We start from the raw sequence: 57,671 nt of genomic DNA, 5'->3' as shown, positions 1-57,671 counted from the left end.
CAGCCTTCCATCACCGAGACAAAGGCGCTCGGTCCCTCGGCGCGCGGCGCGGGCAGACAGTCGAACTTTTCGATCTCGGGGAAGGAGACGTCGACCTGGGGCCGGCGGTTGGTCTCCAGATCCTTGAGCATCTGCGGCAGCCGGTGCAGGGTCTGGGGACCGAACACCAGATCCACATAAGGGGCGCGAGTGCGGATCGCTTCGCCCTCCTGGCTGGCGACACAGCCGCCAACGCCGATCACCAGATCGGGCCGCGCCTGCTTCCAGGGCTTCCAGCGCCCGAGTTGCGAGAAGACCTTCTCCTGCGCCTTCTCGCGGATCGAGCAGGTGTTGAGCAGCAGGACATCGGCCTCTTCGGGCTGATCGGTCAGCTCCAGACCCGCCGCGACACGCAGCGCATCGGCCAGACGCGCCGAGTCGTACTCGTTCATCTGGCAGCCATAGGTTTGAATGAAAAGCTTACGCGACATGGAGATCCGGTGGACGGGGAGCGGCGTCGATCAAGTGGATCGGGATGGTGAGTGGACGCGATTTCGCGGCTGGGCGTCGATACCAACATGGGACCGGAACGCCGGGATGACTAAGGTGATCCATAGTCCTGAATCGACTGCGGGCTGTCAAGATTGGCCAAGACTCAGTCCCTCACGAAGATCGCTGACTCACCCCGAAAGCAGCGCCTTGAGATCCTTCAGCACCAGGAAGAGATGGAACGGATCCGATGTTCCATCCCGGAAATCAAACGTCCGATACCATTGCCGAGCCTCCTCGTCCTTGGCATGAACCAGCACGGCACGTATGCCAGCAATGTCGGCGGCACGCAAGGTGCGCTGCAATGCATCTTTTAGTAGCGCCGATCCCAGCCCCCTTCCCTGAAAGGCTCGATCGACGGCCAGGCGTGCCAATAGCATCACAGGGACAGGATGTCGAGCCAGTCCCTTCGTCACGCGCTCCGGGGCGGTGGGGTGGTCGACACTGCCGACCGTCAGGCTGTAGAACCCGACGACGGTGCCCTCACTGCAACAGACATAGGTTTGCGCACTGTTGGCGCGCTGATTGTTCCAGGCGTGTCGCTGCAAAAATTGGTTCAAGGCGGCTTGGCCGCAATCGAAGGATTCGACGTCGTCAGTTGCCTTGAGTTTGCGTATGGGTTCAAGCTTGGACACGCATCATTCCAGAATGCTGGGTTCGGTCATCAGCCGCTTGAGTCGAGGCATCGGTTGCGTGGGCGCATCCAGGGCGTGCTGAAAGGCTTCCCACTGTTCTTCTGTGAGAACAAAATGACGACGATCAGCCAGGGCCTGATTAGCGGCCACGATGCCCGCATCGAGCAGGAACTCGCTCACGTTCTTGTGGCATGAACGCGCCGCCTCCTGAAGCAATTGCTTCACCGTAGCACTCGCGCGAACATCGATACGCTCGGTTTTTGCAGCACTCAGGGTCGACATGGACGGCTCCTCGAAAGACTGACTGATTTCATCATAGCGTCCGGATGCCATCCGGACAAGACAAACCGATGACGACCGAAGAAATCCAGGAAAGCGTCAGCGCCGCTCGGCCGGCGGAGCGAGCTGCTCGCCCGTAAAGCCGGCCAAGTGCCTCACCTCACCCCCGACTCGCCCGCTTGCGATCGCTCTCCTTGAGATGACGCTTGCGCACGCGGATGGCGCTCGGGGTGATCTCGACCAGCTCGTCATCCTCGATGAACTCCAGCGCCTGTTCCAGGGTGAACTTGACCGGCGGGGTGAGCAGGATGTTCTCGTCCGAGCCGGCGGCGCGGATGTTGGTCAACTGCTTGGCCTTGAGCGGATTGACGGTCAGATCGTTGTCGCGCGAATGGATGCCGACCACCTGCCCTTCGTAAACCTCCTCGCCCGGCGAGACCATCATCCGCCCGCGTTCCTGGAGGTTGAACAGCGCATAGCCGAGCGCCTTGCCGGTGGCGTTCGCGATCATGGCGCCATTGCGACGCGGGGCGATGCCGCCCATGTGTGCCGGACGATAGCGCTCGAAGACGTGGTACTTGAGTCCGGTGCCCGAGGTCAGGGACATGAACTCGGTCTGGAAGCCGATCAGACCGCGCGAGGGGATCTCGTAGTCGAGACGCACCCGCCCCTTACCGTCCGGCACCATGTCCTTCAATTCACCGCGACGCTCGCCGAGCGCCTGCATGATCGATCCCTGTGAGGTCTCGTCGATGTCGACCGTGAGCTGCTCGTAAGGCTCGCAGATCTGGCCGTCGATCTCGCGGAAGATGACCTCGGGACGCGACACCGCCATCTCGAAGCCTTCGCGACGCATGTTTTCAAGCAGGATCGACAGATGCAGCTCACCGCGCCCGGAGACGCGGAACTTCTCGGGATCGTTGCCCTCCTCGACGCGCAGCGCGACATTGTGGATCAGCTCGCGTTCGAGCCGGTCCTTGAGCTGGCGCGAGGTCAGATACTTGCCGTCCTTGCCGGCGAAGGGCGAGGTGTTGACCTGGAAGGTCATGGTCACGGTCGGCTCGTCGACGGTGAGCGTCGGCAAAGCATGGACGTGCTCGGGATCGCACAGCGTATCGGAGACGCCGGGCGCGTCGATGCCGGTCAGGGCCACGATGTCGCCGGCCGTGGCCTGGGGCACCTCATGGCGGTCCAGACCCAGATAGCCGTAGACCAGACCGATCTTGGCCTTGTGGCGCGTGCCGTCGGGCTTGACCACGATGACCTGCTGATTGGGCTTGACGCGCCCGTGCCGGATGCGTCCGACGGCGATCGCCCCGACATAGGCGTTGTAGTCGAGGGTCGAGACCTGCATCTGGAACGGCGAGTCAGGATCGACCTCGGGCGCCGGGCAGTGCTGGACGATGGCCTCGAACAGCGGCGTCATGTCGCCCTCGCGCACCTCGTCGGTGAGGCCCGCGTAGCCGTTCAGACCCGAGGCATAGACGATGGGGAAGTCGAGCTGCTCGTCGCTGGCCCCGAGCCGGTCGAACAGATCGAACACCTGATCGATGACCCAGTCCGGACGCGCGCCCGGGCGGTCGACCTTGTTGACGACCACGATCGGGCGCAGGCCATGGGCGAATGCCTTGCTGGTCACGAAGCGGGTCTGGGGCATCGGGCCTTCCTGGGCGTCGACCAGGAGCAGCACCGAGTCGACCATCGACAGCACGCGCTCGACCTCGCCGCCGAAGTCGGCGTGTCCGGGCGTGTCGACGATATTGATGCGGTAGTCGTTCCAGCGCAGCGCGGTGTTCTTCGACAGAATGGTGATGCCGCGTTCCTTCTCCAGTGCGTTGGAGTCCATCACCCGTTCGACCGGCCCGAAGCGGTCGCCGAGCGTGCCGGACTGCTGCAACAGCTTGTCCACCAACGTGGTTTTGCCATGATCGACGTGGGCGATGATGGCGATGTTACGAAGCGTTTCGATCACAGGACTGGACTCCGGGCGCGGCGGCTAAGGATTGACGATGGATTCGGGGTTGGGGGTCGGGATGTCTGGCGGGAAACGGGGTCGCGGCCGGGATGGACGTGACTGGATTCGGCCTCAGTGCCGATTATATACGCTTGATGGGTAAATCGCGTGCTGTGTCTTGCGCGTCGGCGATTGGGGGATGTCGGGGCGGCGGATGGTGAGGCGCGGCCAGGGCCGATCTAGCGGCGATTGTTCGGGTAGCGTCTCGTCATGATTCCGCAACACTTGGCCCGGCTTGGATTTTTCCAAGATACCAACAGTTCCTGTGGATAAGTCTGTGCATAACTTTTAATCATGGGCCATCAGAGCGCGTGGTTGCTGGACGCGGAACAGATCGGTCGCATTTTGACCGCTTAAAAAAGTTTTTTACTGTCAACAAGTTGCGTAAGTCATTGACAAATTGGCTTGAGCCGATCGGGGCTGGGATCGTGGTTGTGGGCGGCGGGTGCGGCCTGTGAACAAATCGTCGGGACGGCGGACTTGCACCGGCTCTGGAAAAGACTCAGCATAGGGCGCAAGAGGACAAGACAGACCCTGGATCGACCGGGGCACGCGGCCCGCTCCGATCCAGGGTGTACCATCCAGCCACCATCGGACCCGAGAATAAAGCGCATGTCGCCAAGCGATCTCCAAGCCGTTCGCGATCACATCGCCTCACGCATCATCGGCCAGCAGGCGTTCATCGACAGCATGCTGGTCTGTCTGCTGAGCGATGGTCATCTGTTGGTTGAGGGTATGCCGGGGCTGGCCAAGACCACGGCGGTCAAGGCGCTGGCCGAGTCGATCGAGGGCGATTTCCACCGTATTCAGTTCACGCCGGATCTGTTGCCTTCGGATCTGATCGGCACCGACATCTATCGCCACGAGAAGGGCGAGTTCGAGTTTCGTCAGGGGCCGCTGTTCCACAATCTGCTGCTGGCCGATGAGGTCAACCGGGCGCCGGCCAAGGTGCAGTCGGCGTTGCTGGAGGCGATGGCCGAGCATCAGATCACGGTCGGTCAGAAGACCTATCCCCTGCCTCAGCTCTTCATGGTGCTCGCGACCCAGAATCCGGTCGAGCAGGAGGGCACCTATCATCTGCCCGAGGCGCAGCTCGATCGCTTTTTGATGCAGGCGGTCGTGACCTATCCGAGCCGTGACGAGGAGTTACGGATTCTGGAACTCGACGGTGAGCAGCAAAAACATAGTCCGGCGCCACCGATCAAGCGGTTGAGTCAGGCTGAGCTGTTTGCGATGCGGCGCGATGTGGCCGAGCTCTATCTCGATCCCAAGCTGCATCACTATATCGTCGATCTGGTGCAGGCGACGCGCAATCCGAAACTCTATGACCGGGATCTGGGGCGCTGGTGTCGTTTCGGGGCCTCGCCGCGCGCGAGTATTGCGTTGGCGCGTTGTGCGCGGGCGCGGGCCTGGATGGATGGTGAGAGTTTCGTGGCGCCGCATCATATCCAGTCGGTCGCGCCGGAGATTCTGCGTCATCGCATTCTGCTGACCTTCGAGGCCGAGGCTGAAGGGGTGACAACGGATGCGTTTATCAAACGGTTGTTGAGTTTGGTGGCGATTCCGTGAGGATTTGGATTAACCAACTTAGATACACTGCTAGTCGCGAATAAATCTGAGGGCAATATTACACTCTGAGAGGAAAATAAACCATGAAGATGAGCTTAGAAGAGCAAAATCGGCTAAACGAACTCATCGAAATTTGCAGAAAATATCGAGGAGAATATATTCCTGGCCATCACGGACCTGGAAGCTGGGCAACAACGTACTCAAATGAGTTTATCTCAGCAGCCGCCGAAATGTATTCAATATTTCACAATAAATACAATTCGGATCTTTTCCATTCTGATTATATAAACGAAATGTCCAAGCTATTCATCAAGTCCAGAATTAGGTCTTGCCGTGGATCAACAATGAGTGCAGAGCGCGTCGAGTACCTATATGAAACGCACCTAAAAGCAATCGTTAATAAATACCTTGGCTCATAGTGCGTTTTGAGGAGGCACCCCATGAACAGAAATTTTCTTCTCGCGCCCCCTATAAAATATTTCGTAACACATTGATTTATATAGCTTTTAAGAGAGTGGATTGAGGTCGTCAACTGGTACCTCCTCAAAACGCACTATGAGCCAATACCTTTAGCCGAGACCTTAAGGAAATGTTAAGTCCCCGGACGCACCTCCGGGGGAAAATTCTTGAGAGTCATCTACGTGCCTGATCCAGAACCAAACAGCGTCTTTATGAAAGAAAATACATTTCCTCCAGGCTGGGATTCAAAGCGTGTGAGCAAGGTTCTAGCACACTATGAGACCCAGACGGAAGACGACGCGCTTGCCGAAGACGAAGCTGCATTCGAAATAGATGGTCAAACAATGATAGAGGTTCCAACCGAGCTTGTTCCGGCAATAAGAAAGTTACTTGCAAGACACAAAGCAGCTTAACGGCTCACGAGCGCATACAGCCGACCGTAAAAGGCGCCGCTCATTCCTCGTTCTGCTTTTTGCGGCGGCTGATGCTTGTCGTTGCGATTCAAATAAGTAAGGGGTTCCCAGTGAAGGAAACCGTTTACGTTGAAACATCCGCCATAAGCTATTTAACTGCTCGACGGAGCAGCGATTTGCGTGCAATGGCAAATCAGAACACGACGGCAGAATGGTGGGAAACTCATAGGCTGAACTACAGCGTCTTCGTGTCTGATTTCGTGATATCGCTGGAACTGTACGCATATTGCGAATGCGCACACTCGGCCTAAGATTGAGAACACCTGCCGGACACTTGGCTACGAACCGCCAGTCATCTGCACGCCTCTTGAACTCATGGAGCCTTGACTATGTGGCAAGATCCCATTGTCGCAGAAACACGAGCCCTCAGAGATGAGTACGCTCGCCAGTTCAATTACGACATTAATGACATTTTTAAAGATTTGATGGTAAAGCAAGCCGCGCACCCTGAGCGCGTCGTCGCCTTCCCGCCACGTAAATTAACGGTTAGCGCTGTTGTGACCCAAAAAAGCGCTTCAGCCGACGCTCCCACCTCGCGCGACTGAGCGCAAGCGAGATGCTTGAAGCGGCCTAGATGACACAACAGACCAAACCACCGAAATGGATACTCTGGCTTTTCGCCGTCAGCCTGATCCTCTGGCCGACGCTGATGTACTGGCTCGCCAATGGCTATTCCGGTTGGTCGGATCTGAAAAGCGACCATGACGCCGGCTCAAGAGAACTGCGCCACTCCCAAGGCCCGACCAACGTAACCCTGGTCCAGTCCTCCGGGCGCAAATACGACTTCGCCTCGAATCAGTCAGGCCGCGCGAGCTACGCCAGAACCGATGTCGGCTTCGATGACGAAGGCTTCTGGGTCCGGGGACGTCATGGCGGCTGGACCGGAGGTCCGCGTGGCGCTATCTTCATCCCATGGACAGCCGTCGAACGCTGCGATGGACTGCGCATCCACCTCAGCAATCCAAACATGGCCTTGATCATTCACGATCAACCACTGCTCAATGCCTGTGAACGTCGGATTTCCAGATAGTGGATACATCAGGGATGGACCACGTTAATCGCGCGCTTGACCTCGCCACCAAAGTCGGCGTGTCCGGGGACTTGACACACCACTCAACCCAGGAGTTTCCAGCCATGCGCACGATTGACGTTTACCCGCGATTGCGGCTACTGGCGGCAACCCTGGCGTTGACCTTCATCATTTCAGGCGAGTCGCTCCAGGCACAGCCCGAATTCAAGGCGCTAGGCCAACCCGGCATGCCCAACCTGGGCCAGCAGGATCTGCCCAACCTGGGTCAGCAGATTACACCGCTCGCGCCCCGTGGTTCGCGATTCGTCCCGCTGAACCCTGAGCTGCCCGAGGATTCCGCCTGGCTGGCCGGACAGGCGGTCAGTACCGTCGTGAGCCCGGACCAAAAGACCCTGCTGGTTCTGACGAGCGGATACAACCGCGTCTATGACACCGACAGCCCGGCGCCCAATCCCGCCGAGTCGAATGAGTACGTCTTCATCTATGACATTTCGACAGCGACGCCGGTCAAGAAACAGGTCGTGCAGATCGCCAATACCTACAACGGGATTGTCTTCGATCCATCCGGCTGGGCCTTCTATGTCTCCGGCTGCATGGATGACAGGATCCAGATCATCACCCGCAGCGCCAGCGGAACCTGGGGTCAGCAGGACGGAAACTTCCTGGATTTAGGCCACGAAGGACGCGGGCTTGGTCTGAACATCGATCCAAACGGCGCCAAGCAGGTCAACCAAATGGTTGGCGTGGCGCCCTGTGCCGCCGGGGTGGCGATTTCAGGCGATGGACAGACGCTGGTGGTCGCCAATTACTATAACGACTCGATCACGGTGTTCAGCGGCGGCTATGGCAACTGGTCGAGCGGAACGGAACTCGACCTGCGTCCCGGCAAGAATGACTCCGCGCAGCGTGGCGTCGCAGGGGGCGAATATCCGTTCTGGGTAGCGGTGAAGGGGCGTGGAGCGAACACGACCGCCTATGTCTCCAGCCTGCGAGACCGCGAGATCGTCGTGGTGGATCTGAGCGGGGCACCGCAGATCATGGCGCGTATCCCGGTCAAGGGCCAGCCGAACAAGATGACGCTGAACGCGGCGCAGACGCGGCTCTATGTCGTCGAGGATCAGTCGGACACAATCGATGTCATCGACACCGCAAGCAACAGCCTCATCGCCACCATTCCACTCGTTCCCGTGTCGCTCCTGCCGCCATCGCTGGCGGAGGCGATAGACGCCGCCGAAGCGAATCCCGACCAGCAGACGCTCTATACCGGCGCCAATCCCAATAGCGTGGCGCTCTCGCCGGATGAAACACAGCTCTATGTGAGCAATGGCAATCTGAACTTCATCTCTGTGGTGAACCTGGATGAAGCCAGTGGCGGCGGCGAGGTGGTGGGGTTCATTCCGACCGGCTGGTATCCCAACTCGGTGAGCTTCGGTGCCGTTGGCCGCTCGCCGGATGGTCAGTCGCCGATGGTCTATGTGGTCAATGGCAAGTCGCCGACCGGCCCCAATCCGGGCTGGTGTTATGGCTCCGGTTCGCCGACCTATGACGGTTGCTGGGCGGCGAATGAGTACAACCCGCAGCTGACGAAGGCCGGTCTGCAGAGCTTCCCGCTCCCCGACCTGGAACAGCTCACGACACTGACGGCGCAGGTCGCCATCAACAACCGCTTTTCCAGCGAGGTCAGTGCCGAGGCGGCGGCCGTCATGGCCGCGGTGCGCGAAGGCGTCAAGCATGTGATCTACATCATCAAGGAAAATCGCACCTACGACCAGATTCTGGGCGATCTGGAAGTCGGCAACGGCGACCCCTTCCTGGCTCAGTTCGGCGAGGCGATCACGCCCAACCAGCATCAGCTGGCACGCACCTTCGTGACGCTCGACAACTTCTATGCCAGCTCCGAAACCAGCTATGACGGCTGGCCCTGGACGACCTCAGCGCGCGCGCCCGATGTGATCGAACGCCAATATCCGGTGGTCTATGCCGGGCGCGGACTCAGCCTGGAGAGCGAGGGTTTGAATCGCAATGTGAACGTCGCGCTTCCAACCGTTGCCCCAGGCCAGCCCGCCCATCTGCTTACACGTCAGCAGGCCAATCCACTGACACCGGACGATCCTGATCTCCTGGCGGGCCAAACCAGTGTGGCGGCGCCGGATGGACCGGACAATGAAGTCAATACCGGCTATCTGTGGGATGCTGCGCTGCGCGCGGGACTGACGGTCCGCAACTACGGCTTTTTCGTGGATGTCACCCGCTACAACTTTCCCCAGGACTCGGCCTACAGCCTGCCGCTGCTGAAAAACCCGGCGGCCACCCGCACGACCGTCGCCTATCCCTCCAGCGTTTCCCTGGCGCCCCATACCGACCCATACTTCCGCGGTTTCGACAACGCCTTTCCCGATTACTATCGCTACAAGGAGTGGGAGCGCGAATTCGATACGAAATACGCCCGAGGTGGTTTGCCGGCCCTGAGCCTGGTGCGCTTCATGCACAATCACACCGGCAACTTCGACACCGCGATCGATGGAGTGAACACGCCGGAACTCCAGGTGGCCGATAACGATTATGCCGTGGGGCTGCTGGTCGAGAAGATCGCCAACAGCCGCTACGCGAACGACACCCTGATCTTCATCATCGAAGACGACGCACAGGATGGCGCCGATCATGTCGATTCGCACCGCACGGTCGCCTTCGTCGCGGGCGCGTACGTCAAGCAGGGCGCGGTGGTGTCCTCGCAATACAACACCGTCGATTTTCTGCGCACCATTGAAGAGGTGCTCGGCCTGCCGCCGCTGAATCTCAACGATGCGCTCGCCATTCCGATGGCCGACATCTTCAACCCGACGCCGACGCCATGGAGCTTCAGGGCCAGGCCTTCGACCTATCTGTATGGGACGGATCTGCCGCTGCCTCCCCGACAGATGAGGCAGCCCGTTCCCCGCTCGACGCGCGACGCGGACTACTGGGCGCGGGCCACCAGAGGCATGGACTTCTCGGTCGAGGATCGCTTTGATTTCGCCACCTACAACCGCATTCTCTGGCGGGGTCTGATGGGCGACCGGCCCTATCCGGATGCGCCGACCGGCCTGGATCTGCGCGCGAACCGCGACGAACTCCTCGGGCGTTACCGTCAGTCCTTGAGAGGGCGCTGATCATCCACGATCAGCCTCCTGGGTAACACTCGATTCGGCGATCTGGCGCCTGAGACTGGAGTTTTGGAGCGCAACACAATAAGCGCCGAACCAACGCCGTGCAATCCAGTCCACCTCCTTACAAGGTTGCGCCCAACACCGCATGAGCCTCTACCCCAGACTCGACGATCTGCTGGAACTGCGCCATCAGGCCCATTCGCTAGGTCTGCCGTCGCATCATCTGGTCAACTCGGCCTTTGCCGGACTCTATGCCTCGGTGTTCCGGGGCGCGGGAGTCAACTTCGAGGAGGTGCGCGAGTATCGCGAAGGCGACGACATCCGCTACATGGACTGGAAGGTGACGGCCCGCACCAACGAGCCGCACCTGAAGATCTTCCGCGAGGAACGCGAACGCTCGGTGGTGCTCTGCGTCGACAAGGGACCGCACATGTACTTCGGCACGCGCGGCACCTTCAAGTCGGTGCAGGCGGCGCGCGCGGCGGCGCTGATCGGCTGGGCGGCGAGCCGGCTCAACGACCGCGTCGGCGGGTTGGTGTTCGGCGATCCTCTGACCGGTCTGCAACACTTCCGCCCCTCGCGTGGACGCCGCGCGCTGTGGCAGGTGCTGCGCACCCTGACCGAACCCGGCGCCGAGATGGACCCCTCGATCGACTGTCTGAGCGGCGCACTGCGGCGCGCCACCTCGGGCCTGCCGACCGGCTCGCTGGTGTTCGTGATCGCCGATCTCAATCGCGAGGTCGCGGGTCTGGAACAGGTGCTGGGTGATCTCTGTCAGCGCAACACCGTGGTGCTGATCCCGGTCGACGATCCGGCCGACTGGGAGATCCCGGCCATGGGCGTGGCGACCTTCACCGGCACCGACGGCGAGCTGGTCGAGATCGACACCGACGATCCCGAGGCCGCGCGCGTCTATCGGCGACTGTGGGAGGAACGGCGCGCACGGCTCCAGGCAATGGCGCATCAACTGCACATCCTGCTGCTGCCGGTGCGCACCGACGCCGAGATCCATCTCACCCTCATCCACAACCTCGAACAGCGTGCGCGCTCGCGGGCGGTCTGACATGGATACGGATACGCTCTTCACACCCATCGAACCGCCCTTACAGGCGTTGCGCGACATCCGCGACATCCCGCCGATCCCCTGGTGGCCGCCGGCGCCGGGCTGGTGGCTGCTGGCGCTAGCACTCGGCGCGCTCGGTTATGCGCTCTGGCGCTGGCGCGCTCCGCTCAGTCTGCGCGTACCCATTCCCGGCGTCACGCTCGGCACCTGGCGCTGGGACGCGGCCAAGGCGTTGCGCGATCTGAGCCGACGGGCGCGCACGGGTCAGGACGTCAAGACCCTGGCCGGCGAGCTGTCGGAGCTGTTGCGCCGCATCGCCATGGCCCGGCTCGGGCGCCCGGCCTGTGCCGGTCTGACCGGAACCGACTGGCTCGACTGGCTGGCGGCCCATGATCCGCATGGCTTTCCCTGGCACGAGCGCGGGCAAGTGCTGCTGGTGGCGCCCTATGCCCCGCCGGGCGCGGGAGCGGCAGACCTCCAGTCGCTGATCGAGGCGGCCGAGGGCTGGGTGAGTGCCGGGGATCCCAAGCGAGGTGCGCGCGATGTTTGAGTTCCAGTGGCCCTGGGCGGCCCTGCTGCTGCCGCTCCCCTGGCTCCTGCCCTACCTGTGGCCGGATCGGCGCACGCTGGCCGACGAGACGCTGGAAGGCCGGCGCCAGACGCTGCTCCATCCGCGCCTCGACGACTTGCGCACCGCCTTCAATGCCCAGCGCCCCAAGCGCCAGCTTGCCGGCTGGCTCTATCGCGCCCTGCTCCATCTGCTGTGGATCGCGCTGGTCGTGGCCCTGATGCACCCGCAATGGCTCACGCCCTATACCGAGGTCAGCACGCCGGGCTACGATCTCATGATTGCGGTCGATGCCTCACACTCGATGGAGGCGCTCGATTTCACCGTCGAAGGCCGTCAGGTCAACCGCATGGCGGTGGTCAAGGGCGTCATGGGGCGCTTTATCGATGAACGTCAGGGCGACCGGGTCGGGCTGATCCTGTTCGGCAGTCAGGCGTTCATCCTCTCGCCGCTCACGCTCGACCGCCATGCCGCACGCCAGTTGCTCGACGGCGTGGTGCCGAGCATCGCCGGACCGGCCACGGCCCTCGGCGATGCCATCGCGCTCGGCGTGAGCAAGCTGCGCGAGCGTCCCGAAGGCTCGCGGGTGATGATCGTGATCGCCGACGGCGACAACAACGCTGGCAGCTTCGCGCCCAAGGAGGCGGCGCGGCTGGCACGGATGACCGGAACGCGCATCTATGTCATCGGCGTCGGCAGCAAGCAGTCGAGCATCCCGATCCTGGAGGACGGCCGTGTGCGCTATCGCGATGACCTGACCATGGACGAGGCCAGGCTCCAGGAGATCGCCGACCTGACTGGCGGCGGCTATTTCCGCGCGACCGACACCCGCGCGCTGGAGGAGATCTCATCGCGCATCGGCCAGCTCGAAAAGACCGAGGCCGAAGCGCGCACCGCCTTCCTGCCCCGACCGCTCTACCGCTGGCCGTTGGGCGTGGCGCTGCTGGCCCTGCTCGGGCTGGGGCTGTTCCCCGAGGGTCGCAAACGCTTCGCGCGGAGGCTCGCCAGTGACTGACAAGGGTTTCCATTTCGACCAGCCACTGTGGTTCCTGGGGCTGCTGCTGATTTTGCCGGTGGCCCTCTGGCTGGCGCGCAGTGCCGCTCAGGCGGCGCGCGGCCCCATTCATCGCTATGCCGACGCCCATCTGCTACCGCATCTGACCGGGACGCGCGATCTGAGCGCGCCCGAGCGCTGGGGCCGGTTTCTGCGCTGGAGTCTGCTGTGGACGCTGCTGGTGACGGCGATGGCCGGGCCGCGCTGGGACTACACGGATCTGCGTCTGTTCCATCCTGGCAACAATCTGCTGGTGCTGCTCGATGTCTCGCGCTCGATGCTGGCCGAGGATGTGAGTCCAAACCGGCTCGGACGCGCGCGTCAGGAGTTGCAGGATCTGATCGTCCAGAACCGTCAGGTGCGTTTGGGGTTGATCGTGTTCGCGACTGTGCCGCATGTGCTGGCGCCGATCACCGAGGACACGACGAGCCTGCTCAATGCCCTGCCGGCGCTTTCGGCTGATCTGGCCAGTCCGGGGCTTCAGGGCAGCAGTCTGACCCGCGCCCTGATGCGTGCCGAGAGCCTGCTCGCTGGACTGCCCGAGGACAGCGCGCGCGCCGTGCTGCTGATCTCGGATGGGGATTTCGACGAGCCTGGATTGCGCGAGCAGGTCGCCACGCTCGCCGAACAGGGTGTGCGTCTGCATGTGCTGGGTGTCGGCACGCCGGGCGGTGCGACGGTGCCCGCGCCTCAGGGCGGCGTGATCGTCGATCCGAGTGATCCACAGCGCCAGCCGGTGCGCTCGGTGCTGAACGAAACGCTACTGGAGGGACTGGCCGAGACGGGTGGCGGGATCTATCGGCGCGCCGACTATCGCGACGGCGATACCCAGGCCATCCTGGAGGCAGCAACCGTCAGCCGTCTGCCGCCCGAAGCGAGCGATGCGCGCACCCGGATCTGGAACGAGCGGTATTGGCTGCTGGTGCTGCTGGTCGCGGCGCTGTTGCTGCCACAGTTCCGCGAACGCGCGCGACGACCGGCGCGGCGGCTGGCCGATCAGAAATCGGGAGAGCTGTCATGATGATGCGGGTATGCCGTCGCTGGGCACGGCTGCGCTCTGCCCATCCTACGCCAGTGTTGATGGCTCCCAAGCTCCAGCGACCAAACCGCCCAATGCGCGCGACTCCAACGGGATCTTGGATGGTCGTCTTGGTCCTCATCGCCCCGATGAGCGCTCAGGCGGACTGGTTCCGCACCGATGAGCAGCGGGCCTATGATGTCTATCGTTCAGGCGATTATGCGAGCGCGGCCGAGTCGTTCAGCGATCCCTACCGGCGTGGCGTGGCACGCTATCGCGAGGGCGAGTATCGACAGGCCGAGCAGGCTTTCAGCTTGGCCCAGGGCGGTTCGTTCGACGCAGCGGCTCGCTACAATCTGGGCAACGCCCGCTTCAAACTCGGCGACTATACCGGAGCGGCTGAAGCCTATGAGTCCGTGCTCGCGACCAATCCATCGCATGAGGATGCGGCCTATAACCTGTCTCTGACCCGCGCCATGCTCGCGCGACTGGAGCAGGAACAGTTCCGCGAACAGACCGAGGAGAAACCGGACGACGCGCCGGCGGATTCCAAATCGTCCAGCGATCAACGCGAGGACAGCCAGCCACAGGACTCCCAGCCGCGCGAATCCGCCTCGCAGGATTCACAGGACACGCAGGATCAAGCCTCCGAACAACAGCAGGACTCCAACCAGAAGCAAGCGTCCGAACAGCAAAGTCAGCAACAGCAGGACAGCGAACAACAGCCGTCCGGCGACGAGGACGAGCCGCAGGAATCGAGCGAATCCGGCGCTGGATCCGAGTCTGAGTCCAACCAAGAGCAGGGACAACAGGACACCGGCCAGCAAGGCGGGCCGCAATCACAGACCGGCGAGTCGGGCGGTGAGTCGTCCGAGACCAGTGCCGGGCGCGAGCAGGACAACACTCAGGGCGAAGGCGCCGACAGTCAGGATCAAACCGGCGAGCGCGGCGACCAGAGCCAGGAGACGACCGACGGCGGTGGCGAGCGTGGCGAAGACAGCGAACAGTCGCGCGGTGATCGCGACGAGGCGCGCGACCCGTCTGCAGGCGAACATCCGGACGAGCGCCAAACCGATCGCGATCAGGCCGGACGCGACCGCGACGCGACCGAGCAGGATGCGCGTGGCGCCGAGCGTGAGACCCGCCCCGAAGGCGAACGCGGCGACCAGTCGTCCGACCTCGAGCGCCGCAAGGACGGATCGGGCGCTGAGGGCGAGGAACGCGGCACGCGCGCGTCCGAGCAGACCGAACCCGGCCAGGACGAGGCTGGTGGCGGCGAGGAGCCGCGAGACGATCAGCCTGGCGGACAACAGGAGGGCGAGACCGGAACCGGCCGCTCGGATCGTGCGCCCGGTGAGGATGAACATGAGCGCGGCGGCGATACAGAGCGCACCGAACGCCGCGACGAGCGCTCCGGCGGTGGTGAGGACGCGCCGCCCGAGTCCAGCCGCCCCAGCCGCTCGGGTGGCCGCACCGAGCGCCTGGATGTGCGCCCGCCCGATTCGCTCGACGCCGGCCAAACCGAGGCTGTCGACCAGTTCGACCAGCTCGGCCTCCAGCCTGGCAGCGAGCGCGCGTCTGAGAACCGCGAGGGCCAGATGCCCGCGCTTGATGGACCCGGACTCATGGGCGGCCCCGGCATGGCGGTCATGGAGCAGCGGCTCCAACAAATCCAGGGCGATCCCAGCCTGTTGATGCGTAATCAGTTCCGAATCGAGGAGATGCGCCAGATGCCAGGCACGACCGGTCAGTGGCAGGAGACGCGCCCATGGTGAGGCCAAGCGAGATGTCCAGGCGACAGTCGATTCCGGCCATCGCGGCCCTGATCGTGGCGAGTGGTCCGCTCGCCGCCCAGCCTTATTACGGTCAACCCTACCCAGGTCCGCCGAGACAGCCGTATTACGCTCCACCCTATTACGGACAGCCCTACTACGGCCAGCCGCCGATGCAGAGCCAGCCTCCTGCGCCTGCACAGCCCCAGCCGGCTCAATCAGGCTCGACTCAATACCGTCCCATTCCGCCAAGCAATGCCCAGGGCGTAGCGCCGAGCTATCCGCCAGCCGCGCCCGCGCCCGCTCAGTCTCCCCAGGGCTATCCGGGCCAGGTACCCAACTGGCAACCCGGCTATCCAGCCCGTTACGCGCCCGGATCGGTTCAACCAACCACTACGCGCGCGCCGACGCTCGACTGGTCGCTGGAAGTCGCCGATCCCTACCTGCAACAGCCGGCCATTCTCACACTCGATGTCGTCAGCCGCGACAACCTGAGCCGCGTCAATCTGGAACTGCCAAGCACCAGCGACGTGCTGATGAAGACGCTCAAGGGACCGAGCACCGAGACCCGCGCCAATCGCGGCCAACAGGAGATCGTCAACCGCTTCGTGCTGACGGTGGTTCCACTGCGCACGGGCGATCTGGAACTGCCGCCGATCAAGGTCACGGGCACACTGGCCGGCCTGGGACTTGGCCAGCACTACGAGGTCAGCACCGAGCGCCCTATCCGCCTGCAGGTGCGCCCGCCCATGACCTCGGTGCGCCCCTGGCTACCGCTCAAATCGCTGACGCTCAAATCCAGCCTGGATCGCGAGGGCCGACTCGAACCGGGACAGCCCGTAACCCTGGCCCTGGAGATCGCTGCAGTCGGCGGAACCGCCGTGCAGCTCCCGAGCCTGGAGAACCAGTTGACCGGTCCGGACCTGCGGGTCTATCGCGAACAGACGCTTACCAGCACCGAACTCGCGCCGGACGGACGCCAACTGCTCGCGAGCCGCACCGAGTACTACACCCTGGTGCCGCAGACCGGCGGCCGCGTCACCCTGCCCGAGATGAGTCTTGCCTGGTGGAACGTCGATTTGGGTGTGCGCGAGGTCGCGCGGCTGCCGCTCAAGACGCTCGACGTGCGCGGCGGCGGACCCTTCGGCTTCTCGGCCGCGACCCTGGCGGCCTCGCCCTGGGCCAGACTTTGGATCCCGATCACGGGCGTGCTGCTGCTGATCGGCGGTTACTGGATAGGCGTCTTCTATCGAGGACGGGTGCTGGATCTCGGGCGCGACCTGCGGCGTCTGATCGGACGCGGTCTGAGCGGCAGCTATCGACTGACGGCCACCTGGATCGGGCCGCGTCTACGTCCGCTCGCGCCCTCGGCCCTGCTTGAACGGGCGCGCGAGACACTGTGGCGCATACAGCCCGCCAGTCAGCATGTCATCGCTCAGATCCGCCATGCCAATCGTGCCAGCCAGCCGAGCGACTGGTACCCACGCTTCGCGTCGGCACCGCGCGGTGATCGCGTACTCAAGGGCGAGAGCAACCAACCGGCGGTCATCGCCCATATCCGCGCGCATCGACCGGGTGCCGATCCAGTGGCACTCGCACGGCTCTTGAGCCAACTGGACGCGGCCATCTATGGCGGTGCGCCGCTCGACTTTCCGCGCTGGAAACGCGAACTCATGCGTCAGGCGCGTCGTGGGTCTGGAAACAAACCAGGTCGCGCGGACTCTGGTCGTATGCGCTGGGCGGCCTTGCCGGCGCTGAACCCGCGTCCAGTTTGAGTGTTGCGTGGCTTCCCTGTATTCCTCAAGACAGGCCGCGACCTGGCTGGCGCCGCTATGGAGCTGGAGCCAGCGTCTGGCCGCGTTCTGCGTCCTGGTGAGCCTGGTGCTGGTGCTCGGTCTGCGCTGGATCGATCCGCCGGCCTCGGCCTTCATGCTGCGTCATGCACTCAATGTGTGGCGCCTGGATCAGACGCCGCCCTACTATCAGCACGCCTGGATCGACTGGTCGCACATTCCGTCCAGCGTCAAGCTCGCCGCCATCGCCGGCGAGGATCAGCGCTTTCCGCGTCATCTTGGCTTCGATCTGATCGAGATCCGGCATGCCATCCGCGACTATCGTGCAGGCGGACGGCTGCGCGGGGCCAGCACCATCAGCCAGCAGACGGCCAAGAACCTCTTTCTCTGGCCCGGTTCGGGCTGGGAGCGCAAGCTGGTCGAGGGTTGGTTCACGCTCCTGATCGAGATCCTGTGGCCGAAGGAGCGCATCCTTGAGGTCTATCTCAACATCGCCCAGTTCAGCCCCGGCACCTATGGTCTCGAAGCCAGCAGCCAGCGCTATTTCGGTCACTCGGCCAGTGAATTGACGCGCCAGCAGGCCGCGCTCCTGATCGGCGTGCTGCCCGCGCCCGGCACCTATCGGCTCGACCGTCCATCCGCACGGCTCCAGCGTCGCGCCGACTGGATTCTGGATCAGAGCCGGCGGCTAGGTGGTGACGCCTATCTGCGTCGGCTCTAGCGTGAGGCCAGTTTCGCTCTGAGCTGAAGCACTGTGCGTTCATGACTCGCAATAGCGTTCGACGAGCGCCTCATGATGCGCGAGCTTGCTGTCGTTGTAGTCCTTCTCGTCGCGCGTGCGGTAGCTGCCCTTGACCTTCTGTCGCCATTTGGCGACCTCGCCCCGGTGGCGCGCGCATTTGGCCGAGTCGAAATCGGTATTGCGGTCTGACTTGGCCGCGGCCTTGAGCGCCCTGGACCGTGCCTGGGCCTCGCGCCGTGCCTGGAGATGAGCGCGTTCACGGGCTTCGCGCTCGGTGCGCAGACGCTCGGCCTGAGCGGCGACTGAATAGTCCAGGCTGGATGACGCGCGCTCACGCCCGTTCGGTCCTCGGGTGTCGACCTCGAGCCGTTGGCCTTCGGCCTGCGCGGCACACGCCGTCTGCTGATAGCTGAGGCTCCCGTCGGGCTGGCGGCATTTGTAGAGTTCGGCCCAGGCGGGACTCGCGCTCAGCGCGAGCAGGACGCTGATACTCAGTGACCGCCGCACCGAGCCGGTCGTGGTTGCCGTCATGATCCATCTCCTTTATGTGTCCAAGCCATAACCGTCTGACCCGGTCAATTCGGCCAAACGGCTGCGGAAGACGTCGAGATAGACCCTATATCAAAAACGAAAAGTGCTCAATCGTGATTCGTCGATACGGCGTGATTCAGCAACAGTCGCGCCGCTTGACGACCGCCTCGGCCAGCGCGTGCAACATGGGTTCGGTGTCGTCCCAACCGACACAGGCATCGGTGATACTTTGACCGAAGATGAGATCATCGCAGGCCGCCGGGTTCTGATTGCCGGCCACCAGATGGCTCTCGATCATCACACCAATCAGGCGCCGGTCGCCGCGCGCGATCTGGCCGGAGACGTCCTGACAGATACGGATCTGCTTTTCGGGCCGCTTGCCGCTGTTGGCGTGGCTGAAGTCGATCATGATCTTCGGCGTCAGTCCCGAGGACGAAATCTGCTCGGCGGCGATGTTGACGCTCTCGGTATCGTAGTTCGGGCGCTGCCCGCCGCGCAGGATGATGTGGGTATCGGCGTTGCCGGTGGTGCTGAAAATAGCCGACTGCCCTTCTTTGGTCACCGACATGAACACATGCGGACGCGCGGCGGCATGGATGGCGTCGATGGCCACCTTCACATCGCCGTTGGTCGCGTTCTTGAAGCCGATCGGACAGGACAGCCCCGAGGCCAGTTCACGATGGCCCTGGCTCTCGGTGGTGCGCGCGCCGATCGCGCCCCAGCTCACCTGATCGGCGATGTACTGCGGGCTGATGAGATCCAGGAACTCGGTGCCGGCCGGCACGCCCATGTCGTTGAGATCAAGCAGGAGTTTGCGCGCGATGCCCAACCCCTTGTTGATCTCGAAACTACCGTCGAGATTGGGATCGTTGATCAACCCCTTCCAGCCGACCGTCGTGCGCGGCTTCTCGAAATAGACGCGCATGACGATCAGCAGGTGCTCGGCGAGCGCCTCGCGCAGTGGCTTGAGACGTTGGGCATATTCGAGCGCGGCTTCGGGGTCGTGGACCGAGCAGGGACCAACCACCACCAGCAGCCGCTCGTCGCGACCATGCAGGATGCGCTGGATCTCGTGGCGGGTGTCGTAGACGGTGTCGGCAGCGGTATCGGAGAGCGGATATTCTTCGTGCAGCTCATGCGGCGAGCGCACACGGGTGATGTCACGGATACGGAGGTCGTCGGTACGGTGCATGGCGAGGTGTGTGTGAAGTCGCAAAGCGGTGCAGTATAAACCGGCCAGGACATCCACGCGCACGACGAGCGAGTCTGAACAGGCCGATTTCGCCCACATCCAGCGGGCAAAGCCTGAGGCTCAACCGATGCGGGGCTCGTGCGTGCGCGAGTCCCGCATGATCGAACAAGGCCCGGTCAGGGGATATACCCAGGGGCGTTAGGCCCCAGGTTCGGTTCACCCTCGATGGCGGCCTCGTAGGGATCACCGGTCGCATTGGCCTCAGCACCTGACATGCCAGTAGCATCGATCTGCGTGTCGAGCACGCTGTCGCCGACGAGCGCATCATTATCATTGAGGTCAACGCCCTCGACGACGACCTGATCGCCACAGCCCGAGACCAGCACGCAGACGAGGGCCGCCGCCAGCCGCGGAGCCGATCTCCGTTGAAATGGATTGAAGTCAAGATTCATCAGTCTGGCCCCGCTCAATTGAGCTGATCAAAGATGCAGTCGAGCGCCGCTTGATTGGTGTCTGTCGGATAGAAGGCATTGATGTCGCTGGCGTAGGTGGACTGATCGACCTGGCCTGCGGACAGCTTGCTGGTCTCATCAACGAAATAGACGTCGTTGTTATTGACATCGAGCAGAAAGTTGATGGGCTGGTTGCCGATTTTAAACGTGCCACAGTTGGCCGCCACCTGGTCCAAAAACGCGTCGCTCGCCGCGCTCTCGGGCGCGAGGACACCACCGCTACAGCCTGACAGGCCGAACACGGCGATGGCTGTGAAGAGAGTCATGCGTTTCATCAATTTCTCCGCGAGAAACCCCGTCCTTCAGGACGGGGTAGTTGACGCCTTTACTGTACTGTGTCTTCTTGCGCGGCCCGGCGCGCGGCAAGCGCGACGAACACGGTCGACCAGCCACTGAAGATAAGTTCGATGGCCACAAAGAGACCGATCACCCAGAGGCCGGAGACCGGCCATTCAGCGATGATCATGCCGCCCAGCAGGATGGATACGAGGCCCGAGAGCAGCGACCAGAACCAGCCTGTTGCCACTGGACGAAGCTGAATGGCCATGAGGATACGCAGCACACCCACCGCGATCAGGATGCCGGCCAGTATCAGCGTTAGCATCGCGGATGCACGCGCCGGGTCCAGGATGATATTGACACCAGCCGCCACATAGAGCAGCGCGATCAGGACATGCCAGAACACGGATTTCCAGCCCTTGCAGGTAAAGGCATGGATAAGTTGGAGGACGCCCGCCCCGAGGATCAGTATTCCGAATAAGAGCACGCTCGCCAGGGTGAGCGCGAAGGTCATATAGAATCCGATCGTGCCAAGGACGAGTGAAACGAGTCCCAGAGCCAAAAGCCAGCCCCAGTTTTTCTTGACATCGCCGAAAACGGCCTCTCGGATCTCCGCCATGTTCATCTCGCTGCTTGTGGACATCGTTGATCCTTCTGTTGATTTGAAATCAATTATTTGAGCCGCGCCGTCTCCGACGTTACGGATGAGTGCCAACGTGGCCGATTACTCAAAGCGACGCCTACCGTTCCGGACGCGGTTCAAATGGCATCAATCCGGAATCTGAAGCTCGGTTCCGGCTTGAATGAGACTGCCCTGCAGACCGTTTAACGCTTCGATGGCCTCTACCGTGGTACCGAAGCGCCGACTGATCTCCAATAGATCGTCGCCCTGCGCGACAATATAGAGTCCGGTGTCGGGATCGAAAAAGCCCGTGGCATGTTTCGGCGGGATGTAGATGACTTCTCCAACCGTGATGTCCTCGCTCTCCTTGCCATTGCTGACCAGGATATCCGTGACGCTGATATCGTACTTGCCGGCGATCGTCTGGATGTCCTCGCCCTCGGTGACGGTGTAGGCGACGATGTTGTCGGTCGCGGCCTGGGTCGAGCCCAGGACGGCAAGGAGGGCGGTGGACAGGACCAGTTTTTTCAGCTTCATGATGTGCTCTCTGTCGGAAGTAACGGTCTAAAAAAACGTGAAATACGCTCCGGCAGCGTCAAAGATTGCCGGAGCTGGCGCGTTAACGAGGATCGGCGGCGGTCTTGCCCTCTGCCTCAGCTGCGTCCTGGTCCATCTTCTCGGCCAGCGCGGCGGCATCTTCCGCCTCGGCCTCGGCCTTGGCCGCCGCATGCTCGGTGACCGCGGACGGATGCGCTTTCATCTCCGCCTGCGCGGCCGCAGCGGCCTTCATCTTGTCGTCCATCGCCTGTTGAGCCGCATTCGCTTCCTTCTGATAGGCGGCGGCCTCGCTTGCGTTCTGCATGGCCTGGGCCTTCTCGATCGCCGATTCGGCTGAGGCCGTGCCAGTGAATGCAAGGGTCGCCGCGATGACTGAGGGAAAAATAATTTTATTCAAAAACATGCGTTGTCACTCCGTTGTGCGTTTTGATCGATTAGTTTTTCTTTAGGCTCTTTCTGGACATCAGCCGCCCGAACGCAAATGGCTGTAACTCTGGCAGGGGCGATTTGAAACGCCCCTGCACCCGTCCTTTTCCAGAAATCACCGGATCATCGTTGGCATCCAAGCCAATTGAGCAGACGGCACTATTCCATCGTGACCTTTATGCCGCTGGCCGAGCCGGCGTTCAGCTGCAAACCTTGGGTCCTGGACTCCAGGCGCATGATGACGCCGTTTTCGTTCTTGAGTCGCAATCCGCCAATGCCGCCACCGAGCGTGATGCTTGCGTCGAGCTTGGTGTAAGTACCGGGGAATTTCGAGATGTCATCCAATGCGTAGACCTCTCCAGAGGCACTCATCTTCGAGACACCAATGTTGGCTCCCGCCGTCAGGCCGCCAATCTTGAAGGCATATTCCTGGCCCTGGAATGTCAGTTGGCCACCGCCGGTCGTGCCGCCCAGAATAAACGCGAATTGCTTTTCGTCGATTGAGACGGTTCCAGATGGCTGCTTGGCATCGGCGGCCAGTGCCAGCCCACCCATCAGGAGCGTGATAGCAAACAGGGCTTGACCAGTCATTTTGCTGAACATCTTCATCATGCATTTCCTCGTTGGTTAAAAAGCATTTCAACCTAAACCGCGCCCAGCATGGCACGCGATGTATTTAGATTTCATTCGGCCTCGCGCGAGCCAGCGCGCATCGGCGCTGACGCGGTTCAATTTGAGTTGGCGGCGACGCAACCGTCGCTTCCCTCGGCACAGACGACGATATAGGTTTTACGCTGATTGCAGCCCTTGACGCCAATGGTGTACTCGGCTCGGAGGACACCAATATAGGGTCCGTCAAGGGGTGGCTCGATCAGCTCACGGGAGAGCACATCTCCCTGGGCACTGGGACAATTGAGGTCGAATTGTCCCCTTTCCAGCGCGGCCTGTATCGCCGCTGGCTGGTTGCTATCCAAGAGTTGTCCCGACGAGGCGCAACCAGAGAGAATAACGACGCTCAATGCCGCGACGGATTTCAAATTTATCATCTTTAGGTCTCCTTTATTCAAGCGCGTCTCGCGCGGTCTGAGATGTAAGCGGTCTCGCCAGCATTGTGACATCTGTCAGATCTGGCGCGATTTTAATCAGCAATCCTGTCGACAGAAGGACGCGTCTTGCTCGCAGTTGCTGAGACAAGTTTCGATAGAAACGTCCGCTTCGTCGAAATGCTCCTCGTCAGCGCGCGCGGTGCCTTCTTCACACTGTTGCTTGCATGCCGCAAGGATGTTTTCGCATCCGGCTATGCAGCCAGGACCGGATAAGGGTGGGATCGCATCGATTGACTCCATGTCGGCGGATCCGCCCTCACCGAACGCAAGCGTCGAACAAAGGGTTAGGGCAATAAAACCAAATAGCTTCATAGGTATTCCTCATCATCGATGACACATTGTAATAACATCGTTCGCTATTTGGGAAACATTAACTGCACCTGCGCGCGGATCTGCCAGTCGGCGCCATTATCGGGGCTGACCGCGTTGTAGTAGGCCGAGAGCTGCGTATTCACCGGTAGCTTGCCGAAGTGAAAGATCTTGCCTACACCGCCGCCGATCGGGATGGTCCAGCGATTGTCACTGTCGGCGGTCCAATCGACGGTGAGAATCGGGGCGGAGGTCAGATAGAGACCGCCCTTGAAGTTGTAGTTGAGAAAGGGCTGAATCAGACCGTTGTTGTAGTAGCCGCCATGCTGGTCGTTGGTCAGCGACCAGACATTGTTGACCAGGGCGCCATAGACCCAGGGACTGCCGTGCTCAATGTGCAAGAGCACGAACGACGGCCCAAGCCCCCAGTTCCCATTGCCCAGTTCGTCGCTGGTGTTGGTTGGGAGCTGGACGACCGGTCCCGCGCCCCAGATCCATTTGCCGGGCTTGGCGGGTGAGAGGAAGGCCGTGAACACCGTGTCGCCGATGCCGCTGGTACTGTCGATATCCGGCCCTAGCGACGGCTGCCAAACCACCGGGACGATGGTGCGGGTGATGATGTTCCAGTCGTCGTTGATCGAAATCGGGATCACCGGCTGGATGTTGAGGATGTTCTGTGTGCCCTGCTCCGGTCCGTAGTTCAGATTGGTGTTGTTCTGAAAGGGGACGCTGATGAGATTGCCGACCGGATTCTGCGCCAGCTTGGCTAATTCCTCGGCACTCATCTCGGCCATGGCCGGGGCGCAGCCCAGTACTGTGATGGCCAATGCCCTGACCAGCAAAAGCAAAGGATTGAATGATGTGTTCATGAACTCAGTTTTCGGGTGGCGGTAATGGGTGCTGTGGCAAGAAGGATTTTGTTATCGTTCGGTCGCACGGCGCGAATCCTTGAACATGCGGGATGGGCGATGTGAAGCGGCCCATCCCATGCGGCCTCATTCAATCAATCAGTTCGATCTCGCCGGGTCTCCAGGTCTTGTCGATCCATGGCGCGAGCGGCCCGTACATCCGCAGGATGACGAACCAGCTCTTGCCGGGGACGGTCTGGAGCCAGTTGCCTTCCTTGCCCTTAGGTGCTTCGGGCGCGAAATAGACATCGAAAGAACCATCCGCATTCTTCTCAAAGCCATTGGTCTGGCTGCCAACCGTTGGGAAGAGTTGGCTGGTTTGCAGTTGTGTGCGGGTTTGAGTGTCGTAGAGCGTGACGGCCCAGAAGTTGTTCACGGGCACATTGGGCGGTAAATGCAGCTTGTAGGTCTTCGCGCCGTCGAACGGCTTTTCGTCGTTGTCCAGAAAAGCTAAGGCGTAATCGGAACCCGCTCCCACATGCGTCGTCGCCATCGCGGGCGTCACACCGCCAGCGTTGTAGTAGAACAGCACTCGCGCATCGAGATTCATCGCGCCGTCGGCTTCGAACGAAGTATTCCTATCCGCATAGGCCGTCACCCAGTTGCTCTTCGTGTCGGGATAGATGTACACCCCGGAAATGCGTGGATCGTAGGTGATCGAACGCCCGGCGGCATTCCCCAGCGTCGCCGCTTCGGCCAGGAGCTTCTTCATCCTGTCGTCGGGATTGAATGGCTTGCCCTTGACGATCCCGATCGCGCTCAGGTAACCGCGAACCTCGGGACCAATCGCATCGAGGGGCTCTTCCTGAACGATGGTGTTCAAGATGTCGAAGTATTCCAAGGTGCTCGGAAAAATGGTGCTGAAGGATCTGCCGGACATGTTGACGAACTCGGTCGGTGCCGGATTGTCTTTGTCTTTCAGCGGATAAACCTTCAGCCCGGATTTGAAGTTATCGGCCGCCGCCTCCAGGCCATCCTTGATCGAACCGCGCAGAAAGAGGAAGTTCTTGTTGGTCTTGGGCTTCAGCAGGAAATAGCCGTCCGGGATCTCGCCCTCATAGCCCGGAGGCAGGACCAGATATTTGCCGCCCTTGCCCTTGTCCGGTCCAGTGACACCCATGTTGCCGACGAAGCGTTGCCAGGCATCGTCGAGAAAGCCCAGCATGCCGGGCGGGATCTCGATGACCGTCGGGCCATCCTTTGCCAGATCCGTGGGGGCATAGGCGTACATGGTGGACGTGTTCGAGGTGATGACCGGCGTGCGGGAATCCATCAGCTGTTCCCAGATGGCGATCTTGTTCGGTGCATCGGCACCCTGCTGGGCCATCCCCAGGAGGACGCTGTAGATCGACACAGCACCGACGTTGTCGAGATAGACCCCGAGCGCACGCGAGCGGTCCAGATAGTCATACACCAGGTCGTTGGTGTTGCCGATCGGGACGCCATCGAAGAATGTCAGCTCGCCGGCCGCCGTCTGGACGGTGTCGGGAATCGACGCCGCCTGCGTTTTCATGGCCTCCCTGGCACTCTCTGTCCCTGCATCTGCACCGCCGATGGCCAGCGTGTCGCCAACCTTGATGGTGTCCGACGACAGCGTGTTCTGCGCCTTCAGCGCATCCACGGGGATTTCAAAGCGTTCGCTGATCGCGATCAGATCATCGCCCTCGACCACGACGTAGGTAGCCGTCACGCTGTCGTACTGGCCCTGGGCGTGATGACGCGGACCTGCATCGGCCGCTTGGGCGCTGCCGATCGCGAGACAGCCCGTCAGTGTCAGGACCGAAAGGGCGGTTTTTAACCCTGTGTTGACGGGCGTTTTCAGGGTTGGGGATTTTTTGAGTTGCATCCGTAAGACCTTCCTTATTTTCCTGGATCACTGGAGCTTGAAACGAGGAGAGAGGCCTGGCTTACGCGAGGCCCCTCTATTCATGGCTTGCGTCTCGCCAAAGACCTGCCTCGCCTCAATTGACGAGTTCGATCTCGCTTGGCTGCCAGGATTTGTCAAAGAACGACGGCAGCGGGCTGTAGAGGCGCAGGATGGTGAACCAGCCCTTGTCCGGGTCGGTCTGAATCCAGTTGCCGCGATCCACCCCATCGGGCTGTTCGGGACTGAAATAAACGGTGGTTGAGCCGTCTTTGGCAACGGTCGCCGCCGGCGAGGGATACCCCTGGGAACCCGCGCGGGGGTATTTCTGCGGTGTTGCCAGCATCGAGCGTGTCTGGTTGTCGTAGAGCGTGAAAGACCAGAACGCCCTTGCCGGGATGTCCTTGGGCAGCGTCACCTTATAGGTCTTCGCGCCGTCGAACGGATCGCCCTTCGCATCGAGAAAGCCCATCAGATACTGCGAGCCGACGCCGGGGATGTTCATGATCATGCCCGGGCTATCGAGGGTATAGCCGTAGTAGAAGGCCGCGCGCGAATCGAGCGTCCGGGCGCCAGTCGGCGGCAGCGGCTTGAATACCCCGTCCTCAAAGGCGGGCGGCGGGGTTTCGAAGAAGGCGCCGCCTTCCCAGAGCATGTTCCCCCAGTTCGTCCCCTCATAATACGCCCAGTCCGGATGGACCTCGAATGGCCGCCAGTTCAACACCCGGCCGGCTGCCTGGCCGACGGCGGCGGCGTCGGTGAGGATCTTCTTCATCCGCTCGTCGGGCGCGAACTCCTTGCCCTTGACGATGCCGATGGCGGCAAGCTGCCCGGCAAGCTCCACGTCATAGCTGGTGGCGGGCTCGGCCTGGACGTTCTCGTTGATCCATTCATAGAAACCGAAGTCGCTGGGCGGGATGGTATTGAACGACAGGTTGCTCGCCTCGACGAACTTCGTCTCGGGGATCTTCGGCTCTTCTCCGAGGCGGACCGCGCCGGTCAGCGCCTGCGCAATGCTGGTACCGTAGGCGCCCTCGGCGTAGGGATAGATCTTCATGTTGGCCTTGACGTTCGCGACCGCCGGTTTGGGATCGTTGTCCACCAGGTAGGCGCGCGAGGCATAAAGGACCCGGTTGGTCTTGGAATGGGCGACGAAGTAGCCGCCCTCGGGCAGCGGCCCGTCGTAGTCAGGTCCGACGATCAGGTACTTGCCGCCCCGACCGCGATCCGGCCCCGGGCCGCCGACGTCGATGATCCAAGAGAACCACATGTCGTTGATGGTGCCGACGCCGTCCGACGGTTGTTCGATCACCATCGGGCCTTTTGAGAGGTCGATAACGGAGAGGTAATAGACGGTGTCGGCGTTGCCGGTCAGGAACAGCGACGTCGAGTCCAACAGCTCAGACGTGATGACGACGTCGTTATAGTCGGCACCGATGCTCTGGAAGCCCTTTTGGAACCCAAGGGCAGACGCGCCGCGAAAGCTGTTGTTGTAGACGTTCAGCGCGCGCGTGAAGTCGAGCGCATCGAAGACCTTCTGCGCGGTGTCGGCGCTCGGCACGCCGTCGCTGAACGCCAGCGTGCCGATGCGGGTCTCGATGCTGTCGGGCGCCGAAATCGACGCGAGCGATGCTTCCGAGACCTGGGCCGACGCCGTGATCGGCATGGCCAGACACAGCGCCAGAGTGCTGATCGACCCGGATATGGATGGGGATACGCCGTGTTTCATCGTGTTCTGCTCCTGGAAGAGGCGCATCTGCCGGACGGCAAGCGCAATGACGTTCGCGGACGATCGGTGATACATGATTCAGCTGTCGTCGCTGTGTTCGTGGGTCATGTGCAGTTCATATCCGGTGCCTGATGCGCTTGGCGATCTCGAGCCGGCGCTGTTAAACACGGGTTGCGAAGCCTGTGCGGTGCTGGCACAAACGCCGCGGCCGAAAATGGGTCATACTGACTGACCAGAGACTGGATTGTCTGACCCTATCGCGCCAAAATCATCAACCCGGCAGAAAGGGGGAAATGGCGATTGAGCGGCAGACTTACAATTGTCCGGGCGGCCAATCTACACAGCGACCTTGCTGTGGCGTTCCATGTGTTCGATCTGAACCCGCAGTGGCTTGATGGTGTCGAGATGCAGGTCACGCTGCGGAAAGGCGATGCTGATGCCGGCGGCATTGAACTTGTCGTTGATGGCTTCGTTCAAGGCACTGATGGTGCTGACGCGCAGATCGATTGAGTCAACGAAGCAGCGCAGCAGCAGTCCGAGCGCGTTGTCGCCGAAGGTCTCGAAGATGACCGTTGGGGCTGGTTCATCGAGCACGTTGGCATTCTCCCTGGCCGCCTCTGCCAGGAGATCCATAGCCTGGCGCACCGGTGATCCGTAAGCGATGCCGATGGCCAGCACCAGCCGCGTGGTCTGGTCCGACAGTGACCAGTTGAGCAGACGCCCGGTGATGAACTCCTTGTTCGGCACCAGCAGCTCCTTGCCGTCCCAGTTGCGGATGGTGGTGGCGCGGATCTTGATTTTGGTGACCACGCCATCGGTGTCGCCGATAGTGACGGCATCACCGACGCGGATGGGGCGCTCGAACAGGATGATCAAGCCGCTGATGAAGTTAGCAACGATTTCCTGCAGGCCAAAGCCGATGCCGACGCTGAGCGCCGCCGCCAACCACTGCACTTGCGACCAACGCGCGCCCAGCGTGCTGAGCACCAGCAACAGACCCACGGCCACCACGACATAGATCGTCAAGGTGGTCACCGTATAGCGACTGGCCGCCTTCATTTTGAAACGCTGCAACAGCACGATCTCCAGCAGGGCCGGGAGCCGATCCGCCAGCACCCAGGTGCCGATGGCATAGAGCAGCGCCAGGCCGAGGCTGCCGAGCGTGATGGGCCGTGACTGCTCTGTGCCATCGACGGTGATGGTCTCATGCCACAGGATCACATCGTCGAAGATGTGCAGCGCCGGTAGGGCGCTGGACCAGATCAGGTACAGTCCGGCAATGGTGCCGGTGAACAAGAGGATGCGAATCAGCCCGCGCGTCTCGTCGCTCAGGGCCGTGATATCCACTTCCGGCGCCTCGAATTGCAGCTCACCCGTCTCATCGGCCGACTCGTGCTCTTGCGCTTCCGCTTGCTCTGCACGCCGACGTTCCATGGCGGCATCAAAGGCCAGGCGCCGCCGGGTGACCTGCAGCCAACGCAGGGCGAGCGCGTTGCTCAGCACCAGCGCCACGATGAACCATATTGTGTGCATGAATATGCGGGAATAGGCCTCAGCCGTGTAGACATAACCAGTCAAGGACAGGGCGACCAAGGTCAGGGGATAGCCGACCGCTAGCGGATACCAAAGCAGATAGGTGCGGAAGACCATTGGGTAATCGCCACCTGATCGCAGGTGGCTGAGCACGCCGCGCCGGGGATGGAACACCCGGTAGAGGAACCAGGACAGCGCACCGAAGCCCAGCAGCAGACCGAGTTTGGCTAGGGTGCCACCGGTCTCGGTCGGGTTCAGGCCGATGGCGAAATGGACGATCGCGACCGCAATCGCGAGCGGCCAGATGAGCCAAGTGATCTGGGTTCGCAGCAGCATCAGGTTGCGTTCTGGCCAGCGGAAATGCACCGCCGCCAAACCGCGCGGCAGGCAAATGGCGCGCAGGCTCAGCAGAATCGCAAGATACAGGGCGACCCAGAGCAAGGACGCACCAATGGCGCGGGACAGCACTGTTGACCCGCCGCCAGCCTGGAGCAGCCAGCCCGTGATCGCCAACAGCAGAGGCAGCGGTGCCGCGATGAGCAGGGTCAGCAACAACACCCACCCCGTGTGGCCGAGTCGATCCGTCGTGGGTTTGCCGATCCGGGGTGCGATCGCTTCGATCGCGGCGATGATCGCTCGGCGTCGCCACAGCAGGACGCCGGCGCCGATCAGGCCGAGCCAGAAGGCGGGACTGTAAGAGAGCTGCTCGACCATCAGGCGTGGCAATCCCGGCAGATCAGCGGAGGCGAGCCGGTCGCGGAGTTGGCTCGGCATCCCGCGGATGTCCCCGAGGCTGATCGGTTTGGCGTTACGCAACCAGGGCAGGTTTTCGCCTAAAAAGGCCTTGTATTCAGTGGCGGTCGAGAGCAACGCCTGCTCGGCCCGATCGAGTTCGCGCAGCTTGTCGAGGTAGAGGCGATTCGTCTCCAAGGCTTGGTCGAGCTGTTCCTGGCGCTGCTGAACCAGATCCAGCAGCCTGGCCTTGAGCGCCTCGTTCGATGCATCAGCCTGGAGCGACTGTGCGAGCCGCTCGATGGTGGCATCCGTATCCGCGATGCGTCGTGCCTCAGCGCGATACTCCAAACGGCGGACATTGAGATCGGCGATCTCTGCCTGGCGCCGTTCGGCGTTTTGCACAAAGGCCCGTGGATCGGGCAGCGTATCGAGCTGCTGCAGGAGAATTCGGCCAAGGTCATCGTTGACCTCGCCGGACTCCAGGGTTGTACGGGCATCCTGATAATCGGCGTCGATCTGCTCCAGGAGCTGCTTAAGGTTTTGCTGGGCGAGATCCTGGGCCTGAAGGCGCTCCGTCATCTCGCTGACGTCACGCGACAGTGCCGCGATTTTTGCGGACCATTCGACCAGCACCGGGTGCATCCCCGCGATCTCACGCTGCGTCTGCTCGGCATCTATCGTCGCTTGCTGCGCCGCTTGACGACGTTTGCGATCGATCAGCTCAGCGAGCGCCTGGATGCGCTCGCCCATCGCGTCGATGCCGGCCTCTTCCTTGTCGCGCCTGGCCTCCAATAACTGCATCCGCAACGGTCGGCTCGACAGCTCCTGCTCAAGCATCGTGGTCTCGGTGCTCAGGGCCACATAGCGCGTCTCCAGCACCCACTTGTGGGCTTGCGCAAACGTGGGACTTGCATCATCGTCCTCTGTCGGTGCCTGAAGCTGTGACGAAGCCTCTTCGCGTTGTTGCGTTGCCTCGGCGAGGCGCTGGCTGATGGCCGCCGGGCGCTGCTCAAGGATGGCCAGACGGGATTCGAAGTCGGCGCGTCGCGCATTGGCGGCGGTCAGGTCTGCTTGTTCCTTCTGCGACAGTTGCTCAAGCACCGGCAGCGGGGTGTTCGCATCCGCCTCAAGGTCATCCAGTGGCGCGGCCTGGGTATCCGGCGCAAGCGCCGCGCGGATCGCCTGGATCTCGGCCGGCGCGCGCTCGGCCGTGCGCCGGAACCTGGTCGCCGATGCGGCGTTGTCCTTCGCCGCCTGTAGATTGCTCAGGGCCTTGCGGTACAGCTCGATCAGCTGGGTCTTGGCCTCCTCGGTCCTGTCGGTCGCGGCCTGCGCTTCGGCGATCTTCGACTCAATCGTCTGCGATGTGACCAACGATGCAGGCAGCGCGCTTTCGGCCTCCTGAGCAGAGGCCGACGACAGCCAGGCAGCCCACAGCAAGCCGGCGATGACGACAGGGACAAGTGTTCGCATGATTCTCACTCTATTACGTCCAGCGTGCTCGAACTCGGCTCAATGATTGGACGCGACAACGTCTTGCGCTTGTCCATTGTCCTGACGCAGATACAGCGTCCGACTCGGGAACGCGATGCTCACCAGTCGACGGTCTTTTTGACCAGCCGCATGTCGCTGCCGTATTCGAGCCCGAGCGTGAGCTTGATGCGTCGGCCCAGCTTGCGCCGACTCCAGTTGCGCACGTCGATGCCGAGCCAATGCAACACCATGTTGCTCGCCGTCGCGCGCTTGACGAAGCCGAACAGCGACTGCGCCACGGCTAGACCTCGGCGCGTTGGCTGTAATCACCATAGGCATCGAGCAACGCTTGCTCGGCGGTCGTGTCGCCGCTGCGCCGGTGCGTCAGCCGGGCCTGGTCAACAGTATCTGTGGTGGTGCTGATACGCTGGTCGAGATTGGCAACCGCGAGTAGGTCGTCGCTCTGTTAGGCGATACGTCCCGCCGAGATTGCTTGAGGAAGTCAAATGTCTGCGGAGGTGTCGATTTTCTCGTTGTCGTAATCGGCGGCCCGACTACGACAACGATGATCGCTGCCCAGCTTGCAAAAGCAGCGATCACGACTCGTCGGTTTGAGGGGTCGACTCGCTAGCAGTAGTACACGCCGGCCGCGCAACGCCGCACCGTGCGACGCCCGACCCCGGCAACGCTGACCGGTGTGAGTGGACGACCGACAATGGCTTCGGCCGTTGGGATCAGGCTCTGAACACCAGGGACTGAAAGCCGCTCACCAAGCTCGGATCCACCAATGGCGGCAATCGCCGCGAGCAGCATGACGCCGAATCGTTTCGATGCCTTCATTGTGCATCTCCTGTCTGGAAGTGGTTAGGCAATTCATCCGCACCCTCAAGATCCTTCAGATCGACCTTCTTGGCATCTGTAGGGTTCTTGAAGCTGAAATCAGTCGCTGCGACCTCGTCACCAGTCTTCCAGTCCCCGACCTGAATGCTGTACTGCGGTTGACCGTCCATGGACTTCGAGCTGATGACATATCGGCACGGATAGGGACGCTCCCCCTGAGCAATCCAGATCTGCCAGTCGACGTCCTTCTTGCGAAAAGCGAGGTAATCGCATTCGACGCCACCGATCACGCCGCTGCCAAGATCCTTGACGTCGACGACATCCTGCATCAATACCTCGTAGGGGTCCGTCAGCAGCAAGTCCGCAGCAGGCAGAGGACGGTTGTGCTTACGCAACGCATCGACCAGGTCGTCGAGCGTGCCAGGAACGTCTTGCTGCGCATAGATGTTCAGGTTCTTGCCCAGCAAGGTCAGCGTCTTGCCGTCAAAAGACATCTCGACATCCGCGAACCCGCTGGAGCGTGTGGCGCGGATTTTGTCGGGCCGCTTGAGGACGACGTTACCCGAGCTCGCCAGCGCGAGGATCTGTTCGTCCTTGGTGACGACCTCGAGGATAGCGTCGTAGTCGAATGAGATGGCCTGCTGCGCCGCCAAGTAGTCGGACATGGCCTTGAGCAACTGCTTGGCGTCCGCCTCATCGGCGCTTGCCGTCATCGATGTCGCCAGCAGCATCATCAGGGACAGCGCCGCAGCCGACAGGCGGCGCACGCTAAGGTTCACAAGCACGCGTGAAGTTGTCATTGCGGCGCACCTCTTCGAGCCGATCTTTCCGGTAGGTTGATCTTCATTTTCGAGCTCCTGGTTTTTGAACCTGTTGCCTCATCATCGACCTGCTTAGCCGGTCGTTACGGCACCTTGACGACCTTCGGCGGCGTCCAGGTGCCATCGATGATCGACGGACTCTTCTCCTGCGGCCAATACATACGCCGCATCGGGATGAAGTCGCTCAACGGCACGATCTTGTGACTCACCAGCGAAAGGTGGCCCCCAGGGCTGGGCCGGTCATGCGCAGATCCACGTCATCCTTGTCGTTGAAATCGTAGGAGAGACTGCGGATGGACAGATTGACATCACCCCAGTTGAAGGCGTAGCCCAGGCCCAGCAGTGACTGCCAGGTCAAGTTCGATGATCCGGTGCCGACGTCCAGGTAGTAGGGAATGTACCAGCCGTCTTCACCGAGCCGGATCATACCCTTGACCCCGATGATGCCGTCCCACTCGGTCAGGTTGCGCGAGCGGTTCACGCTGGCGTCGAGAAAGCCATCGCTTCCCTGGATGTTGAGCTTGAGCTTGGTATCGACCCCCACATAGCGAAACCCGGCCAACAGATCGAGGTTGCCCATGGGGTTGCGCACCAGGGTACGGGCACCGGCCAGGGTCCAGACGGTTGCCGAGAGGCTGGTATCGGCGTTGCGGTCGATGCGGCTCAGGGATTGCCCCTCGCGACCCGTGATATTGCGTACATGCGAGCGCTGATCGCCGAAATCGATGTAGATGATGTCGGTGAGCACTGACCAGTCGCCCTTGCGGACCTCGCCGGTGGCCATGACGCCGAACTTGAGGTTTTGCAAATAATCATTCGGACCGATCTCGGTGCTGGTCCTAAAATCGCCCAGGTCGGACCCCAGCACATGCCCGTCGATCGTACCGTTGATGTTCGGCAGCCATAGATAGGGGGTGAGCGTGAAGTGCCAATTACCGTCATAGGGATCGACCTGATCCGCGGCGGACACAATGGCCGGAGACGCCGATAGGCTGATGGCCGCTAGCGCGGCGAACATCCGACGAAGGGGTGCAGGTACGAGCATGACTGAATTTCCGTTATCGCGTGGATCAATGAATCCGCCCCAAGTGCCAGATGCTGCGCTATACAGGCGTTGTCTGCTCAGGGCTGGGATGGAATGTAGACATAGGCCGCCGGAACATTGGCCCCAACCACCTTGATGGCGTTGCTTTGCCACAAACTGCCAAGCGAGACGGTTTGTCCGGCGGGGAAGTCGCCGATCTTAACCTCATTTCCGGTCACCTCGTAGGTACCGGATCCCGGCGGCATCTGCAAGGACACCTGGCACGGACTCGAATCGCAGTTCGCCGTATCGCCAGGCTTGATCGTGACCTCCATGGCGCCCGAGACCTGATCCCCGCTCGAGGCACAGGCGGTCAGCACAGACAGGGCGAGCGCGGAGATCAGCCAGAATCCGTGACGCAGAGTCACCCGTTGACGTTGAAAGGCATGCGCAGTGTTCATCATAGGTTTCCTCGCAGCGGCGATGGACGATGGATGTTGGAGTCTTCGATTGCCTGACTTCAACCGGAATGCTGACAGGCTTCATCGCCCTGGTCTAACCATTTCACGCCAATCTGCGGGAGGCCGCCGCGTCCATCATGGAGACAGACAGTTGAATATCCCCGTCGTACGGGCACAGCATCTGATCCACTATATCGGAGTCCTCCGAGACATCGGCGTGCCGGTCGAGCGCACGCTGGAGCGCGCGCGGCTCCCTGTATTCATAGAACAAACGCCAGAGGCGTACGTCAGCTTGTCATGCGCCTTCGACTGGGCCTGGCGGTCGAGTCGTGAGGTTGGGATCATGGAGCTTGGCTTCCTCGCCGGGCGCGCAGCTTCGCTCAATACGCTCCATCCCGATGTACAACGTGCGTTGATCAGGGCTCCCACCGGACTGTCCCGCATCGAGGTTCTCTCCAACCAGGCGCATCAGGAAAACAGCGCCTTGAAGATCGGCATCCGCCGTGAAGGCGTCGAGCAACGCGTGGTCTGCGAAGTACAGGGCTTTCAGAACAGTCCTTGTATCGGGCTCTCCGAGTGGAAGGCGATCGCCGGGATCATCGACATCGTGCGCAGTGCCGCCGGACCTGATTGGTGCCCGACCGAGATCACCTTCGTCTCGCGCGGGCGGCCCTCGGACGCCGCGCTGGGGGCCTACGGCAACACCCGTATCCTGACCGGCCAGCCGTGCAGTTCGGTGCTCGTCGCGGCGGTCGACATGGCGCGGACCGGCATCGACCGCCAGTTAAAACCCGATCACACCGAGGAGGCGCCGATTCACCCGCACGCCCCATCCAGCCTGGGTGACGGCTGGGATTTAGTGACCGCCCTGCGTGCGCTCATCCGTCCCTATCTCGCGCAAGGCCATCCACACCTGTCGCTGGTGGCCGAGATCGTCGGTATGAGCGAGCGGACCTTGCAGCGCCGGCTGGCGCAAAGCGGCTCGACCTATTCCGACATTGTCCAGGAGGCGCGTTTCTCGATCGCCTCTGACCTGATCGCTGATTCCGACCTGAACATTGCCGACATCGCGTTCGCCGCCGGCTACGACAACGCGCCGCATTTTTCCAGAGCCTTCAAACGGCTGACGGGCATGACACCTCGCGACTACCGCCTACAGGCTCGCCATGCCGCATAAAATCGACCACGGTTTCGCCAGTCTCATTCATACTGCCTCCCAATCCATGCCTGTCGACTTCCACCGCGTGCCTGGACGACGCCCACAGACCATCGATATCCAATCGCTCATCTGGATTTTTGCACCTGAGGGCCCATAGTCGGTCGCTGGTGCGGATCCTAACGATGAGCACGAAGATTTTATCCGCCACCCGTTTTTCAACGCCGAGAAGCCGAGCACGCATCAATGAAGCAAAAGATCTACGAGGGTATCCACAATCAGGAACAGGCCATGACGCCGACGGCCAACATCATCCGCGACGCCTGGGTGTTCGGCCTCATCCCCGAGGAGGAGACCTGCGAGGGCTGGACCATCCAGGGCATCGACGCCCTCTATGACAAGGTGACAGCCGCCTGGGCGCCCTATGGTCATCTGGTCTCCAACCTGCCGCCCGAACTGCGCGAACGCCATGCGCGCATCTATGCCGAGGCCATCGAGCAGGCGCGTGCCGGCGGCTGGAATCCGGAACTCGACGAAACCGACTGACGTCAAAGCCGTCACGGTCAACCGCACCGCCAGCCTGAACACGTTCTGCGGCTGGCCGGATCGCGTTCTAGGACACAAGGGGGAAGCGCCAGCCATGTCCAGCTACGTCGTCCGTGAAACCTTCTTCCGCCCTGACACCGAATACGCACGCGAGCAGAGCACCATCCCGGCGCCCATCCACAACGCCCTGCGTCAGTTGCTGAAGCATGCGGGAGGATCGAGCGTCTTCGTCCCGATCCGCTCGATGCAGTATCTGGCCGTCATCGATGCCGAGGAGGTGATCTTCGTCGATGCCCTGGGGGGCTATGCCTATCATGAGGGCGAGGGTGGACGCCTGATCCGACTGGCCTGGCGACCGCTCGTCGGACGAGATTCGCTGTGCGACCCCGTTTCCTGTGAGATGGTCTACTATTTCAGTGACCTGAAAGCCGTTCAGGTGCGCCTATTGTCCGAAATCGGGCCTGTTCTCGATCAGTTGAAGCTCAAACAGACGGGCGAGCAACAGCAGGGCGCAACAGTTCGTATTCTACCCTTCAAACCGCGTCGTGAGTGACTTCCGCGCGGTTTTGGCATTAACCGGCGTCCTGGCGCCAACCTCGAAAGCGATAAAAGCGGACCATAAGAGTCCACAAAACGGAGGATTTCATGACCAGATTACTGACCTGGCACGACGAATGGTCGCTCAATATCGAACTGCTCGATCAAGACCACCGCGACCTGATCGAGCAGCTTGGTGATATCTGTCTGCGTTTCTGCCCCGAAGCCTCGCACGGGCGCTCGGGAGACGCCAACGCGCTGCTCGACGCCCTCACCCGCCTGGGCGAGTCGATGCGCGAGCATTTCCAGCGTGAAGAGGCCTTCATGCGCTCATTCGACTATGAATGCATCGGCGAGCATCAATGCGAGCATGCGCTGCTCATGGCTGAATTCACCACTCTGCTGCGTGAGTGGCGTGTAGAAGGTCTGACGGTCTTCGATGAGATCTGTCAGGGCTTCATCCGCGATTGGCTGCTGGCGCATATCCTGGGTGCCGATCGACACTTCGCCGAGACCTATTTCAATCTCTTCGGCGGCGATGTGTCCAATCGTCTGGATCTGATGCGTCTCTATCAGTCGAGCTACCGGGCGAGCCGGCGCTGAGTTCAAACCCTCGTCATCCGGGCTGATGTCAAACGGGCGCGACGCGCGCGAAAGAAGGCTCTGAGCACGTCGCCGCACTCCTCGGCGAGCAGACCACCGCGAACCTCGGTACGGTGGTTGAAGCGTCCATCAGACGGCAGCAGATCGAAGACGCTACCGCAGGCACCAGCCTTGGGATCAGGCGCACCATAGATCACCTGAGCGACACGCGCATGGACGATGGCCCCGGCGCACATGACGCAGGGTTCGAGCGTGACATAGAGGATCGAGCCGGGCAGGCGATAATTACCGACGCGCCGCCCGGCATCACGCAGGGCCTGGATTTCGGCATGGGCGCTGGGATCGTGTTCGATGATCGGACGATTCCAGCCTTCACCCAGAATCTCGTCCTCGCCCACCAGCACCGCTCCGACCGGAACCTCCCCCTCCTCGGCCGCGCGTCGTGCCAGTTCCAGTGCATAGCGCATCCAGTGCCTGTCCGCCTCAACGAACACCTCACCCACGCCGATTCAGCCTCGCGTCATTCCCACTCGATGGTCCCCGGCGGCTTGCCGGTGATGTCATAGACCACGCGCGAGACATTCGGCACTTCGTTGGCGATGCGCCGGCAGACCAGATCCAGAAAGTCATAGGGCAGATGCGCCCAGCGCGCGGTCATGAAGTCGATGGTCTCGACCGCACGCAAAGCGATCACAGGCGCATAGAGCCGGTTGTCGCCGACGACACCGACCGAGCGCACCGGCAGAAACACAGCGAACGCCTGCGAAACCTGATCGTAGAGATCGGCCCGGCGCAGTTCCTCGATAAAGATGTGATCGGCCTGACGCAGGGTGTCGGCGGAATCCTTGTGCACCTCGCCGAGGATACGCACCCCAAGCCCCGGCCCTGGGAAGGGATGGCGATAGACCATCTCAGAGGGCAGCCCCAGCTCGACGCCGATCCGGCGCACCTCATCCTTGAACAGCTCGCGCAGCGGCTCGACCAGTTTGAGGTTCATCTCCTCGGGCAGTCCGCCGACATTGTGATGCGACTTGATGACCTTGGCCTTGCCGGTCTTGGACCCGGCCGACTCGATGACATCGGGATAGATGGTGCCTTGCGCCAGCCACTTGACGTCTTCGAGCTTGCTCGCCTCGTCGTCGAAGACCTCGATGAAGGTGTTGCCGATGATCTTGCGCTTCTGCTCCGGATCGTTCACGCCCTTCAGGCGACCGAGGAAGCGTTCTTCGGCATCGACCCGGATCACGCGCACGCCCATGTGCCGGGCGAAGGTGCTCATGACCTGATCGCCCTCGCCGAGGCGCAGCAGTCCGTTGTCGACGAAGACGCAGGTGAGCTGATCGCCGATGGCCCGATGCAGCAACGCGGCGACCACGCTGGAATCGACCCCGCCCGAGAGTCCGAGCAGCACCTTGTCGCGGCCGACCTGGGCGCGGATACGCCCCAGACTGTCCTCGATGATGTTGTCCGGAGTCCAGAGCCGACCGCAGCCGCAGATGTCGTGGACGAAGCGTTCGAGAATGCGCTGACCCTGACGGGTGTGGGTGACCTCGGGATGGAACTGCACGCCATAGAAGCGGCGCGACTCATCGGCGATGCCGGCCAGCGGCGCACTGTCGGTCTCAGCGATGACGCTGAAACCGGGCGGCAGCACATCGACCCGGTCACCGTGGCTCATCCAGACGTCGAGTAGACCATAGCCCTCGGAACTGGTGTGATCCTCAATATCACGCAACAACCGCGAGTGACCGCGGGCGCGCACCTGAGCATAGCCGTATTCGCGATGGGTCGAGGGCACTACGGCACCGCCGAGCTGGGCGGCCATGGTTTGCAGCCCATAACAGATACCGAGCACCGGCACGCCCAGCTCGAAGACGATGGGATCGGCGCGCGGCGTCTCGGTCTCATGGACCGACTGCGGGCCGCCGGACAGGATGACACCGCTAGGCGCAAATTCGCGGATGGATTGGGCGTCCATATCCCAGGCGTGGAGTTCACAGTAGACTCCCGCCTCGCGCACGCGCCGCGCAATGAGCTGGGTGTACTGAGATCCGAAGTCGAGGATCAGGAGGCGGTCGGCGTGGATATTGGACATGGTTAGTTGTCGATCCGGTAGTTCGGCGCTTCCTTGGTGATCTGCACGTCATGCACATGCGACTCGCGCATGCCGGCGGCGCTGACACGCACGAACTGCGGCTTGGTACGCATGTCCTCGATGGTGCCGCAGCCGGTGTAGCCCATGCTGGACCCCAGCCCGCCGACGAGCTGATGGATGATGTTGAGCAGACTGCCTTTGTAGGGGACGCGGCCTTCGATGCCCTCGGGCACCAGCTTCTCCTTCTCGGTGTTCTCCTGGAAGTAGCGGTCGCTGGAACCTTCGGACGCGCCCATGGCGCCGAGCGAACCCATGCCGCGATAGGACTTGTAGGAGCGGCCCTGATAGATTTCGACCTCACCCGGCGCCTCGTCGGTGCCGGCGAAGAGTCCACCGATCATGACGCTGTACGCACCAGCGGCGATAGCCTTGGCGACATCGCCTGAGAAGCGCAGTCCACCATCGGCGATCAGCGGAATTCCGGTGCCCTTGAGTGCCTCAGTGACATTGGATACCGCCGTGATCTGCGGCACACCAACGCCGGCAACGATGCGGGTGGTGCAGATCGACCCCGGTCCGATGCCAACCTTCACCGCATCGGCTCCAGCCTCGGCCAGCGCGCGCGCCGCATCCGCCGTAGCGATGTTGCCGCCGATGACCTGCAAACCCGGATAGTGTGCCTTGACCCAGCGCACCCGATCGAGCACGCCTTGCGAATGACCGTGCGCCGTATCGACCACCACGACATCGACGCCCGCCTCGACCAGCGCCGCGATGCGTTCCTCGGTGCCCTTGCCCACGCTCACCGCCGCACCGCAGCGCAGACGCTCGTGACTATCGCGCGACGCCTTGGGGAAATCCTTGGCCTTCTGGATATCCTTGACCGTAATCAGTCCGCGCAGCTCAAAACGGCCGTTGACCACCAGCACCTTTTCGATACGATGCTTGTGCAGCAGACCGAGCACCTCTTCGCGGCTGGCGCCTTCCTGGACCGTGACCAGACGCTCCTTGGGTGTCATGATGGCCGAGACGGGCGCATCCATCCGGGTCTCGAAGCGCAGATCGCGCCCGGTGACGATGCCGACCAGCTCGCCCTTGTCAGTGACCGGGACACCGGAGATGTTGTTGGCGTGGGTCAGTTCCAGCACCTCGCCGATGCTCAGGTGCGGCGAGACGGTGATGGGGTTGCGGATGATGCCGCTCTCGTACTTCTTGACCGCCAGCACCTCGCGTGCCTGGCGCTCGGCGCTCATATTCTTGTGTATGATGCCGATGCCGCCTTCGAGCGCCATAGCAATGGCCAGGCGCGATTCGGTCACGGTATCCATGGCCGCTGAGACCAGCGGAATGCGCAGATCAATGTCACGGGTGAGTTTGGTGCTGAAGTCGACCTCGTTCGGCAGCACGGTGGAGTGGGCTGGAACGAGCAGGACGTCATCGAAGGTGAGTGCTTCCTGGATCAGGCGCATGGTGAACTCCGCGGATCGCATCGAGAGACTGGGGGCCGGGGCGAACGCGCAGAAGCCCCGGCGGTCTGGCGCCACCCGGCCGGGCTGGCTCCCTCGCCCCAACCGGCGGTGCCCTAGATAAACGGGAAAGCGTAAAATAACCGACTTAAAAAGTAAAGATGGAATTCTCACGCGACATCCACAGCGTCTCGCGCCTGGTCAGTGAGGCGCGCGCCGTGCTCGAAACCGGCTTTCCGTTGCTCTGGGTGCGCGGTGAACTCTCGAATCTGGCTCAACCCAGTTCGGGGCATCTCTATTTCAGCCTCAAAGAGGCCGGAGCGCAGGTGCGGTGTGCGCTGTGGCGCTCCAAACGCCAGCGGCTCACCTTTGATCTGGCCAACGGCCAGCAGGTGCTGGCACGCGCGCAGGTCTCGCTCTATGAGCCCAGGGGCGAGTTCCAGCTTCTCATCGAGCAGCTGGAGCTGGATGGCGAGGGCGCGCTGCGACTGGACTTCGAGCGGCTCAAACAACGGCTGGCCGCCGACGGGCTGTTCGACGTGGCGCTCAAGCGCCCGCTGCCGCACTTTCCGCGTCAAGTCGGACTCATCACCTCGCCGAGCGGCGCGGCGGTGCGCGATCTGATCACGGTACTCGGGCGGCGCTTCCCGGCACTGCCGGTGCTGATTTATCCGGCACTGGTACAGGGCGAGTCGGCGCCTGAATCGCTGCTCGCCGCGCTGAACCTGGCCAACGCGCGCGCTGAGTGTGATGTGCTGATCCTGGCGCGCGGCGGCGGCTCGCTGGAGGATCTCAACGCCTTCAACGATGAGCGTCTGGCACGCGCCATCCGGACCTCCAGGATTCCAGTCGTCAGCGGCGTCGGACATGAGATCGACTTCACCATCGCCGATCTGGTCTCCGATCAGCGCGCCGCCACGCCATCAGCCGCCGCCGAACTGGTGGCGCCATCGGGCGCGCATCTGCGCGAGCGAGTCGGTACACTCTCAAACCGGCTGATCGCCGCCCAGCGTCGCCGGCTCGATACCGCACGCCAGCGTCTGAGCGCAAGCCGGCGTCATCTGAGTCTGCTGCATCCGGCTGCACGCCTCCAGCAACAGGCCCAGCGGCTGGATCGCGCCGAGTGGCGCCTGCGGACGCTCATCGCCAACCGGATCAGCGCGGCCCGCCGGCGTCTGCACCCGGTCGTCGAGCGACTCGAACGCCAGGCGCCCGCAAACCGGATCGAGTGCGCGCGCATGCAGCTGGAGGCACTGGAACGCCGTCTGCACCGCGCCCAGCACGAGTTGCTGGCGCATCGGCGCGAACGTCTGCTGCGCGCTGTCGCTGGATTGGAAGCACGCAGTCCGCTGGGCACCCTGAGCCGTGGCTATGCCATCCTGACCCGCTGGCCCGAGGGCGAGATCATCCGTGATCCAGCCCAGATCGCGCCGAACGATCGGCTCCAGATCCGAGTAGCCGGCGGACTCGTCGAGGCTGAGGCCCGTTGACGTCAGACGCGCCAAGTCGCGCGATCGCTAAACACACCAACATATCTCATTGAGTATCCCGGACGCGGTTCATGCTGCAACTGAAAGACCTGAGTTTCCGTCGTGGCCCCAATCGGCTGCTCGAAGGGGCCACACTCACCATTTATCCAGGCCACAAGGTTGGTCTGGTCGGGGCCAACGGCTGCGGCAAGTCGAGCCTGTTTGCCTTACTGCGCGACGAGCTGCACGCTGATGCGGGCGAGGTCGCGATCCCGCCCGGCTGGGAGATCGCCCATGTCGCCCAGCACACCCCGGACACCGACCGCCCCGCGATCCAATTCGCGCTCGACGGTGATCGTGAACTGCGCCGACTCCAGTCCGAGCTGACGGAAGCCGAGACGGCCGGCGATGGTCTGCGCCAGGCTGAGCTGCACGGGCGGCTGGAGTCGATCGGCGCCTATGACGCCGAGAGCCGCGCCGCACGGCTGCTGCATGGTCTGGGATTTGCGCCCGGCGACGAGCAGCGTCCGGTCAACAGCTACTCGGGCGGTTGGCGCATGCGGCTGGCCCTGGCCCGCACCCTCATGTGCCGTTCGGATCTGCTGCTGCTCGACGAGCCGACCAACCATCTGGATCTCGATGCCGTCATCTGGCTCGAAGGCTGGCTCAAAGCCTATCCGGGCACCCTGCTGCTGATCTCGCACGACCGCGATTTTCTCGATGCCGTGGTCAGTCACACCCTGCATCTCGAACATCAGCATCTGACGCTCTACTCAGGCAACTACTCGGCCTTCGAGCGCCAGCGCGCTGAGCGCCTCGCCCAGCAGCAGGCGGCCTACACGCGCCAGCAGCGCGAAATCGCCCACATGCACAGCTTCGTCGAGCGTTTCCGCGCCAAGGCGACCAAGGCCCGTCAGGCCCAGAGCCGGCTCAAGGCACTCGAACGCATGGAGCTGATCGCCCCGGCCCATATCGACTCGCCCTTTCGTTTCGGCTTCGAGCCGGCGGAGAACCTGCCGCGCCCGCTGCTGCGGCTCGATGAGGCCGTAGCCGGCTATGGTGAGCGGCCGATTCTCGATGGCGTCGGCTTCAGTCTCGATCCCGGCGATCGCATCGGGCTGCTCGGGCGCAACGGCGCCGGCAAGTCGACGCTCATCAAGCTGCTGGCCGGCACCCTGCCCCTCCAGTCTGGACGCTGTGAGCGCGCCCAGGAGCTGCGCATTGGCTATTTCGCTCAGCATCAGCTCGATCAACTGCGCCCTGACGACAGTCCGCTCCTGCATCTGCGCCGACTTGACCCGGAGGCGACCGAGCAGACGCTCAGAAGCTATCTCGGTGGCTTCGGCTTCGCCGGTGATCGCGCCCTGGAGCCGGTCGCGCCGCTCTCGGGCGGCGAGAAGGCCCGCCTGGTGCTGGCGCTCATCATCCGCCAGCGGCCCAACCTGCTGCTCTTGGACGAACCGACCAACCATCTGGATCTCGACATGCGTCAGGCACTGGCCGAAGCGCTCCAGGAATTCGATGGGGCACTGGTGCTGGTCTCGCACGACCGCCATCTGCTGCGCGTCACCAGCGATGATCTGTGGCTGGTCGACGGTGGTTCGGTGCGTCCGTTCGACGGCGATCTTGACGACTATCCGGCCTGGCTGGCCGGACGCCAGCTTCAGGACGAGCAAAAGGGGGCGAGCAACACACGCGAGAGCGGCGGCGAACGCAAGCAGCAGCGCCGCCAGGCCGCCGAGGCACGCAAGGCGCTGCAACCGCTGCGCGCCCGTGAAAAGACCCTGGAGCGGCGGCTCACCGAGCTGGGCGGGCGCCGCACCGCACTGGAACAGGAACTGAGCGCGCCTGAACTCTACGAGCCGGCGGCCAAAGACCGTTTACTGACGCTCCTGGCCGAACAACGCCAGCTCCAGGCCGATCTGGATACAACCGAGACGGACTGGCTGGAGGTCTGCGAGGCGATCGAGCAATTCCAGGGCGCCGATGCCTGAGGATAGAGCGCCAATGTACGCACTCGCTCAGACCTGCAAGAGACTTGACTGGATCTGGATGTCGCCGCACTGGCGGCTGGCCCGCCGGGTTTTGACGCGCGCGGCGATGGTGCTCCTGATCATGACGCTGCTCTATGGGGTCTGGCCCTATAGCACGCTCTGGCGGCTGGAGCACGCCGTCGCTCAGAATGATCGCGTGACGCTCGCTGGATTGGTGGATCTGGACGCCGTGCGCGAGGAGATCGCCCGCCGGCTCAACAAGGACCAGGTCAGTCTCATCGAGGCGGTCTCAGACGCGTTTATTGAATGGCTGGAATCCGGCATTCGCCAGCATGGTGTCGAGGCGCTCCAGATTTTGGTGACGCTCGATTGGATCAGCGAACAGTTTGCGCGCATCCCGACCCATAGCCTGGGACTCTGGGCCTCGATCTCAGAGATTTTCTTCGAAGCGCCGAATGATGTGCGTATCCGTATTGATCGCACCCCGCTGGCGCCGCCACTGATCCTGAGACTCCAACTCGATGGACTCACCTGGCATGTCACCATGATCCACGACTGACAGATCTCATGAGCGTTCAACATAAAGCCTCCAACCAAGCGCGCCGGATCGTCGCCTCGCTGCTCGCCCCGACAGAGGTGCCCTTCAAGGACTATCTGAAGGCCACCGACTATTGCACGGCCATCATGCTTTACACTGATCGTCCGGCCGATCATGAATATATGGTGCAATGGCGCGCGGCCTTCGCCGCCCTGATGGTCTCTGGAGCCGACGAGCGTCAGCGCCTGCTCAAACGTCTGCGCGAGGATTTCAAACAGGGACACTCCCCCCTGCCCAGCCTTATGCCCGAGAACTGAAGCGACTTGCGACGCGCACGATTTGGCTTGCATTCACCCGCGCTCTGGACCCAAGCTAGCGCCACTCCTCGGTAATCCGGCCGAATCGAACGCCGCTCGCATGTGCCCTTCACTCCAGAACGACCACTCTTCACATAAGGATCTCAGTCGTATGTCTTCATCGACCAAGCTCATCAATAACTGCCCGAACGACTCGACCTTCGATCTGCCTCCCTTGTCGCTCGACTCCGAGGGGATCGCGCACGACTTCAAGCATTATTACGTCCATACCTTCGGGCGTGATCGCGATTGTCTGTCGGCGTATTACCCCTATCGGGCGCTGGCCACCACCCTGCGCGACCGGCTGATGGAACGCTGGAAGACGACTCGCCAGGCCTATGACGAGACCGGCTGCAAGCGTGCCTACTACCTGTCGCTGGAATTCCTGATGGGTCGGGCGCTGTCCAACGCTACCTTCAATCTGGATCTCGACGAGGCGGTGGCACGCGGTCTGCACACGCTGGGGCTGGAACTGGAGGAACTCGCCTCCATCGAACCCGACCCTGGGTTGGGCAACGGCGGTCTGGGTCGGCTCGCGGCCTGCTTCCTCGACTCCTGTGCCACGCTGCAACTGCCGGTGCGCGGCTATGGCTTGCGCTACGAATACGGCATGTTCCGCCAGATAATCGAGAACGGCGCTCAGGTCGAGGAACCGGACCACTGGATGCGTGAGGGCAACCCCTGGGAGATCGAGCGCCCCGAGTTCACCCAGCGCATCCAGTTCGGCGGTCGCACTGAGACCCATCGTGATCCGAGTGGCCGTATTCTCGTGAGCTGGGTCGACAGTCATGATGTGCTGGCTGTCCCTTATGATATCCCGGTTCCCGGCTATCGCAACGACACCGTCAACACGCTGCGATTGTGGAAGGCCGCCGCCACCGACGAGTTCGATCTCGACGAATTCAACGCCGGCAGCTACACCGAATCGGTCGCGCAGAAAAACGACGCCGAGCACATCACCATGGTGCTCTATCCCAACGACGCCAGCGAGAACGGCAAGGAACTGCGTCTGCGCCAGCAATACTTCCTGGCCAGCGCCAGTATCAAGGATGTGCTGCGCGACTGGATCCGGCTGCACGGGCCGGACTTCAGCCGTTTCGCTGATCTCAACTGCTTCCAGCTCAACGACACCCACCCGGCGGTGTCGGTGGCCGAACTCATGCGCCAGCTCATGGACGAGCATCATCTGGAATGGAAAGACGCCTGGGACATCACCCGCCGCACCATGGCCTATACCAACCACACGCTCCTGCCCGAGGCGCTGGAGCGCTGGCCGGTGCGGCTGTTCCGCCAGCTCCTGCCGCGCATCCTGGAAATCATCTTCGAGATCAACGCCCGCTTCCTCGCCGAGGTCGCGCTGCGCTGGCCGGGTGATCTCGATCGCCAGCGGCGCATGTCGCTGATCGAGGAAGGCTATGATCCGCAGGTACGGATGGCCTATCTGGCCATTGTCGGCAGTTTCTCGGTCAATGGCGTGGCCGCGCTGCACTCACAACTGCTGGTCGAGGGGTTGTTCCGCGACTTCAACGAACTCTGGCCGGAGAAGTTCAACAACAAGACCAATGGGGTCACGCCACGCCGCTGGCTGGCTATGTGCAACCCCGGTCTGCGCGATCTGCTCGACGAGACCATCGGCACCGGTTGGGGACGCGATCTGGAGCAGTTGTCACGTCTGGCGCCCTATGCCGAGGACAGCGCCTTCCGCACGCGCTGGCATGAGATCAAGCAGGCCAACAAGGCACGGCTGGCCGAGCAGATCAGCGCACTCTGCGGCGTCGAGTTTCCGCTGGAAGCCATGTTCGACGTCCAGGTCAAGCGCATCCATGAATACAAGCGCCAACTGCTCAATGTCCTGCACGTCGTCCATCTCTACAACCGCATCAAGCGCGGCGATACAGCCAACTGGACCCCGCGCTCGGTCCTGATCGGCGGCAAGGCCGCGCCCGGCTATGTGATGGCCAAGCAGATCATCAAGCTGATCAACAATGTCGCCCATGTCGTCAACATGGACCCGGCGACCGCCGGTCTGCTGCGTGTGGCCTTCGTGCCTGACTACCGGGTGTCGCTGATGGAGGTGATCGCCCCTGGAACCGATCTCTCGGAACAGATCTCGACGGCGGGTAAGGAGGCATCAGGCACTGGCAACATGAAGTTCATGATGAACGGCGCCGTGACCATCGGCACGCTCGATGGAGCCAATATCGAGATCCGCGAGCAGGTCGGCGAGGACCATTTCTTCCTGTTCGGTCTGACGGCGGCGGGCGTGGAATCAATGCGCGGTCACTATGACCCCAATGCCATCATCGCCAGCGATCGGGCGCTGATGGATGTCATGAACCTGCTCGAATCCGGGCACTTCAATCAGTTCGAGACTGGAGCCTTTGATTCGGTCATCCTGTCGATCCGCAATCCGCATGACCCCTGGATGACCGCCGCTGATTTCAGAAGCTATGTCGAGGCGCAGGAGCGTGCGGCCGCTGCCTATCGCGACCGCGAGCACTGGCTGCGCATGAGTATCCTCAACACGGCGCACAGCGGGCATTTTTCCTCGGATCGCACCATCGCCGAATACAACCGCGATATCTGGCATCTGGAAACCGTGGCGCCCAAATCGGCGGCTTGAGCACGTCCCTCCTCTCCCCTCTCCTGCGAGGGGAGAGGGACTACTCAGCGCGGCGGCGCCGAACCGCCCCGATTCGCCCGATCGAGGATGCTCAACTGACTGGCGATGGTCTCCACGCCCGGCATCTGCACGCCATGCCGCGCTGCCTCGCGTAGTGGGCGGCGGTACATGTACTCGATCTCCAGCGCGCGCTGGCCCAGAAAATCCAGCCGCATACTCGGCGCATAGGGCGCCATGCGCTCGGTGGTCGCCAGCAGTTTGGGGATGAAATCAGGATCGAAGGGGACACCGCAGGCCGCCGCGCCCGCGGCGACCTCGTACATCAGCCGCTCGGCCAGGGCGCGCGCCTCGGGATCGGCCATGATCGCGTCGGTATCCCGATCCAACAGCACCGACAGACCATTGAACGGGATGTTCCAGGCCAGCTTGCGCCAGCGCGCGGCGGGCAGCGAGGGCTGAACATCGGTCTCGATGCCGCCGGCACCAAAGGCCGCTTGCAGTCGTGGCAGCCAATCGCCCCCGCGTTCATCCAGCGCCGCCAGACTGACACGGCCATAGTCGAGATGGACGATATGCCCCGGCCCGACCTTGTTCGAGCACAGGAAGCACAGTCCAGCGATGACGGTCGCCTGGGGAAAGCGCGCCGCCAGTTCCTCCTCCAGCGTCAGACCGTTCTGCCAGTTCAGAATGACCGTGCCCTCCCCGATCAGCGGCGCGAGCAGCTCGGGCAACCGGGCATTCTGGGTGGTCTTGAGCGCGATGCAGACCACATCGCTCGGCGGGATCGGGTCCGAGTCGGCATAGACCGCGACCGGATGATGGTGCTGGTCGCCGAGCGGCGAGTCGACGCGCAGGCCATGCGCGCGAATCCAGTCGACATCGCTGTGCGCGATGAACTGCACGGTCGCGCCGCCCAGGAGCAGCCGGGAGCCATAGAAACCGCCGAGCGCGCCGGTACCCAGGATGGTCAAACTGAGAGCTGTCGAATCAGACATCTAACGGACTCCGGCTCGGTGCTCCGAGCGCCCCAAGCCTTCGGCCAGAAACGACACGACTAGTGAATTGAGCGATACGCCTTCGGCCCTGGCACGCAGGCTCAATTGGGCATGGAGTGTCTTAGGAACGCGCGCGACGAACTTTCCCGAAGCCACACCGCCGCTGTTAGGCGCGGGTGCGGTGAACCCCTTGGATTCCAGCGTGGCGATCGTGGCTTGGAGCGCGTCGCGGCCATTGGCGATGGCTTCCTCGATGCTCTCGCCATCGGCGATGCACTCCGAAAAATCCGGATAGGACACCAGAAACCCGCCCCCCTCTTCCGGGCTGAGCGGGCGAATCTCGAAAGGGTAGGCATTCAGGTCATTCACGGCTGGTCTCCGTCCAACAATTCCAGAAACTTCTTGACGTAGATCGGCTTGATCGGGCGACGCGCGGGCACGGGTAGCGTTCGGCCATCGGCGCGAATGAAGACACAGTGACTCGTTCCCTCCTGACGCCAATCGAGGGGGTTGCGACGCATGGCGGCCAAGAGTTTAGCGGCATTGCTCATGCGCCGAACGGTACTATATATAACATCAACACTCAATGAAGTCTTGCAGATGTGACGACCACGCCACTCAAACACTCGCGCACAGGATCCCGGCATTCCGACGCGCGATCGCCTGGAACGGACGGCTGACGGTCGGCTCGTCGGCGACACGCTCCCAGAAACGGACGGCGACCGGGTGGGCCACGGCCCAGGCGTCCCGCTGATCCGGACGCGGCACCGGCGACTGGAACTCCACGAGCGGCACTTCGCCGGTGCGTGTCGGTGCATAGCGCATCGGCAGCATGTCGTAGACGGGGGCCAGCGCCAGTCCGGGGACGAAGGCCAGATTGCCGTCGTGCATGTCGGTGTTGGCGATGAGTCGACCGAACCACCATAGACGGCGGATACGTTCGAGTTCCTCCAGGGAAAGCCAACCGCGCCGATGCAGGTCGACCGCCTTGACCGGCCAGGGTTCGGCCGCCAGTCCGATCAGGGCCGGATTGAGGCCAGCCAGGGTGCAGACCGGAGCGCGCCCATGGCGTCCGTGACGATCGAAACGCTCGACCTCCAGAAAGGTGCGTCCGCCCACCTGGACGATGTGACTGGTGGCCGTTGGCAGCGCCAGCCCATCCCGCAAGACCTCCAGGGCCAGATGCTCGGCAATGAGCAGGTCCGACCAGCACTGTACGGTCGGCGTTTCGTCGGCCCCGGAGAATTTGACGATCACTGACACCGGCCGACCGTCGGACTCGACCAGCGCCGTGAACTTCGGATATTCGCCGCCGGCCGACGAACCCGGCTCACCGAACGCCAAGGCGCGCTCGGCCAGCGCTGGATAGTCCTCGCGAGCGACAGATCGGCGCTGAGCGCGGGCTTCGAGTTCGGCTTCAAAGGCGGCCTCGCCGAGGATGAGATCACCTGGCTGGTCGTGCCCCAGCGTTGACAGCACATGCACGAGATCGGCGTCCGACCAGTCCGACAAGCGTTCGCTGACACCGAGCCGATGGGCATGACGATGCGCGAAATGTCGCCCGAGGAATCCCTGTGGCGCCATGTCGTAGAGCATGTACGGCAATCCCTCGAACCAACCGTCGCTCATGGCAGGATCGAGCGGCCAGGGGCAGTCGTCCTCCCACTCCAGGGCGCTGCCTTCAGGCTCGATCAGACTCAGCCAGCCGAGCAGATGGCCGGCGCCCGTGTCGTCGAGCCGATAGAGCGGAAGCGGCTCCAACCGCCCGCGCATCACGCGTCGTAGTGCATAGGACGAGCGTCGCGCCTGACCGAGACGCACCACCTCGCCCTCCAGACGGCGCACCCGGCGCAACAGGGTGGCACGGTCGATACCGCCCAGACGCCGGCACAGCTCGCGGGTCGAAACCGGCGGATTCTGTGTCAGCGCCTGACGGAGATCGGAGAGAGTCGACAAGACAGCCTCACTGCAACGATTTTTGCAACGATTCTAGCGTCCAAGTCGTTATGAAAACAGGCGCTTTTCACTCAGACGCTCAAAATGGCGCAACGCATCGCCGGTACCAATGCGCCGGCGGCCGATCAACCGCTCAGCGCCAGCCGACGCGCCGCGCCGAAATCCGTCTTGCCGCTGCCGAGCTTGGGTATAGCCTCGACACGCCGAACTTCGGCTGGGATGGTCAACGGATTGGCCCCGCTCGCCAGCATGGCGCGACGCAGACTCTCCGCTTCGATACCGGACTCGGACGCTGCAAGCAGGATGATCCGCTCGCCCTTGCGTTCGTCAGGCACATTGACTGCGACCAGTTCCAGCTCCGGCAACAGGAGCGCCTGCCGCACCGCGTCCTCAACGGCGCTCAGGCTGATCATCTCGCCGCCGAGCTTGGCGAAACGCGAATAGCGGTCGACGATGGTCAGGAAGCCGTCGGTATCGAGATGACCCTTGTCGCCGGTTTTGTACCAGCGCGTGCCGTCCAGCTCGACGATGGCCTCGGCGGTCTTCTCGGGCGCGCCCAGATAGCCCTTCATCACCTGCACCCCACCGATCAGGATCAGACCATCCGCACCGGGCGGCAATGTCTCCAGGGTCTCGGGATCGACGATGCGGAAACTGGTGCCGGGCAGCGGCATCCCGACCGTGCCCGAACGCGAGCCGGTCTGGACTTTCCAGGTCTCGGTCTCCAGTGCATCGGGGACGTTGACGCTAGCCACCGGCGTGGTCTCGGTGGCGCCATAGCCCTCCAGGATCTCCTTGTGGAACTTGAGCGCGAAGCCCTCGCGCACCTCGGGCGCCAGCCGCTCGGCCCCGGCGACCACGATCCGCAGCGACTGGAGCATCAGCGAATGCACCTTGGTATTGCGCACATAGAGGCGCAGAAAGGTCGAGGTCCCGCACAGCACGGTCGCGCGATAGCGGGCGATGGCCTTGGCGGTGCCGACCGCATCCGTGGGGTCAGGATGACAGACCATCGGCAGCCCTTCGAGCAACGGCATGAAGGTGGTTGCCGTCAACCCGAAGGCATGGAACAGCGGCAGATTGGCCAGCAGCACATCGTCGCGCTCCATATTGAGCACATCGGAAATCTGACGCACATTGGCGAGGATGTTGCGATGGGTCAGCTCAATGCCCTTGGGCGTGCCCTCGCTGCCACTGGAAAACAGGATCGCCGCTGTATCGTCCGCGCGGCCCGGACGTCCGAACAGTCGCCCAAGCGCTGAGGCCGGCAGCAGGCTCGCCAGCCCCATCACCCACAGGACTTCGAGACGCCAGATTTGGGCGCGAATGCTTTCCATCGGATGCAGGGTCACGCCCGGCAGGGCGCCGGCTGGATCGATCCCACGCTGTTCGAGCTTGCGCAGAAAGCGATCCGCAGTGATGACATGCCGCACTCCGGCCTGCTCGACCCCGGCCCGCAAGGCCTCGGCGCTGGCGGTGTAGTTGAGATTGACCACGGTCTTGCCCGCGACCAGCGCGGCCAGATTGGCAATGGCTCCGGCGCTGCTCGCCGGCATCAGGATCCCGACCGCCGACTCCGGCGCCAGCCGCCGGATGCGCCGTGCAAACAGCAGTACCGCCGTCAGTAGCCGCCGGTTGTTGAGCGTGGTTCCGACCGAATCGACGATGGCCAGTGCCTTGAGATCGCGCTTGGCGGTCGCCAGCCAGACGGCCGGCAGGGTCGGCAGGGTCTCGACATAGGCGCGCCAGGAACTCACCGACAGCTCGAACACCGCCTGCTTGACCTGCTCGGTGCTTGACGCCAGCGGCAGCGGCAACCCGAACGCGACGATCACCTCGCGCGCGCGCCCCTGACGACGGTTGGTGCGCAGCTTGTCGCTGGCATAGGAGAAGCGACTGCCCCAGAGTCCGCGCTGATAGAAGGGCAGGATGACGCCCGAGCTGGCCGCGCGCGCCGACAGCTCGAAGCCGCGTTTGAACTCCGAGAGCTGGCCGTTTTTGCTCAGCGTGCCCTCGGGGAACAGACACACCACCTCACCGGCGTCGATCAGGCGCGCGATGGTCTGGATCGCCTGGCGGCTGCTGGCGCGCGAAATCGGCACCACGCCGAAGAAGTCCAGGAACCAGCGCAGATACCAACGCTCGTAGATCCAGCGCTCCATCACGAAGCGCACCGGACGCGGACTGGCCAGTTGCACCATCGCCCAGTCGATCCAGCTCACATGGTTGCCGAGCATCAGCACCCCGCCCTGCGCCGGCATGTTCTTCAGTCCGATGACATTGAGCCGGTAGCGCGTGGCCATCAGGCGTCCGATCAAAAAGCGCAGCAGCGATTGCGGAAGCTGATAGGTGGTGTAAATCGCCCCGCCGAGCGCGATGACCGCCAGCGCCAGCATCACCGGCAGCCCGCCGACCTCGAACCAGGCCGCCAGCACCGTCAGCCCGAGGAAGCTCAGCATCACCACGTTCTGCACGAAGTTGTTGGCGGCCAGCACCCGTCCGAGCCCGGATTCACCAGCATTGAACTGGATGAGCGCGTTGAGCGGCACCAGGAAGAATCCGGCCAGCACGCCAAGTGCCAGGAAGTTGAGCGCATGCGCGCCGGTCGAGTCCAGTCCCGGCAGCAGGAACAGCGCCAGCGCGATGCCGATGGCGCCGATCGGAATCAGCCCGGTCTCGATATGACCGCGCGAGACGCGCCCGGCGATGATGGAGCCAAGGATGATGCCAACTCCCGAGCAGGCCAGCAGGCCCTGGATGACGATGGTGTTGGTCTCGCCCAGGGTCTCCTTGGCAAAGGCCGGAAAGGCGGCCAGGATCACCTGCGAGATGGCCCAGAAGATCGACAGCCCGACGATCGATAACCAGATGACCTGGTTGTCCCAAGCGGCGTGCAGATTGTCCCGCAGATAGCGCGCGCTGGCGTAGCGTCCCCAGTCGAAACGCAGCGCCCCGCCGGTGTTGAGGCACGGCAAACGGTAGGCGACGATGAGTTCCACGATCGAGCAGGCCACCAGCACCCAGCCGAGCGGCGCGATCAGGACGGTCACCTGATCGGGCGTCTCGAAGGTCGCGCCGGCGAGCCGGGTCTCGAACAGGATCGAGAACACGAAGATCCCGGCCAGGATCGCGGTGGTGGTGGTCGCCTGTACCCAGCCGTTGGCTGTGGTCAGCGCCTCCTTGCCGACCAGTTCCTTGATGTAGCCGTACTTGGCCGGCGAATAGAAGGCGCTCTGCGCCGCCAGCAGGAAGGTCATACCAAACGCCGGCCAGAACCAGCCGAGATGATAGAAGAGCGTAATACAGAGCGTCAGTGCCACGGCGACCCAGGCACTGGCGCGCATCACCCGGTTCTTCGGAAAGCGGTCGGCAATGAAGCCCGAGGGCGTGAACAGCATCACGAACGGCAACAGGATCAGCGCATTGACGATCGCCGTCAGCAGGATCTGCGCGTCGCCGTCATAAGTCTTGAACAGGGTGTTCTGGATGACGATCTTGTGCCCCAGATCCACAAAGGCATTGAGGAAGATCATCAGGATGTAGGGCAGGAACCCGGCGATGCGAAAGAGTTGACCCACGGTAGCCCCCATTGTGATTTGGACGGAATTCAGACCGGCGTCGCCGCCACACCCAGCGCCTCCAGATAGGACCGCGCGCTGTGCATCCATTCGTACTCGGCCACGGCGGCACGCAATTCCGATGCCGGGCGTGGCTGATCCAGTGTCTCCAGCATGGCCGCGGCCAGGGCCGCGACATCGCCCACCGGAACCAGCGGGCCATGACGCCCATCGGCCAGGATCTCGGATGGACCGCTCGGGCAGTCCGTGGAGATCGACGGCACACCCAGAGCCAGTGCTTCGGTGAGCACGTTCGGCGAGCCTTCCCAGGCCGATGAAAGCACGAACAGCGCCGCGCGCGCCAGATAGGCCGGAAGCTGGGGCTGGAATCCAGGCAGGGCCACATCGGCGCTCAGGCCCAGTTCGGTGATCAGTGTTTCCAGGCCAGCGCGTCCTCCGCCTTCCCCCAGGATCATCAGCCGACAGTCGCGGTTGGCCCGAACGCGGGCGAAGGCGCGGATCAGGGTCGGGAAGTCCTTTTGGCGCTGAAAGCGTCCAGCACCCAGGATGACCGGCGGCTGCCCAGGCGCCAGCCAGGGATGCGGACAGGGACCAGCGGCGGCCTCGTAGAGACTCGGCGTGATGACTGGGTTGCGGATGACCTGAATCCGCGTGCGCGGAATGCGGGCAATGCGCGCCGTGTCGTCGGCCACGCCCTCGGAGACGGCGACGATCCGGTCGAGCGCCGGATAGAGTCGGCGGATCGGCCCGTAGCGCAGCCAGCGTTCGATGGCGCGGCGCTCAGCCATGGCAGTCGAGAGATTGGTGCCGAGCCGCAGCACCAGCCGCGTATCGACGCCGCTCAGCGCGCGCGCCAGTACGGCCGCGCGGCCGGCGCGATCCTTGGCCGCCAGCAGGGCGCGCGGACGGCGCGTGCGCAGATAGTGCGCCAGTTCGGGCACCGCCAGCAGGGTCTGGCGCGCGCGCAGATCGCGACGCTCGACCCCGGCCGGCAGCTGCGCCAGATGCGGACTCTCAGCGCGTACCAGCACCAGATCGACCCGCTCGCCCAGCGCGACGAAGCCGTGCAGCAGATTGATCAGCATCCGCTCGACCCCGCCCGCGCCTGAGAAGGAGGCGAAGACGGCGATGGGGCGTTGATGCCGTGACGAGTCCTGACGAAGCATACGGTGGCCTGTGGCGAGTTTTCCACATGTCGCGTCTGTCCAAGAGACGCGCTATGCTCTCAAGTCAGGGCGCTATGTGGTGCTGGATTCAGATGAGACATCATAAACCACAGCCATCCTGCCGAACCTGGTTTGGCGTGAATGGCGTGCGAATCCAGCCTTTGGTCTAACCTTAAACCTTAGGGATCACCCGCTCCCGCGATTCATCGAAACCCATGTCTGGGTGTCTCACAACTAGGAGCCTTGTGATGGACAGAAACACGCTGACCGGGAGACTGCTTCCGATCGTCTTACTGGTCGCCACGGGTGCCGTGTCGGCGACCGAGGTTCTTCCGCAACAGAGCGCCGTCAATCAGGCGCCATCCGCCCCGGCCTCCATGCCCGGTGTAACAGCACAACAGCTCACAAGCCGCGTGGGCCGCAACCCATCGTCTGCGGCCACCACGCTCACGCTCACCACGGAGGAGCGCGAGCAGCTGGACGAGGAGGCAACAGCGGCCGGCGCCTCGGGCAAGCCGTTCAAGGTGGGTGCTGTCAAGCCTGTTGCCATCAACATCGATCTCAGGCCCATCGACGTCATGGCAATGGGCGATCAGACCTATTCATTTGCCGATGGGCTGGTGCGCCGTACAGAGGGTGAACTCCACTGGACGATTCGACTTGATACAACCGACTCGGCTGGGACGCGCCTGCTGCTGGATAACATCCAGCTGCCGGACGGCGCCAAGATCCACGTCTACAACGACGCCGGCGATCTGCACAGCTATTCCAATGTCGGTGAACGTCTGTGGACACATAGCTTCACAGGTGAGCAGCTCTATCTCCAGGTCGAGGTCGCGGAAGCGGACTCGGACGACGTGCGCTTCAGTATCGCCTCGGCCATGCTGCGTCATCCGCTGCCGCGCGAACTCTGCCCGAACAATGCGCCCTGTGTCGAGGATGCCTCCTGCTTCAACCTCACCGACTGGCCGGAGATCGACAAGGCACGCAAGGCTGTGGCCTACATCAACTTTATCGATGACGGCTGGGGCTATGCCTGTAGCGGTGGACTGCTCGCCGATACCGACCCAGACACCATCATTCCGTATTTTTTGACGGCCAATCACTGTGTCAGCAATCCCGATGTGGCGGCGACGGTCGAGGCCTGGTTCGATTATCGCACCCCACAGTGTCACAGCGTTTGTCAGCCCGTGCCTCCGGGCACCTTCAGCACACTGGGCGCGACCCTGATCCAGCACTCGGCTGTCGACGATCACAGCCTGCTGGTGCTCGACGAACAGCCGCCTGAGGATGCCTGGTATCTGGGTTGGACCAGTACGCCTGTCGCCTGGTCCGATGGCGCCACGCTGTTCCGGCTGAGTCATCCGCAAGGCTCGCCGCAGGCTTTCTCGACGCAGCGTGTGGATGCCGGTACCGATCCGACGCAATATTGCGGCGTTACGAGCATGCCGCGCGGGGCCTATATTTTCAGCCGCAATGCCATTGGGGCCACAGAACCGGGCAGCAGCGGTGCTCCCGTAATGACGG

Annotated in this window: 55 protein-coding genes (2 of these 55 cut by a window edge); 23 read left to right on the top strand and 32 right to left on the bottom strand. The window is 62.5% G+C overall.

The window, feature by feature from the left end; translation table 11 throughout:
* The 4 genes from miaB to typA form a co-directional block, all read right to left on the bottom strand.
* Positions 1-470 carry the 5' end (the start) of a tRNA (N6-isopentenyl adenosine(37)-C2)-methylthiotransferase MiaB gene (gene miaB, locus GJ668_RS00785; protein ID WP_155448198.1) on the bottom strand. It extends 856 nt beyond the left edge of the window, so only the first 470 of its 1,326 coding nucleotides appear in the window; the start codon lies at positions 468-470; its stop codon lies off the left edge, out of view.
* 189 nt (positions 471-659) lie between these two features.
* Complete coding sequence (locus GJ668_RS00780; RefSeq protein WP_186342808.1) at positions 660-1,163, bottom strand: GNAT family N-acetyltransferase; 504 nt, start codon at positions 1,161-1,163, stop codon at positions 660-662.
* A 3-nt stretch (positions 1,164-1,166) separates the two neighbouring features.
* Entirely contained in the window at positions 1,167-1,445 is a 279-nt protein-coding gene (locus GJ668_RS00775) for a type II toxin-antitoxin system TacA family antitoxin (protein WP_155448197.1), read from the bottom strand.
* 157 nt (positions 1,446-1,602) lie between these two features.
* Positions 1,603-3,414 (bottom strand): translational GTPase TypA, encoded by a 1,812-nt coding sequence (gene typA / locus GJ668_RS00770; RefSeq protein WP_186342807.1) that lies wholly within the window; start codon positions 3,412-3,414, stop codon positions 1,603-1,605.
* 654 nt (positions 3,415-4,068) lie between these two features.
* Between typA and GJ668_RS00765 the strand changes: the two genes are divergently transcribed.
* From GJ668_RS00765 to mtgA, 12 genes are all read left to right on the top strand, one after another.
* Positions 4,069-5,025: an AAA family ATPase gene (locus GJ668_RS00765; RefSeq protein WP_155448196.1), complete on the top strand. Its 957-nt coding sequence runs from the start codon at positions 4,069-4,071 to the stop codon at positions 5,023-5,025.
* Between the two features lie 641 nt (positions 5,026-5,666).
* A complete protein-coding gene (locus GJ668_RS00760; protein ID WP_222930734.1) occupies positions 5,667-5,897 on the top strand; it encodes a hypothetical protein in 231 nt (76 codons plus the stop codon).
* 389 nt (positions 5,898-6,286) lie between these two features.
* Complete coding sequence (locus GJ668_RS00755) at positions 6,287-6,502, top strand: hypothetical protein (protein WP_155448195.1); 216 nt, start codon at positions 6,287-6,289, stop codon at positions 6,500-6,502.
* A gap of 29 nt (positions 6,503-6,531) precedes the next feature.
* The gene (locus GJ668_RS00750; RefSeq protein ID WP_155448194.1) at positions 6,532-6,987 is read left to right on the top strand and encodes a hypothetical protein; all 456 of its coding nucleotides are present in this window, start codon (positions 6,532-6,534) and stop codon (positions 6,985-6,987) included.
* Positions 6,988-7,091: 104 nt separating this feature from the next.
* Positions 7,092-10,136, top strand: coding sequence for a hypothetical protein (locus tag GJ668_RS00745; RefSeq protein WP_222930733.1), 3,045 nt, complete (start codon positions 7,092-7,094; stop codon positions 10,134-10,136).
* Positions 10,137-10,278: 142 nt separating this feature from the next.
* Positions 10,279-11,196, top strand: coding sequence for a DUF58 domain-containing protein (locus GJ668_RS00740; RefSeq protein WP_155448193.1), 918 nt, complete (start codon positions 10,279-10,281; stop codon positions 11,194-11,196).
* 1 nt (position 11,197) lies between these two features.
* Positions 11,198-11,746, top strand: coding sequence for a DUF4381 domain-containing protein (locus GJ668_RS00735; RefSeq protein ID WP_155448192.1), 549 nt, complete (start codon positions 11,198-11,200; stop codon positions 11,744-11,746).
* Positions 11,739-12,779, top strand: a complete 1,041-nt coding sequence (locus tag GJ668_RS00730; protein WP_155448191.1) for a VWA domain-containing protein — start codon at positions 11,739-11,741, stop codon at positions 12,777-12,779. The genes GJ668_RS00735 and GJ668_RS00730 overlap by 8 nt, the downstream gene beginning before the upstream one ends.
* Positions 12,772-13,839, top strand: coding sequence for a VWA domain-containing protein (locus GJ668_RS00725; protein WP_186342806.1), 1,068 nt, complete (start codon positions 12,772-12,774; stop codon positions 13,837-13,839). The genes GJ668_RS00730 and GJ668_RS00725 overlap by 8 nt, the downstream gene beginning before the upstream one ends.
* A gap of 119 nt (positions 13,840-13,958) precedes the next feature.
* Positions 13,959-15,611 (top strand): tetratricopeptide repeat protein, encoded by a 1,653-nt coding sequence (locus tag GJ668_RS00720; protein WP_186342805.1) that lies wholly within the window; start codon positions 13,959-13,961, stop codon positions 15,609-15,611.
* 11 nt (positions 15,612-15,622) lie between these two features.
* A complete protein-coding gene (locus tag GJ668_RS00715; protein WP_246194571.1) occupies positions 15,623-17,383 on the top strand; it encodes a hypothetical protein in 1,761 nt (586 codons plus the stop codon).
* Between the two features lie 16 nt (positions 17,384-17,399).
* Positions 17,400-18,122 carry a monofunctional biosynthetic peptidoglycan transglycosylase gene (gene mtgA / locus GJ668_RS00710; protein WP_425482462.1) on the top strand — a complete coding sequence of 241 codons (723 nt, stop codon included), beginning with the start codon at positions 17,400-17,402 and terminating at the stop codon, positions 18,120-18,122.
* Positions 18,123-18,161: 39 nt separating this feature from the next.
* Here mtgA and GJ668_RS00705 read toward each other — a convergent pair whose 3' ends face one another.
* The 14 genes from GJ668_RS00705 to GJ668_RS00640 form a co-directional block, all read right to left on the bottom strand.
* A complete protein-coding gene (locus GJ668_RS00705) occupies positions 18,162-18,674 on the bottom strand; it encodes a DUF4124 domain-containing protein (RefSeq protein WP_155448188.1) in 513 nt (170 codons plus the stop codon).
* 136 nt (positions 18,675-18,810) lie between these two features.
* Positions 18,811-19,866 carry a 3-deoxy-7-phosphoheptulonate synthase gene (locus GJ668_RS00700; RefSeq protein WP_155448187.1) on the bottom strand — a complete coding sequence of 352 codons (1,056 nt, stop codon included), beginning with the start codon at positions 19,864-19,866 and terminating at the stop codon, positions 18,811-18,813.
* Positions 19,867-20,042: 176 nt separating this feature from the next.
* Positions 20,043-20,318: a hypothetical protein gene (locus GJ668_RS00695; protein WP_155448186.1), complete on the bottom strand. Its 276-nt coding sequence runs from the start codon at positions 20,316-20,318 to the stop codon at positions 20,043-20,045.
* 14 nt (positions 20,319-20,332) lie between these two features.
* Positions 20,333-20,653: a lipoprotein gene (locus GJ668_RS00690; RefSeq protein WP_155448185.1), complete on the bottom strand. Its 321-nt coding sequence runs from the start codon at positions 20,651-20,653 to the stop codon at positions 20,333-20,335.
* Positions 20,654-20,703: 50 nt separating this feature from the next.
* Positions 20,704-21,372 (bottom strand): HdeD family acid-resistance protein, encoded by a 669-nt coding sequence (locus GJ668_RS00685; protein ID WP_343032155.1) that lies wholly within the window; start codon positions 21,370-21,372, stop codon positions 20,704-20,706.
* 54 nt (positions 21,373-21,426) lie between these two features.
* Positions 21,427-21,816, bottom strand: a complete 390-nt coding sequence (locus GJ668_RS00680; protein WP_155448184.1) for a LysM peptidoglycan-binding domain-containing protein — start codon at positions 21,814-21,816, stop codon at positions 21,427-21,429.
* Positions 21,817-21,898: 82 nt separating this feature from the next.
* Complete coding sequence (locus tag GJ668_RS00675) at positions 21,899-22,240, bottom strand: hypothetical protein (RefSeq protein WP_155448183.1); 342 nt, start codon at positions 22,238-22,240, stop codon at positions 21,899-21,901.
* A 182-nt stretch (positions 22,241-22,422) separates the two neighbouring features.
* Positions 22,423-22,875: a DUF1134 domain-containing protein gene (locus tag GJ668_RS00670; protein WP_155448182.1), complete on the bottom strand. Its 453-nt coding sequence runs from the start codon at positions 22,873-22,875 to the stop codon at positions 22,423-22,425.
* Positions 22,876-22,991: 116 nt separating this feature from the next.
* Positions 22,992-23,309, bottom strand: coding sequence for a hypothetical protein (locus GJ668_RS00665; protein ID WP_155448181.1), 318 nt, complete (start codon positions 23,307-23,309; stop codon positions 22,992-22,994).
* 416 nt (positions 23,310-23,725) lie between these two features.
* A complete protein-coding gene (locus GJ668_RS00660) occupies positions 23,726-24,547 on the bottom strand; it encodes a transporter family protein (RefSeq protein WP_155448180.1) in 822 nt (273 codons plus the stop codon).
* 130 nt (positions 24,548-24,677) lie between these two features.
* Positions 24,678-26,432: a DUF1214 domain-containing protein gene (locus GJ668_RS00655; RefSeq protein ID WP_155448179.1), complete on the bottom strand. Its 1,755-nt coding sequence runs from the start codon at positions 26,430-26,432 to the stop codon at positions 24,678-24,680.
* A gap of 115 nt (positions 26,433-26,547) precedes the next feature.
* Positions 26,548-28,254, bottom strand: coding sequence for a DUF1254 domain-containing protein (locus tag GJ668_RS00650; protein ID WP_246194570.1), 1,707 nt, complete (start codon positions 28,252-28,254; stop codon positions 26,548-26,550).
* A gap of 261 nt (positions 28,255-28,515) precedes the next feature.
* On the bottom strand, positions 28,516-31,920 hold the full coding sequence (locus GJ668_RS00645) for a mechanosensitive ion channel domain-containing protein (protein ID WP_155448178.1): 3,405 nt from the start codon (positions 31,918-31,920) through the stop codon (positions 28,516-28,518).
* 119 nt (positions 31,921-32,039) lie between these two features.
* Positions 32,040-32,219, bottom strand: coding sequence for a hypothetical protein (locus GJ668_RS00640; RefSeq protein WP_155448177.1), 180 nt, complete (start codon positions 32,217-32,219; stop codon positions 32,040-32,042).
* Positions 32,220-32,236: 17 nt separating this feature from the next.
* Here GJ668_RS00640 and GJ668_RS00635 point away from each other — a divergent pair, with 17 nt between their 5' ends.
* A complete protein-coding gene (locus GJ668_RS00635; RefSeq protein ID WP_155448176.1) occupies positions 32,237-32,374 on the top strand; it encodes a hypothetical protein in 138 nt (45 codons plus the stop codon).
* 173 nt (positions 32,375-32,547) lie between these two features.
* On the opposite strand, the gene GJ668_RS00630 is transcribed toward GJ668_RS00635, so the two are convergent.
* The 5 genes from GJ668_RS00630 to GJ668_RS00615 form a co-directional block, all read right to left on the bottom strand.
* Positions 32,548-32,760 (bottom strand): hypothetical protein, encoded by a 213-nt coding sequence (locus GJ668_RS00630; RefSeq protein WP_155448175.1) that lies wholly within the window; start codon positions 32,758-32,760, stop codon positions 32,548-32,550.
* Positions 32,757-33,560: a DUF2092 domain-containing protein gene (locus GJ668_RS00625; protein ID WP_155448174.1), complete on the bottom strand. Its 804-nt coding sequence runs from the start codon at positions 33,558-33,560 to the stop codon at positions 32,757-32,759. The genes GJ668_RS00630 and GJ668_RS00625 overlap by 4 nt, the downstream gene beginning before the upstream one ends.
* Before the next feature lie 104 nt (positions 33,561-33,664).
* The gene (locus tag GJ668_RS20885; RefSeq protein WP_281350176.1) at positions 33,665-33,790 is read right to left on the bottom strand and encodes a hypothetical protein; all 126 of its coding nucleotides are present in this window, start codon (positions 33,788-33,790) and stop codon (positions 33,665-33,667) included.
* Positions 33,787-34,626, bottom strand: a complete 840-nt coding sequence (locus GJ668_RS00620) for a hypothetical protein (protein WP_155448173.1) — start codon at positions 34,624-34,626, stop codon at positions 33,787-33,789. The genes GJ668_RS20885 and GJ668_RS00620 overlap by 4 nt, the downstream gene beginning before the upstream one ends.
* A 77-nt stretch (positions 34,627-34,703) precedes the next feature.
* Complete coding sequence (locus GJ668_RS00615) at positions 34,704-35,069, bottom strand: hypothetical protein (protein WP_246194569.1); 366 nt, start codon at positions 35,067-35,069, stop codon at positions 34,704-34,706.
* A 148-nt stretch (positions 35,070-35,217) separates the two neighbouring features.
* Between GJ668_RS00615 and GJ668_RS00610 the strand changes: the two genes are divergently transcribed.
* The 4 genes from GJ668_RS00610 to GJ668_RS00595 all read left to right on the top strand — a co-directional run bounded on the left by GJ668_RS00610 (position 35,218) and on the right by GJ668_RS00595 (position 37,908).
* Positions 35,218-36,243 (top strand): helix-turn-helix transcriptional regulator, encoded by a 1,026-nt coding sequence (locus tag GJ668_RS00610; protein WP_155448171.1) that lies wholly within the window; start codon positions 35,218-35,220, stop codon positions 36,241-36,243.
* Positions 36,244-36,468: 225 nt separating this feature from the next.
* The gene (locus tag GJ668_RS00605; RefSeq protein WP_155448170.1) at positions 36,469-36,768 is read left to right on the top strand and encodes a hypothetical protein; all 300 of its coding nucleotides are present in this window, start codon (positions 36,469-36,471) and stop codon (positions 36,766-36,768) included.
* Positions 36,769-36,862: 94 nt separating this feature from the next.
* Positions 36,863-37,321, top strand: coding sequence for a hypothetical protein (locus tag GJ668_RS00600; protein WP_155448169.1), 459 nt, complete (start codon positions 36,863-36,865; stop codon positions 37,319-37,321).
* Positions 37,322-37,413: 92 nt separating this feature from the next.
* A complete protein-coding gene (locus GJ668_RS00595) occupies positions 37,414-37,908 on the top strand; it encodes a bacteriohemerythrin (protein WP_155448168.1) in 495 nt (164 codons plus the stop codon).
* 2 nt (positions 37,909-37,910) lie between these two features.
* Here GJ668_RS00595 and tadA read toward each other — a convergent pair whose 3' ends face one another.
* Genes tadA through guaB form a run of 3 tightly spaced genes read right to left on the bottom strand, consistent with a single transcriptional unit; the run spans position 37,911 to position 41,472 of the window.
* Positions 37,911-38,411 carry a tRNA adenosine(34) deaminase TadA gene (gene tadA / locus GJ668_RS00590; protein WP_343032154.1) on the bottom strand — a complete coding sequence of 167 codons (501 nt, stop codon included), beginning with the start codon at positions 38,409-38,411 and terminating at the stop codon, positions 37,911-37,913.
* Between the two features lie 17 nt (positions 38,412-38,428).
* The gene (gene guaA / locus GJ668_RS00585; RefSeq protein WP_155448167.1) at positions 38,429-40,003 is read right to left on the bottom strand and encodes a glutamine-hydrolyzing GMP synthase; all 1,575 of its coding nucleotides are present in this window, start codon (positions 40,001-40,003) and stop codon (positions 38,429-38,431) included.
* A gap of 2 nt (positions 40,004-40,005) precedes the next feature.
* On the bottom strand, positions 40,006-41,472 hold the full coding sequence (gene guaB / locus GJ668_RS00580) for an IMP dehydrogenase (protein WP_155448166.1): 1,467 nt from the start codon (positions 41,470-41,472) through the stop codon (positions 40,006-40,008).
* A 158-nt stretch (positions 41,473-41,630) separates the two neighbouring features.
* Here guaB and xseA point away from each other — a divergent pair, with 158 nt between their 5' ends.
* The 5 genes from xseA (at position 41,631) to GJ668_RS00555 (ending at position 48,449) form a co-directional block, all read left to right on the top strand.
* Positions 41,631-42,959, top strand: a complete 1,329-nt coding sequence (xseA, locus tag GJ668_RS00575) for an exodeoxyribonuclease VII large subunit (protein WP_155448165.1) — start codon at positions 41,631-41,633, stop codon at positions 42,957-42,959.
* Between the two features lie 71 nt (positions 42,960-43,030).
* Positions 43,031-44,932 carry an ATP-binding cassette domain-containing protein gene (locus tag GJ668_RS00570; RefSeq protein WP_155448164.1) on the top strand — a complete coding sequence of 634 codons (1,902 nt, stop codon included), beginning with the start codon at positions 43,031-43,033 and terminating at the stop codon, positions 44,930-44,932.
* A 13-nt stretch (positions 44,933-44,945) separates the two neighbouring features.
* The gene (locus tag GJ668_RS00565; protein WP_186342803.1) at positions 44,946-45,491 is read left to right on the top strand and encodes a DUF2939 domain-containing protein; all 546 of its coding nucleotides are present in this window, start codon (positions 44,946-44,948) and stop codon (positions 45,489-45,491) included.
* An 8-nt stretch (positions 45,492-45,499) separates the two neighbouring features.
* Positions 45,500-45,787 (top strand): hypothetical protein, encoded by a 288-nt coding sequence (locus tag GJ668_RS00560; protein WP_155448162.1) that lies wholly within the window; start codon positions 45,500-45,502, stop codon positions 45,785-45,787.
* Positions 45,788-45,938: 151 nt separating this feature from the next.
* Positions 45,939-48,449 (top strand): glycogen/starch/alpha-glucan phosphorylase, encoded by a 2,511-nt coding sequence (locus GJ668_RS00555; RefSeq protein ID WP_155448161.1) that lies wholly within the window; start codon positions 45,939-45,941, stop codon positions 48,447-48,449.
* A 44-nt stretch (positions 48,450-48,493) separates the two neighbouring features.
* Here the strand turns inward: GJ668_RS00555 and GJ668_RS00550 are convergent, their stop codons facing one another.
* From GJ668_RS00550 to GJ668_RS00525, 6 genes are all read right to left on the bottom strand, one after another.
* A complete protein-coding gene (locus tag GJ668_RS00550; RefSeq protein ID WP_155448160.1) occupies positions 48,494-49,444 on the bottom strand; it encodes a 2-dehydropantoate 2-reductase in 951 nt (316 codons plus the stop codon).
* Positions 49,445-49,813, bottom strand: coding sequence for a toxin-antitoxin system HicB family antitoxin (locus GJ668_RS00545; RefSeq protein ID WP_186342802.1), 369 nt, complete (start codon positions 49,811-49,813; stop codon positions 49,445-49,447). It lies immediately after the preceding gene.
* A complete protein-coding gene (locus GJ668_RS00540) occupies positions 49,810-49,995 on the bottom strand; it encodes a hypothetical protein (RefSeq protein ID WP_155448159.1) in 186 nt (61 codons plus the stop codon). The genes GJ668_RS00545 and GJ668_RS00540 overlap by 4 nt, the downstream gene beginning before the upstream one ends.
* A 67-nt stretch (positions 49,996-50,062) precedes the next feature.
* Positions 50,063-51,400 (bottom strand): type II toxin-antitoxin system HipA family toxin YjjJ, encoded by a 1,338-nt coding sequence (gene yjjJ / locus GJ668_RS00535; RefSeq protein WP_155448158.1) that lies wholly within the window; start codon positions 51,398-51,400, stop codon positions 50,063-50,065.
* A gap of 125 nt (positions 51,401-51,525) precedes the next feature.
* Entirely contained in the window at positions 51,526-54,978 is a 3,453-nt protein-coding gene (locus GJ668_RS00530; protein ID WP_186342801.1) for an acyl-[ACP]--phospholipid O-acyltransferase, read from the bottom strand.
* Positions 54,979-55,007: 29 nt separating this feature from the next.
* Positions 55,008-56,144: a glycosyltransferase gene (locus tag GJ668_RS00525; protein ID WP_155448156.1), complete on the bottom strand. Its 1,137-nt coding sequence runs from the start codon at positions 56,142-56,144 to the stop codon at positions 55,008-55,010.
* A 248-nt stretch (positions 56,145-56,392) separates the two neighbouring features.
* Between GJ668_RS00525 and GJ668_RS00520 the strand changes: the two genes are divergently transcribed.
* A protein-coding gene (locus GJ668_RS00520) for a trypsin-like serine protease (RefSeq protein WP_186342800.1) crosses the window boundary here: on the top strand, positions 56,393-57,671 show its 5' portion. Its footprint extends 1,268 nt past the window's final position; the window shows 1,279 of its 2,547 coding nt (coding positions 1-1,279); the start codon lies at positions 56,393-56,395; the stop codon falls past the right edge of the window.

It is taken from the genome of Allochromatium palmeri, assembly GCF_009720725.1.
In the GTDB taxonomy this organism is placed as follows: Bacteria; Pseudomonadota; Gammaproteobacteria; order Chromatiales; family Chromatiaceae; genus Thermochromatium; species Thermochromatium palmeri.
The sequence above is the reverse complement of the archived record's forward strand: the minus strand, read 5'-3'. Positions and strand labels throughout refer to the sequence as shown.

Coding starts and splice junctions, on each gene's coding strand:
- GJ668_RS00775 (WP_155448197.1), bottom strand. CDS start 1,445: ATGTCGACCCTGAGTGCTGCAAAAACCGAGCGTATCGATGTTCGCGCG.
- GJ668_RS00765 (WP_155448196.1), top strand. CDS start 4,069: ATGTCGCCAAGCGATCTCCAAGCCGTTCGCGATCACATCGCCTCACGC.
- GJ668_RS00755 (WP_155448195.1), top strand. CDS start 6,287: ATGTGGCAAGATCCCATTGTCGCAGAAACACGAGCCCTCAGAGATGAG.
- GJ668_RS00750 (WP_155448194.1), top strand. CDS start 6,532: ATGACACAACAGACCAAACCACCGAAATGGATACTCTGGCTTTTCGCC.
- GJ668_RS00745 (WP_222930733.1), top strand. CDS start 7,092: ATGCGCACGATTGACGTTTACCCGCGATTGCGGCTACTGGCGGCAACC.
- GJ668_RS00740 (WP_155448193.1), top strand. CDS start 10,279: ATGAGCCTCTACCCCAGACTCGACGATCTGCTGGAACTGCGCCATCAG.
- GJ668_RS00735 (WP_155448192.1), top strand. CDS start 11,198: ATGGATACGGATACGCTCTTCACACCCATCGAACCGCCCTTACAGGCG.
- GJ668_RS00730 (WP_155448191.1), top strand. CDS start 11,739: ATGTTTGAGTTCCAGTGGCCCTGGGCGGCCCTGCTGCTGCCGCTCCCC.
- GJ668_RS00720 (WP_186342805.1), top strand. CDS start 13,959: ATGGTCGTCTTGGTCCTCATCGCCCCGATGAGCGCTCAGGCGGACTGG.
- GJ668_RS00715 (WP_246194571.1), top strand. CDS start 15,623: ATGTCCAGGCGACAGTCGATTCCGGCCATCGCGGCCCTGATCGTGGCG.
- GJ668_RS00705 (WP_155448188.1), bottom strand. CDS start 18,674: ATGACGGCAACCACGACCGGCTCGGTGCGGCGGTCACTGAGTATCAGC.
- GJ668_RS00700 (WP_155448187.1), bottom strand. CDS start 19,866: ATGCACCGTACCGACGACCTCCGTATCCGTGACATCACCCGTGTGCGC.
- GJ668_RS00695 (WP_155448186.1), bottom strand. CDS start 20,318: ATGAATCTTGACTTCAATCCATTTCAACGGAGATCGGCTCCGCGGCTG.
- GJ668_RS00690 (WP_155448185.1), bottom strand. CDS start 20,653: ATGAAACGCATGACTCTCTTCACAGCCATCGCCGTGTTCGGCCTGTCA.
- GJ668_RS00680 (WP_155448184.1), bottom strand. CDS start 21,816: ATGAAGCTGAAAAAACTGGTCCTGTCCACCGCCCTCCTTGCCGTCCTG.
- GJ668_RS00675 (WP_155448183.1), bottom strand. CDS start 22,240: ATGTTTTTGAATAAAATTATTTTTCCCTCAGTCATCGCGGCGACCCTT.
- GJ668_RS00670 (WP_155448182.1), bottom strand. CDS start 22,875: ATGATGAAGATGTTCAGCAAAATGACTGGTCAAGCCCTGTTTGCTATC.
- GJ668_RS00665 (WP_155448181.1), bottom strand. CDS start 23,309: ATGATAAATTTGAAATCCGTCGCGGCATTGAGCGTCGTTATTCTCTCT.
- GJ668_RS00660 (WP_155448180.1), bottom strand. CDS start 24,547: ATGAACACATCATTCAATCCTTTGCTTTTGCTGGTCAGGGCATTGGCC.
- GJ668_RS00655 (WP_155448179.1), bottom strand. CDS start 26,432: ATGCAACTCAAAAAATCCCCAACCCTGAAAACGCCCGTCAACACAGGG.
- GJ668_RS00650 (WP_246194570.1), bottom strand. CDS start 28,254: ATGTATCACCGATCGTCCGCGAACGTCATTGCGCTTGCCGTCCGGCAG.
- GJ668_RS00645 (WP_155448178.1), bottom strand. CDS start 31,920: ATGCGAACACTTGTCCCTGTCGTCATCGCCGGCTTGCTGTGGGCTGCC.
- GJ668_RS00630 (WP_155448175.1), bottom strand. CDS start 32,760: ATGAAGGCATCGAAACGATTCGGCGTCATGCTGCTCGCGGCGATTGCC.
- GJ668_RS00625 (WP_155448174.1), bottom strand. CDS start 33,560: ATGACAACTTCACGCGTGCTTGTGAACCTTAGCGTGCGCCGCCTGTCG.
- GJ668_RS00620 (WP_155448173.1), bottom strand. CDS start 34,626: ATGCTCGTACCTGCACCCCTTCGTCGGATGTTCGCCGCGCTAGCGGCC.
- GJ668_RS00615 (WP_246194569.1), bottom strand. CDS start 35,069: ATGATGAACACTGCGCATGCCTTTCAACGTCAACGGGTGACTCTGCGT.
- GJ668_RS00605 (WP_155448170.1), top strand. CDS start 36,469: ATGAAGCAAAAGATCTACGAGGGTATCCACAATCAGGAACAGGCCATG.
- GJ668_RS00600 (WP_155448169.1), top strand. CDS start 36,863: ATGTCCAGCTACGTCGTCCGTGAAACCTTCTTCCGCCCTGACACCGAA.
- GJ668_RS00595 (WP_155448168.1), top strand. CDS start 37,414: ATGACCAGATTACTGACCTGGCACGACGAATGGTCGCTCAATATCGAA.
- guaA (WP_155448167.1), bottom strand. CDS start 40,003: ATGTCCAATATCCACGCCGACCGCCTCCTGATCCTCGACTTCGGATCT.
- guaB (WP_155448166.1), bottom strand. CDS start 41,472: ATGCGCCTGATCCAGGAAGCACTCACCTTCGATGACGTCCTGCTCGTT.
- xseA (WP_155448165.1), top strand. CDS start 41,631: ATGGAATTCTCACGCGACATCCACAGCGTCTCGCGCCTGGTCAGTGAG.
- GJ668_RS00570 (WP_155448164.1), top strand. CDS start 43,031: ATGCTGCAACTGAAAGACCTGAGTTTCCGTCGTGGCCCCAATCGGCTG.
- GJ668_RS00565 (WP_186342803.1), top strand. CDS start 44,946: ATGTACGCACTCGCTCAGACCTGCAAGAGACTTGACTGGATCTGGATG.
- GJ668_RS00560 (WP_155448162.1), top strand. CDS start 45,500: ATGAGCGTTCAACATAAAGCCTCCAACCAAGCGCGCCGGATCGTCGCC.
- GJ668_RS00555 (WP_155448161.1), top strand. CDS start 45,939: ATGTCTTCATCGACCAAGCTCATCAATAACTGCCCGAACGACTCGACC.
- GJ668_RS00550 (WP_155448160.1), bottom strand. CDS start 49,444: ATGTCTGATTCGACAGCTCTCAGTTTGACCATCCTGGGTACCGGCGCG.
- GJ668_RS00540 (WP_155448159.1), bottom strand. CDS start 49,995: ATGAGCAATGCCGCTAAACTCTTGGCCGCCATGCGTCGCAACCCCCTC.
- GJ668_RS00525 (WP_155448156.1), bottom strand. CDS start 56,144: ATGCTTCGTCAGGACTCGTCACGGCATCAACGCCCCATCGCCGTCTTC.